Source organism: Vibrio sp. Vb0349 (assembly GCF_033338975.1).
Window position 1 is genome coordinate 1 of record NZ_JAWOTS010000018.1, and the last position, 57,671, is coordinate 57,671.

Here is a 57,671-nt window from a genome sequence, read left to right on the forward strand (position 1 = left end):
TTGGCGCTGGACTAAACAAAGGCCCCCTTTTAGGGGGCTCACACAAAGCCACCTTCTTTAGAAGGTGGTAATTTACTGTCGCAATCTAATGATCTCACAGGCTTATCTTGGCAAGGTTAGGCGTAACAATAAAACTTATCAATGAGTGTGATTTTCTTTATGCTCCAGCCTCTCACTATCAGACTAATCCGATTGTTTGATGAACTCTTATCAAGTATAAATATTTCAATAAGGTATATGATGAATAAAAAAGGAATTTGGTATTCATGAGGTATACCCCAACTCTTAAGTTAAGCACACGGCTGGTGGCCTTTGTCACCATGATCGTTATCTGCGCCATGTTTATCTTGTTTGTCGGTGGCACCCTCTCTTTTAAACGTCTTGGGCAGGAATATCTCACCCATTATTTAGAAGGGATCGTAGAGGTGGTCGACAAGGAGATGGAAGATCCTGACGCCGCTTATTCTATGCAGCGCTGGATGCCGAAAATGCTGCAGGCTTCCAATATTGTCGAAATGACGTTGTCGACTAACAACGCCGTTGTTTATCGCTTCAAAGATACTTCTCATCAAATGGAAGCGTCAGTCTTGTTTGAGGCAGAGTACCAGCTGACTCACAATCAAGATTACACGATTCACTTTAAAGCAATTCCCCCTTACTTAGGTTACAGCTACTCAATGCAGGCGCTTTGGTCGATCACGCTTGCCGTGATATTGATCATCTTCTGCTTAATGCGCGGCGTGGCATGGCTTAAGGAGCAATTAGAAGGCTCCGAAATGCTCGAAGAGCGAGGCAGAATGATCCTGGCTGGTAGGGTGGAGCAGTATGCCAAAGGTGACAAAAAAGAATGGCCTTACACCGCCAGTGAAGCGCTCGATGTATTAATCGAAGAGTTACAAGATGCGCGTCAAGAGCGAAGCCGATTTGATACCTTTATTCGAACTCAAACCTTCCTTGATAAGCTAACCGGTACCGCTAACCGAGTGTTATTTGATAGCAAGTTGGAATCGGCGTTACTAGAAAGTGGGGCTCGCGGCGCCGTGTTGCTAGTTCGTATTCAAGACTGGAAACTGGTTGAAGAAGAGCAAGATAAGCAAATTACGGATGAGTTTATTGTTGAAGTTGGGAGTTTATTGTCCAATTTAGTTCAACGATACCCAGATGTTGTATTTTCCCGTTATTACGATGCTGATTTTGCGCTTTTTCTACCGCACCAAAGTGCGAAAGATGTGGCTAACCTTGCCTCGCAATGCATTCGCCAGTTAGAAAAGTTAATGCCGCCAGAGCCACTTGATCCAGACAACTGGTGCCATATTGGCATCACCACTTATAAAGAAGGTGAGCGACACAGCCAAATCATTGATGAAGCCGAGACTGCTTTGCGTAGTGCGCAACTACAAAATAACAATAATTGGAGTCGCTTCAAAAAATGGAACCACGATGAAGAAGCTCGCGGAAGTGTGAGGTGGAGAACGTTATTTGACACAGCACTTACACCTGAAAGTGTGATACTCTACGCACAATCTGTGCACCCAATAAGTGACGCGACGCATAAAAAATCATTATATGAAGAGTTAACATGTCGGATTCGCGATCCTGAGAATGGGATTGTTAAAGCGTCTCGGTTCATTTCTGCGATCAGACAGGTTGGTTATGAAGCGCAAATGGATAAGTCGGTTATTAATAAATTCTTAAGAGAGTTTAAGGATAATTTTGATAACTCAAGATCGTATGCGCTCAATTTGAATGTAACGCCATTTTCTAACCGAGAGTACTTTAAATGGTTTCGTGATGAACTCTTACAGTTGTCACGTGAGCAGAGAAAGTGTCTCAGTTTTGAGTTTGTTGAAGCACAATTTGTAAGACACTTAGACTTTATGCGACCAGTCGCTAAAATGCTGGCCGGTTTAGGGTGCCACTTAATGGTTGGGCAGGCTGGGCGTACCATCGTCAGCACTCACTATTTAAAAGAAGTGGACATTCGTTACCTTAAACTTCATCGCAGTTTAGTAGCAAAAATCGACCAACGACATGAAAACCAGCTATTTGTCCGCAGTATGCTAGGTGCGGCGGCAAACAGTAAAACTAAAATTATAGCAGTGGGAATTGAGAATCAGAACGAGCTCAACACATTAATTGAGCTCGGGGTTTATGGTGGGCAAGGGCGTTACTTTTCTGCGGAGCAGCAGTTTCTTCCTCGTCCCCAAGCGTTGCCGAATTCTCAATCAGAATCCCAAGTTAAATTGGGAAGACGAAATCGCTGGCGGAAAAAATAAAGATAATAATCATGGATTTCAAAGCACTATTCGACAAGCTTAAGCGATCATCTAGTGGTGGTCGCTCCTGCTTTTTGGTTATTCAGCCAGACGCCGTTTATTTATCATCTTCAATCAAAAGTAGTCGTCCATACCAATTTGATATTTCTGAGTCCAATTGGGAAAAAGCCGTTGAGCAAGCATTGAGCGTTGCAGCGAGTGCGTATGATTCATTAACGGTTATTCTTTCTCATAACTATTACCAGATGTACCAAATTGACAAACCGGTCATGCCGCGTCAAGAATGGCCAGCTGCATTACCGTTTTTGTTGAAAGAACTGATCTCTGAGCGTGCCATCGACATTATTGCCGATGCGGTCGAGTTACCGAATTCAACCAAAGTGCAAGCATACGTCTTATCGCGAAAAATATTGGATAAGATTGTGTTACTGGCCAGCCGAGCCCAGTTACCACTAGAAGCCATTCTTCCTGAAGACGATATTTGGGGAGAGACTGCGGGTGAACTAGGAAACTTCCTATTATTACAACGCAGTGTGCGTGGTCATTTCCGTATAAGCGCTTTTGTCGAAAATACTATTGCGTTCCACCGCTCTATTCGCAGTGTGACGCCACCATTAACGGGGGTTCCGTCTAGCGATTTACAGATGGACAGTCTGTCGTTAGAACTGCAACGTTCGATTGATTATCTTTCATCTCAGTTACGCCATGTGCAATTACATCAATTGAAAGTGTGCTGCGATGAAGAGGATGAGAGCGAGCTTGTTCAGGCTCTTAATTACCGTTTAAGCACTAAGGTTTCACCGTTATTACCACCAGAACATGAGCTATCAGGACATGTTTTGGCTGACACTGCGGCTACTTCAAATACTCGACGCGTCAACTTATATCCCGATTACTTAAAACCGAAAAAAGAGCTCCTGACGCTAAAAAATATCGCGTTATCTTGGGGCGTTGCGGCGGCTGCAATTCTATTTTCTTACGGTTATGTCACTTGGCAGAGCAGCGGTTTGGAAGATGAGATTGCTATTGTAAAAAGTAAAGGCGATATCATGAAGTCAGAGCTTGAACGTTATCAAGTCAAGCTACGTAAACATCAACCTGACAATAATAAGCTGGCAGCTAAAGCCCGCTTAGAGCGTGAAGTCAAGGCGAAGCGAGACTCGCTTAAAGCTGTCGGGAAATACGATGACTCGCAACGCACGGGTTACTCTGGCGTGATGCAATCATTAGCGAAGCTAGGAAACCAAGAAATTTCTTTGTCCGAAATTCGAATCAATACCCATACCTTAGACCTGAAGGGGCTAGCGAAACAACCGAGCTCAGTGCCAAATTGGGTTAGCCAATTTAAAAACGAAATTAGCTTGGTTGGTCGAACGTTTGACGACGTCAAAATAGGTCGAAATGATAAGGATATTGTGACGTTTGAACTAAAAACGCGCGAGGATAAAGAGAAATGAACGAATTCTGGCTCTCATTAGAAGGGCGCTTTGGCGAAATGAGTACGCGTGAAAAAGTGCTCACCGCATTGTGCGGTTTAGTTGTCGTGATCATGTTGCTCTTTACGCTGGTATTGGAGCCAAAGCTTAACGAGATCATCAGTAATGAGAGGCAACTAAGTAATTTAAAGCAAGCCAATCAAAAGATTGAAATCGATACGCTACGTATTCAGGCGCAACTTAAGAAAGATCCAAATGCTGAGATTGATCGCGCGATATCTAATCTGTTAGCTGAGAGTCAGCATCTTTCGATGCAATTAGCGGAGATCATCGAGCATCTTATTACACCTTCGCAAATGGCTGAGCTGCTTGAAAATGTGTTGGAGCAGCAAAGTGGCATTCACCTTTTGTCTCTGCAAACCTTGCCATCTGAGCCAATAACGGAAGATAAAGAAGCATCGCAATACTCTGGTTACTACGTGCATCCTGTTCGTATGGAACTGACTGGTGACTATTTTTCTATTGCTAATTATCTGAATAAATTGGAGAGCCTTCCTGCGAGTTATTACTGGCGCAGCTTTAGTTATAAAGTCGAAGAGTACCCGAAAGCGAAGCTTGTGTTAGAAGTCTACACACTAGGATCTAGAGAGGAGTTTATTGGTGGTTAACAAACTCATCATCTCATTGCTTGTTATGGCTGCGGCAGGAACCGCTTGGGCAAACCAGGACCCAACGGCCCCACTTGGTTGGGAAAAGCCAGCGGTTGAAACGTCAGCGAAACCAAAAGTTAAACGGTATCGACTGCCTAAGCTCACCAGTATTGTGTGTAAGCCAAGTACTGATTGTATCGCGATTATGGATAACAAACTTGTCGAAAAAGGCGAGCTATTTAAGGGTTATCGCGTCGCGAGCATTAATAGTGAATTTGTAACTTTAAAGCGTGGTAACCGTCAGTGGGACCTAGAGCTTTTTGATTTAAACGTAAAACAATAATAACCAGAGCCCGATCAGATATGCGCAAATTAGTTGTAGGAATAACGATTGCTTCTTTAATGGGATGTTCAATGGGTCATCGGAATCCAGTGGAAGTTAAAGAAGCGCTCAATGAATCGATCAATCAAGCGAACAGCCGCACATTGGAAGAAATCCCTTCTTCTGTTGAGGCAGACTTGATGCCAAATTTAGACTCGAACGTTGCATCAGAGCAAGGCACCTCGAAGCGTTTTCGTATTCAAGCGAATGCGGTCGATGCAAGAAGCTTTTTCGCTTCGTTGGTGAAAGGCACAGAGTACAGTGTGGCGATTCACCCATCGGTACAAGGTAATATCACTGTCAACTTGTCAGATGTGACATTGGATGAAGTTCTGAATGTCGTACAGAATATGTATGGCTATGACGTGGTGAAGTCTGGCAAAGTTATTCAAATCTACCCAGCAGGTATGCGTACGGTGACCATTCCAGTCGATTACCTGCAGTTCAAGCGTTCTGGTCGCTCATTAACCAGCATTGTTACGGGCTCTGTAACCTCGGCTGGTACGTCTAATTCTGGTGGTAGCTCAGACAGTTCTGACTCGTCAGACTCTAACAATGGAAACAACAACGATAGCTCGACCACATCTACGGGTGGTACACGCATTGAAACCATCACTGAAAGTGATTTCTGGCCGATGCTGCAGCAAGCTGTTGCGAATCTAATTGGTTCAGGCAAAGGGCAAAGTGTGGTTGTAACGCCACAAGCGGGAGTTATTACGGTTCGAGCATTTCCAGATGATATTCGCGAAGTACGCGAGTTCTTAGGTGTATCGCAGGAGCGCATGCAGCGCCAGGTCATTCTTGAAGCTAAAATCCTAGAAGTGACGTTGAATGATGGCTACCAACAAGGCATCAACTGGTCAAACTTATCGGCGTCAATTGGTAACTCGGGTAGTATCGTAGTCAACCGCCCTGCGTCGACATTACCACCATTGGATGCGATTGGCACGCTATTGGGCGGTCAAACCAACGTGACTATTTCGGATGGTAACTTCAATGCCGTGTTGAGCTTTATGTCTACGCAAGGTGACTTGAACGTCCTTTCGAGCCCTCGTATTACCGCTGCCAACAACCAAAAATCTGTCATCAAGGTCGGTACCGATGAGTACTTTGTTACCGAGCTATCGAGCAATGCAGGCAACGGTGAAAACTCAAATGCAGTTCCTGAAGTGGAACTGACGCCATTCTTCTCGGGTATTTCCCTCGATGTAACTCCGCAAATTGATAACAAAGGCAATGTGTTCCTGCATGTTCACCCCGCAGTTATTGAAGTCACGGAAGAAGTGAAGCAATTGAACTTGGGCGGAGATTTCCAAAACATCCAACTGCCATTAGCGAAAAGCTCTATTCGTGAATCAGACTCGGTTATTCGTGCTAAAGATGGCGATGTTGTGGTTATCGGCGGGTTGATGAAACAGCAAAATCGTGAGCTTGTTTCTAAAGTCCCATTTTTGGGCGATGTACCAGCACTGGGGCATTTGTTCCGCAACGTGAATAACGTAACTGAGAAAACAGAATTGGTCATCTTGCTAAAACCGACCGTAGTTGGCGTGAACTCTTGGCAGAAAGAGCTAGAGCGCTCTCGTGATCTGCTGCAAGAGTGGTTCCCAGATGCGCAATAAGCGCTGGGAAAGGTTCTGTTTTTCAATAGGTTTGTGATTCGAGTATGTACTTGTCACACTTTGGATTCCGAGTTCAGCCTTTTTCGTTAACCCCAAATACAGAAATGTTCTTGGGGTTAGTCCCTCACTATGAGGCGATCCAAACCATCCTAGCTGCCGTGCAAATGGGAGAAGGGGTGATTAAGGTGACGGGAGAAGTCGGCACTGGAAAAACCATGGTATGCCGTAAGCTGATCGAGCAGATTGAATCTGAAGTTGAGCTTATTTACTTACCCAATCCAGTGTTGAATGGGGAACAGTTGCAGTTTGCTGTCGCCAGAGAGTTGGGTATCGAGAACGATGATCCGCTGCGCATCGTTTCCCTCATTCAAGAGCACTTGATTCAAGTACATTACTTGGGAAAGAAAACCGTCTTGATCGTTGATGAAGCGCAAGCTCTTTCCCCACAAGCTTTAGAAACATTACGTCTATTTGGCAATCTAGAAACGGAACAAGATAAGCTCATTCAATTGGTGTTATTCGGACAACCTGAGTTGGATGAAAGATTGGCTAACCATGAGCTAAGGCAATTTCGTCAACGCATTACGTTTAGTTGCCAGTTACGTCCTCTCTCTATCGATGAAGGCGTGGCTTACATCAATAATCGTTTAGATAAAGCAGGCAATGGGGCGCACATTTTTTCTATTGAACAGAAAAAAGCGATTTGGCGTTCATCCATGGGGATTCCGCGCTTGATAAACCAAATTAGCCACAAGTCGTTGCTTGCTGCATTTAATGAGCGTTGCACACTATTGAAAAATCATCACGTTTACGCCGCTATGCACGATACGTTTGATGCCCGTAAACCTAAGTTTAAAACACCCGTATTTTGGGGATGGAGTCAACCTTGAGTGCCATCAATAAAGCATTATCAGAACTTGCTGAAAAAACATCGCCGTCAGAGCTTACTCGTGCGGAGATTCCAAGTGTCTCACGCAGTAAACCTTGGCTTTGGCTTGTCGCCGGTTTTTCGTTAAGCCTTGCGGTTGGTAGCTGGGCGGTCTCTCGCGGTCCTGTCCCTTCAGGCGAGCTATCACAGTTTCAAACCGACGCTATGCCACTGTCGTCTGTGAATGTCTCACCAATTGTTTCATCGGAGCGCACTCACTCGCCAACGAGTAAAATGACGCCCGATACAACTCAAGTGGTTTACACCAAACTAGCCACACAGCCGGTAGCGCAACAGCCTCACATGCAAGAGACTGATAGGTTCACGCCAAGATCTGAGATAAATATCGCCTCTGATGATGCAGTTTTACTCGCGCAGTTAGCAACGATGCCGAGCGAGGAGCAATACGATCACGTAACCCACACAACATCAGAAAACAGCTCAATGCGTATTGAGCAGGTTGAGCTTACTCACCGCCAATTATCTCTTAAAGCGGTTAGCCGAGCGGAAAAAGCACTGGATGCTAACGATATGCAAACGGCGTTATCGGCTTATGCCGAGGCGTTGCGTTATGAGCCAATGAATGCAGACACGCGTCAAAAGTTATCAGCGTTGTACTTTGGTAAAGGTGACACGCGTAAAGCATATGAGATTATTCAAGAAGGTATCAACCTAGATACGAACAACCAAGTACTCCGCTTGGCCTTGTCTAAGTTGTTAGTGAAAGCTAATCAACCTGAAGCGGCGCTGAGCCCGCTTGTTCATTTGCCTCCAGTACCAAGTCGAGATTACTTGGCGATGCGTGCGGCATTGGCACAAAAACACAAGCAAAATGACATTGCGCTTGAGAGCTATCAACTCCTCACTCAGCGTGAGCCGGAAAACGCGCGCTGGTGGTTAGGTTTGGCTATTCAACAAGAGCGCGCCCTGGCTTTTACTGCCGCGATTAACTCTTACAACCAAGCTCTGGGTAAAGTTGGCATTTCGAATCAATCGCAAGCATTTATCCGTGACCGTTTGAACATCTTGAAAGAGTTGGAGAGCGCACAATGAAAATTCAGTTGAGAAAACGCTTGGGCGATCTTCTGGTTGAGGAAGGTATCGTCTCTGAAGAACAAATCCAGCAAGCACTAAACGCACAACGCAGTACCGGGCAGAAGTTAGGGGATGCGTTAATTGACCTTGGCTTTATTACTGAAAAGCAAATGTTGGACTTCTTGTCTCAGCAGCTTGGTTTGCCACTGATCGATCTTGGTCGTGCACCTGTGGATGCCGAAGCCGTGCAGATTTTACCTGAGGTACACGCTCGTCGCTTACGTGCGATGGTCGTTGCTCGAAATGGGGACACCCTGCGCGTTGCTATGAGCGACCCTGCGGACTTGTTCATCCAAGAATCATTGATGAACTTGTTGGGCCAATACAACCTTGAGTTCATTGTGGCTTCAGAGCGTCAGCTCATTTCAAGCTTTGACCGCTATTACCGCCGTACTAAAGAAATAGCCTCCTTTGCTGAGCAGCTGCATGAAGAGCATAAAGATGTACAAAGCTTTGATTACGGTATTGATGAAGCCGATAGTGAAGAGGTTACCGTTGTAAAGCTGGTTAATTCCATGTTTGAAGATGCGGTACAGGTTGGAGCTTCGGATATTCATATTGAGCCAGACGATCAAGTATTGCGTTTGCGCCAGCGTATTGATGGCGTATTGCATGAAACGCTCTTAAATGAAGTGAATATTGCATCGGCTTTGGTTCTTCGACTGAAGTTGATGGCACACCTAGATATTTCTGAAAAGCGCTTGCCACAAGATGGCCGATTCAATATCAAAGTTCGTGGCCAATCAATTGATATTCGTATGTCGACGTTACCAACGCAGTACGGAGAATCTGTGGTAATGCGTCTGCTTAACCAGTCCGCTGGTTTGCGTCCGTTAGAAGAGTCAGGCTTGCCGCCAGACTTGCTTGCTCGCTTGCGTCGACAGTTGGCGCGTCCGCACGGAATGATTTTGGTTACCGGGCCGACAGGTTCCGGTAAAACCACCACGCTTTACGGCGCATTGAGTGAGCTCAACGAACCTGGGAAAAAGATCATTACAGCAGAGGACCCGGTTGAATATCGTCTGCCTCGCATCACTCAGGTACAGGTTAACAGCAAGATCGATCTAACTTTCTCGCGTGTTCTTAGAACCTTTTTACGTCAAGACCCAGACATCATTCTTGTTGGTGAGATGCGTGACCAAGAGACGGTAGAAATTGGTCTGCGAGCTGCACTAACGGGTCACTTAGTATTGAGTACTCTCCACACCAACGATGCTGTCGACAGTGCGTTACGTATGATCGACATGGGTGCGCCGGGTTACTTGGTTGCTAGTGCAGTCAGAGCTGTGGTGGCGCAGCGTCTTGTGCGCCGAGTTTGCCCCGATTGTAAAACAGAAGACCACTTAGATGAGTCTCGCCAGCAGTGGTTAGCTGGGCGTTTCCCAAATCAAGTTAGCACCATTTTTTATAAAGGCGCAGGTTGCCAAAACTGTAACTTGACTGGTTATCGAGGCCGAATCGGTGTGTTTGAAATGCTCGAACTTGAGCAAGAGATGATGGATAAATTGCGCGCCAATGATGCGGTTGGCTTTGCGCAAGCCGCGCGCCGCTCAGAAAACTATAAGCCACTGCTTGCTTCTGCAATGGAACTGGCGCTACAAGGCACCGTCAGTTTGGATGAAGTGATGACCCTAGGTGAGGGTGATGCTTCTGGTAAGACTGATCCCATTTTCATATAGGTAAGTGAATGCCAACTTTTCGTTATCAAGGCCGCACGCTAGACGGCTCATCCACTAACGGCAAAATCGAAGCAGTGAACTCAGAAGCTGCGGCGGAAGCATTGATGAATAAAGGGGTCATCCCGCTCAATGTACGTTTAGAGAAAGAGTCGGCAAAAAGTCAAGTGAGCTTGTCTAAGCTGTTTGTGCCTGCTATTCCGTTGGAAGTAATTATTCTTTTCTCTCGCCAGTTGTTTAGTTTGACTAAAGCTGGCGTACCTTTGCTGCGCTCTATGCGTGGCTTGTTGCAAAATTGCGAAAACAAACAGCTCAAAGAGGCGCTAGAAGATGTCGTTTCTGAACTGAGTAATGGTCGAGGTTTGTCTTCTGCGATGCAGCAACACAGTAAAGTATTCAGCCCACTGTTCGTTTCTATGATCAACGTCGGTGAGAATACGGGTCGGCTTGACCAAGCGCTATTGCAACTGGCGAATTACTACGAACAGGAACTTGAGACTCGCAAACGCATTAAAGCGGCGATGCGTTATCCAACGTTTGTCATTATCTTTATCACCATCGCCATGTTTGTATTGAATATCTTGGTGATCCCTGAGTTTGCATCGATGTTCACGCGCTTTGGGGTTGAGCTACCATTGCCGACGCGTATTTTGATCGCGACTTCTAATTTCTTTGTTAATTATTGGGTGTTGCTGGTTGTGGCAATGATTGGCGCGTTTACGGTGTTCAGAGCGTGGGTGGCGACGGCTGATGGTCGGGAGAAGTTTGATAAGTTTCGCCTTCGGCTGCCAATTGTAGGCGATATCGTTAATCGTGCGCAGCTTTCTCGTTTTGCCAGAACCTTTTCGTTGATGCTGAAATCAGGTGTGCCACTTAACCAGTCTTTGGCTTTGGCCGGGGAAGCATTAGGGAACCGTTTTTTAGAAAACCGAATTCTTGAGATGAAGTCCGCGATTGAAGCGGGTAGCACCATTTCAGTGACGGCCATCAACAGCAAAATATTCACCCCATTGGTGATTCAGATGATTGCAGTAGGTGAAGAAACTGGTCGTATTGATGAGTTGCTGCTGGAAGTGTCGGACTTTTACGATCGAGAAGTCGATTACGATCTAAAAACACTGACCGCAAGAATAGAACCATTACTTTTGGTGATTGTCGCAGGCATGGTCATGGTGCTGGCATTGGGTATCTTCTTACCAATGTGGGGAATGCTCGATATCATCAAAGGCGGCTAATAGGTGGTTGAAAATCAAAGCCGAGCAACGCTTATTGTGTTTGGGGTTATTGCTACGATTATGGCGGTGGGTTTGGCGGTCAAATTACGTCCTGTGACCGAGCAAGCACAAGTAACTGGAGCGAAGTTAGCGAGAGTTTGGATGCAAGATAGTGTTCAGCGTTATCGTCAAGCTTGGCTAGTACAAGGCGAGCCAGAACATATGCTGATGGATGGCTTAAACCTTACTATGACTGAGGGCGGGTTAGTGTCTCCTTTTACTCAGCAAGGTGTATTAGATTGTGGTTATTGGCTAGCGGTGCATTACCCCCAACGTAAAATAATGACCAACAAGTTAATAGATATCAGTGGAGCCATCAAAACTGATCGTTATGTATGTCACTACACTTATGAAAATGGTCAGTCGATTGTAGTTATCTCAACTGCTAATCAACTGAAAATAGACGTCGAAATGTCGGCGGAGTGAATTTTTTGACACCTAAGCACTATAATTGGTAATGAAAGTCGGTATAATGCAATCATTACCATAAGTAACAGGCTGTAATAGTGGGTAAACAATAATGTGTTTTTCTCATTGCAGCATGAACTGAATAATGGCGAATCGTCATTCTGCTCAAGCGGTAGATACAGTATCCACTTCACGGTCAGTTTTAGTGAACGTTGCTGCCCCAAACCGTTTTGACAATATCCAAAATGGTCGCGTGACCTAAACAAAACTTTGCAGTTGTACTGCATGCTTACATAGAGAGAGTAAACAATGAAAAGACAAGGTGGTTTCACCCTTATCGAATTGGTAGTGGTAATTGTAATCCTAGGTATTCTAGCGGTCACTGCAGCACCACGTTTCCTTAACCTGCAAGATGATGCTCGCAAAGCTTCATTGCAAGGTTTGAAAGGTGCCATTGATGGTGCGTCCGGTATTGCGTATGGTAAGGCTGCAGTAGAAGGTAAAGAGACTATCGACGCTAGTAAAGCTGATGAAGATGATAAGCCTGAAGTAGAAGGAATTAAAATAACTTTTGGTTATCCAACGTTTGAAGGCTTAAAAACTGCTGTAACAGGTTTGTCTGATGATTGGGATGAAATTACTGTAAATAACAATAAAGCATATACATTTAAAGGTAAAAAAGCGGATAGTGATTGGGTATATGACCCAACAGGTACTAAGGAAAATGTAGGTTGTTACGTTGGTTACATTGAAGCAACAGGTACAACAGCAGATAAGGCTGCCAAAACTGTAATTGCTAGCGACAAGTGCTAGATTATTCTGTAAAGGTCAGTCGTTTTGGCTGGCCTTTGTCTCTTTATTTTGATTAATCTCGGAATAATTCATATGCGTAAATCATCGGGTCTTAGTGCAATAGAGTTTGTAGTTGTGCTGATTATCTTAGGTGTGATCGGTTATGTGGTATTACCAAGATTTATCAGCTTCGAGCCAGAAACTTACGAAGCAAAGTGGGAGCAAACCAAGCAAACCGCTGAGCACGTTTCTGAAACGCTGAGCAATAAAGAAACTTACGATCGAATTGAAGAAGAGATTGGTCGTTCAAAAGGGCAAAATAACTAGACATTGGTTATTTGTTCGTCTGTTCACACTTCGAATCGAAAAATTATAAACCTATCATTAATCTCATAATTTCATCGTATACTTATCTCGCTTGTTCTAAGCCTAAGGTTGGGTTATGAAAATTCGCAGCTCTGCATTAGGGTTCACGTTAATGGAGTTAATCCTCGTGATTGTTCTCCTCTCTATCCTTTCACTTTTTGCAGCCAGCCGTTTTATGGGCTCTGGCAGTTTTTCTGCATATGCATTACAAGAACGTGTGATTTCTGTGATTCGCCAAGTGCAGGTGAATCGTATGCAGTCGAATGTTGAGAAACCTGATGATAACTTTCGTTTGCAAGTTTCTAGCTCATGTGTTGGTTCAGTTGCTGCCTGCGCACTAATAGGTAGTGCACAAGATGCCCGTAGTGACGTGGTTATCGATAAGTCCGCAAAGTTTTCCGTTATCAGCGGTGCCGCAAATACAATTAATTTTAACCTTCTCGGCAATCCTGTAAGTGGTGCTGTAAACATCTTAATTGAAGATAAACATGGTCGAAGCCGCTGCCAAGTTGAAATTAATACTCAAGGCTATGTTTCTAAAGGAACATGCTCATGAAGAAATCTAGTGGCATGACTTTAATAGAAATGATCATCGCGATTGTTTTAATGGGCATTGCGATGGTGGCGTTTACTTCTTTTCTTGTCCCTCAAATTCGAGATTCCGCCATCCCTCATTATCAAACCCGCGCGGCCGCATTAGGCCAAGGTTTCATGTCTCAGATATTGGCGCGAGGCTTCGATGAAAACAGCGACTTTGATGGTGGTTTAGTACGCTGTAGTGAGACTGTCCTTGGTGGTAAGGATTGTTCCACAAGTCTTGGGGCAGATAGCGGTGAATCAAACCCAGCTAGTTTTAATGATGTCGATGACTATATCGGTTGCTGGTATACACAAGGTACAAAGGCCAGCTGTAACTCTACGCCGTTATACGAGCTGAGTAACGTTCTTGGCACGTCTATGGCAAATGATTACAAGAACTTTCGAGTTGAAGTGAAAGTGCAATACGTTGAATCAGATGGAACGGGTGTCAATAATCCTTCACAGGAAGATATCACGCCTTATAAACGAGTCACTATGACTATTTACGCCGGACAAACACAGCCTTTAACACTGTCTGCGATAAGGGGAAATTACTAATGAAAAATTGTGGTTTCACTTTAATAGAAATGGTCATCACTATTGTGATTAGTAGTTTTATCATGCTCGGAATTGCTGGTTATTTGCAGTTAGGAGCAAAGGGCTATGCTGATACTATTGATAGGCAGAGACTACAAACTCAGGCGCAATTCGTTATTGAGAAAATATCTCGAGAGATTCGTCATGCGGTGCCGAATAGCTTTTTTATTGATGAGAGTGAAAAAAACTGCCTGATTTTTATGCCTATAGAGCACTCTGGTTTTTATGCGATTTCTGGTAATGATATACAGTTTGTGGTGGGTTTTTTTGGTAATAATGCTCCCGAATTTGATAGTGGCTTGAAAATGGTGATTAACCCAACACGGTTAAGTGATTTAACCTCATCCACTCATAGTGTTGATGTCGGAGCCCTTTCTCCAGATTCGAATAAATCATACAAGATCATTAACGGCGCTAGTTCAGTAACTAGTCGCTCCGTTTCTAATCGACACTATCTCTATGATCCATCTAAGTCAGTGAAATATTGCTTTGTAGGCACACAGATACAGCGTAACGGCGAAATAATTGCCGACAATCTTATTTATGTTGATGATCAATCTCAGAGTTATTTCAAATATGACGATACATCGCTTCATCGAGGCGGGCTCGTGCATCTGAGGTTCGTGTTTGAACAGTCCGGTGAAAGTAGTGTGTACCAACAAGATGTGCAGGTGCTGAATGTTCCATAATAAGCAAAAAGGCAATGTGTTAATTGTGACGCTCTTTGTCATTATCGTAATGGGGTATTTGGCTGCGTCACTAATGAAAGTGACTTGGTCTAATCAAAGTGGTTTAACTCGTGATTTTTTGGGTACAAAAGCATGGTTTACAGCCCAATCGAGTAATGATTGGGTGTTAACAAAGTTTTATCCACTGGGTCTTTCGCCAGCGGTTTCTGTTAACTGTGCCGCTATAAGTAGCGGCAGTGTCACTATTCCTAGCAGTCTGATAGATCCGAAATGTGAGGCGACTCTAAAATGCAAGTCTGTTGGTCAGTTACCGGATACCAATAGTGGTAAAGATATAAGTTTATATGTTGTTAGAAGTCTGGCCGTTTGTGGCTCGGGCTTATCAAAAGTTCAGCGACAGCAAGAGATTTGGGTAAGGGAGTAATAATAAGAATGAAAAAACTGATTTTCTTAGCCTTGATATGGATGACGAGTACGGCTAACGTCCTCGCGAAAGAGTACGATATTACTCCGACATTGATTAGGGAAGGCTGGGGCTGGAAATGGGTCGCTACTAATAGTCCATGCCCAAATAGCGGTTCTTATACTGGCAGGCGGCTGTCTTCTTATAAGTGTTCAAGTAATGTTACGTTGAATGATGGCGATAGCATTATTACCGGAGGCCCCACATCACAGTTATATTTGGAAGGTTACTCTACGTTTAAGGGAAATAATACGATTGGTAGTGCTGGTAGGAACCTTTCTTTAGATCTGGAAAGGAACTCTTTCACTGCCAATGGACTATACGTTTATGGTCACGTGGATAACGGCAGTTATATTGAACTAAATCAATCAACGATATTAGGCTCATTAAGAAGTTCTACCAATGGAATCAAACTTACAAATGCTAACATTGGGCAGAACGTTTTAGCAAAAGCGCAAATAAGTGGCAGCGCAAGCAATATTAGCGGATATGTTGTAAGTGACAATGGCGGCGTAACATTTAGTGCCGTTAATGTTGGTTCATATATCGAGGCTAAGAATCAAATAACAGTTACAGATGGATCCATAGGAGGGTATATATTGTCCTCTAATGGTGGTGTGGAAATTACAACATCAGGTGCTACCAAACTAATAGATGGTTATATAAGCGCTAAAGAGGCGGTTAAGGTGACCAACTATAAAGTTAACCAGTCTATCTCTGCTGGTGACTATATTGAGTTAAATAACTCAAACGTCACTGGAAGCCTGACTTCTCAAAGCAACGGAAGTTCTTCGATTGCTGTGTCCAATAACTCGTCGATTTCTGGTGATATTCTTACTAAAGGCTACGTTAGTGTTTCTCATTCAAGTGTGGATGGGAATGTTGATAATACACAGGGCAGTAACCAGAGCATGGCTATCGTCAGCAGTCGAGTTGGAGGCAACATTACAGCGAAAGGCTATGTCGACATTCAGTACTCTCAAGTTTCAGGTGTTGTGTCGAGCACTAATGAAGGTGGTCAGGTCAAGAACTCAAAAATCAAAGGTAATGTTGATGTTAAGAAATATCTTCATGTGATCGAAAGTTCCTACGTATGTGGTGTCGCTTCCAGCTCGCATGAAGGGGCAAATATTAGTAATTCATATGTAGGTGATGACGTCTCTACCAAGAAATACTTGCACGTGACTAACTCTTCTGTTTTTGGTACTGCGAGTGTGAAAAATGAGGGAATGGCGTTATCGTCGGCTAAAATTCTTGCGGACGCCAAAGCGATTGGTTTCCCTACTCACAAAGACGTAAGTATTGCCAGTAACTCAACGCTTTGCGGAACCGCAAACTCTTCATACTCTTATAACGGTAAATTGGTTGGTTATTGCGGTCTAAATGATACGAGCTGTGATACATCTCAAACTCGAGGTACATGTCCCGTTGAAGTTGGTGAGAGCTCTCAATACAAAGATTTCTACGACTATTGTGGAATGACGCCACCAGGCCCTGACCCAGAGCCTATTCAATGTGAATCGTTGCCACCTGAAGATTTTGACTCAGGCTCTCTTACAAACTGGTCTGTGATGGGCTTTAAGAATAGTGCTAAACCGAGCATTACTGGTGGCAAGTTTAGGTTATCAAGCAACCAATATAATCAAGCAACAGCATCAGCCTACAACTATATCTTCCCATCTGATGATAACGTTATGCAGGTGGAGTTTAATCACTATGCTCATTCAAATACCACACGACCTGGTGCAGATGGGGTTGGTATCGTTTTTTCTGACGCAAATGTCCCACCAGCGACAGGTGCATTTGGTGGACCTTTAGGTTTTGGTGTAAAACCCGGTTTAGAAGGTTTTGCCGGCGGTTGGTTAGCATTTGGTATCGATGAGTATGGTAACTTCTCGAATGAAGGCAGTTATTATGAGAATGACTATGGCCGTCCAGGTCGTAGCCAACAATCTATTGCTATTCGCGGAGCAGGTTATAAGAAGACAATCCAGTACAACGGTCAGTCCAAAGAAGGTTGGTTTGGGGGCTATAAATTTATTAAAAATAATACAGATGTTGGTGCACTTGATGTATTCGGAACTTATTACAATGGCCGAGGTGAAGATGAGGTCCACCGTTACAGAATGACTGTAGACTCTCGCAAAACCGTTAAAAACCGAGCGAGCGGAGTTTGGGTTTCTATTGAGCGTCAAATTGATGGTGGTCGCTGGGAAACGTTAATCAAATCATTCAATGTTATGAATGGTTATGGACAGTCTATTGCTCCAGAAAACTTCCGTATTTCTGTAACTGCATCGACGGGGTCATATACCAATATCCACGAAATTGATGATTTCCAAGTTTGTGCAGATAAATACAAGAAGTTAACGGATGGTATCCATCACTTTGAATTTGACTATTCAGGATCCGGTAGTACGTGCCAGCCTTCGAAAGTCACGCTAAAAGCATGTATGAATGAAAGGTGTACTCAAACCTATCCAGAAGATGCAGCCGCAAGCGAAGGCGAGTTAGAACCATTGACAGTTACTTTACTGCCATCATCCACCAATAGCGTCGCTAACTGGGTAAATGGAGAGCAAGAAAAGCTCACGGACATTACTTTCAACAATTCAGTTGATCTTCTATTACAGGGGTATAAAGCCGGTACGGTTACGATGGGAGTCGCGAATAGTTCGGTACCTCAGTTTGGTTTTGAAGGAGCGCGTTGTCGCATCAATAACGGTGATGAATTGTCCGTCGAGAACTGTAATGTGTTGTTTTCTCAAAACGTACTCGGAGTAAACATAGGGGATGTGGTTTCGGCTAGACAATCTGCCGGTACAGATCATCTTTCATTCTGCTCATCACATGTAAAAGCTGGGGGCGAAAGCCGAGATGTTACTATGAAAGTGACTCACGAGATTGCACCCGTCGATAAAACGAAATCTGTTGAGGTATGGTACAAAAAAGCGGGTGACAGCAATGCTAAATGGAGTGGTCATACCGTATTGCAACCTCAAGTTGCTAAGTCTTTGTCCGATGTCTACTTTGATTCAAATGGTAAAGCTTACCTCAAAGTTAATTATAAAGAGGTTGGTAAAATCCGTATCGATGCGAAAGTTAACGACGTGAAGGATTCGGCGGGCTTTGCATCATTTGTGAGTTTCCCTGAGAAGTTAAGTCTGAACGTAAGTGGTAATGGTGCGTGTTTACCTGATTGCAAAAGCTATATTCCAGCAGGACAAGAGTTCACAATGCAGGTAACAGCATATCAATCAGACGGAGAAGTTGCCCGAAATTACCAAGAGTCGCATATTAGTATTGATCATGTAGTGACTTATCCAGACCCGACAACGAGTGTGAACAAGGGTAATGTTGTGAATGGCTCGTTACTAACAGAAAAGCTACCAGAAGACGCTAAGTGGGTTAGTGGTTCCGTGTCTTTCAAGCAGTCTGTTGATGAAGTAGGCTCATTCGAGTTTACCGCTACTGCCCCTGTTGGTGGTGAAGGGGAAGCATTCTCTACCTATCTGGGAAGCAGCACGTATAAGATTGCCGATGCAACGCTCAATGTTGGACGTTTCTACCCTAGTAAATTCAATGTTTACAGTAGCGATCAAACAACTTCGTACAACAACATATGGGATTACCCAAATGGCCAAGCATTTGCTTATATGGGACAGCCTTTTGGGTTAAAACAGTTCTACGTTGAAGCATTGTCGAAAGGAGACGGTGCCTTACATAATTACGCGTATTTTGATGCACGACACCAAGCTAAATTTAACTTGTACGAAGATAACTATGCCAATGTTAATAGGTTCAGTGCGCCGGGCACGTACACTGGTAACTGGTTGAACGGTAGTAAAGGTCCCTATGTTTCAGGGCAAAGTGTCGGGAAATATAGCGCGAGTGGACTGGTGTGGAATAAAGTAGTCACTAAACCTGACGGCCCATTAAATTACTTAGAGAATTCTTCAGATACGTCTATTTCTATTGATCTTTCCTCATCATCAGTAGATAAGGTTGGTGTGACTATTGGTACCAAGGAGCTATTTGTCCAGCCGGATTTACGCTTTGGCCGAGTTAATTTGGCTGATGTCGGCGGTAAGCAAGGTGATAACAACAAACCCGATTCACTTAAATTGCAGGTACCTCTAACAGTGGAATATTGGAAAGATGGTCGATTCGTGACAAACATTTCTGATAGTCAAACTACTATTTATGGTGTGAGAGAGAAATTCGAGCATAAATGGAAAGGTAATGAGCCTGACTCTAAGTATGTAGATGTGAGCTTGAACGGTGGAGGTGTCGTTACCAAAGGTACTTCAAGAAGCATTGTCGCGGTCGAAAGCGAATCAAACCGTCAGCAAACGGAATTGTGGCTAGATCTTACCGCGGGATCTAATCATCTCCCATGGCTCAAATACGACTGGGTAAAAGAACCTGCCGGAAAAGCTCCTGCCGAAGAAAACCCATCCTCCGTCGTCACCTTTGGTATTCATCGAGGTAACGATCGCGTGATTTACCGTGGTGAGCCAGGGTTAACCGGACAGTAACAACTTAGGTTTTTGCCCTTAAGTTAGGAAACTGCAAGAAATTGAGGCTTTCTGCTCATGTTTGTGTACCAATACCTTGCTGTGACAGCGAGGCATTGGTACATTTAGAGCAATTTTTGTCTTCTATATTTTTGCAGGATGAGCGAAGAGTATGTTTAAGAAACTTCGTGGCATGTTTTCTAACGATCTATCTATCGATTTAGGTACAGCCAACACTCTAATTTACGTAAAAGGGCAAGGAATTGTCCTTGATGAACCTTCTGTAGTTGCTATTCGTCAAGATCGTGTAGGTTCTGCAAAAAGCGTTGCTGCAGTCGGTCACGCAGCAAAACAGATGCTTGGTCGTACACCTGGCAACATTTCCGCTATTCGCCCAATGAAAGACGGCGTAATCGCTGACTTCTACGTAACCGAAAAAATGCTTCAGCACTTTATCAAGCAAGTGCACGATAACAGCATCCTAAAGCCAAGCCCACGTGTTCTTGTTTGTGTTCCTTGTGGTTCTACCCAAGTTGAGCGTCGCGCAATTCGTGAATCAGCACTTGGTGCTGGTGCGCGTGAAGTTTACCTAATCGACGAGCCAATGGCGGCGGCAATTGGTGCTGGTTTACGCGTATCTGAGCCGACAGGTTCAATGGTGGTCGATATCGGTGGTGGTACAACTGAAGTTGCCGTTATCTCTCTAAACGGTGTGGTTTACTCATCGTCTGTACGTATCGGTGGTGACCGCTTTGATGAAGCGGTGATCAACTACGTACGTCGTAACTACGGCAGCTTGATTGGTGAAGCAACGGCTGAAAAGATCAAACACGAAATCGGTTCTGCTTACCCTGGTGATGAAGTTCAAGAGATTGAAGTTCGCGGTCGTAACCTTGCGGAGGGTGTGCCACGCAGCTTTAGCTTGAACTCAAACGAGATCCTAGAAGCGCTTCAAGAGCCGCTATCTGGCATCGTATCAGCAGTCATGGTTGCACTAGAACAGTGTCCACCAGAGCTTGCTTCAGACATTTCTGAAAACGGTATGGTACTAACCGGTGGTGGTGCACTACTTAAAGACCTAGACCGTCTACTAATGGAAGAAACTGGTATTCCTGTGGTTATCGCGGAAGATCCACTAACGTGTGTTGCGCGTGGTGGCGGTAAAGCACTAGAAATGATCGACATGCACGGTGGCGATCTGTTCTCTGAAGAATAAAGGTTTAGGTGAAGCTCATGTCGGGCTTCACCTTCATTTCTGCTCTCTCTGTAATTCAAACATGCTCCATACCTAAAAGTATTTAGTTAAGTATTTTTAGGTTGCCAAGTAAGGCTCAATAATCATGGAAGCAATCAGGTCAAAAACAAGATGAAACCGATTTTCGGCAGAGGTCCGTCTCTGCAATTACGTCTGTTTTTTGCTGTCATCGTGTCGGCGAGCTTAATGCTGGCCGATAGTCGTCTAGATACGTTTTCCAACGTTCGATACCTACTAAACAGTATGGTTGCACCGATTCAGTACGCAGCGAATTTGCCTCGTAGTATGTTCGATGGCGTATTTGAACGTTTTAATTCTCATCAGGCATTGGTTGAAGGCAATCGCAGCTTAAAGCGAGAAGTGCTACGCCTGAAAAGCGAGCTTATCTTGCTCGACCAATATAAAGAAGAAAACCAACGCTTACGTAAGTTGTTAGGATCTTCATTTGTCCGTGATGAAAAGAAAGTCGTGACAGAAGTAATGGCGGTTGATACTTCACCTTATCGTCATCAAGTGGTGATCGATAAAGGCCGTATTGATGGTGTTTACGTTGGTCAGCCTGTTATCAATGAGAAAGGCATCGTTGGTCAGGTCACGTTTGTCGCAGCGCACAACGCACGTGTTCTGCTGCTAACGGACGCGAAAAATGCAATTCCTGTCCAGGTGATCCGCAATGATATCCGAGTGATCGCATCGGGCAATGGTGAAATGGATGAAATCCAACTGGAGCACATTCCAACCAGCACAGATATTCAGGTTGGTGATTTATTGGTGACATCCGGTTTAGGTGGCATTTACCCTGAGGGATATCCAGTCGCGACGGTTACCAATGTGGATCACGATACGCGTCAAGAGTTCGCCTCAATCAAGGCTGAGCCGGTTGTGGAGTTTGATCGCTTACGCTACCTACTGCTGATTTGGCCGAATGAAGACCGTCAACACAAAGTACTGCGGTCCAATGTAGATGAAGGGTTAGAGCAAGAACAAGAGGTAACCGATGGCCAATAATGTATTGAGTAGCCGAATGGTGATTGGCGTCAGTTTCTTCGTTGCGCTGGTACTGCAAACCATTCCATGGCCAGGTGTGTTAGATGTGTTACGCCCTTCATGGTTGTTCCTTGTTACGTGTTATTGGGTGTTGGCACTACCGCACCGAGTGAACGTCGGAACTGCGCTAGTGTTGGGCTTATTATGGGACATTTTGATCGGCTCAACGCTTGGAATTCGTGGCATGATGATGTCGATCGTTATCTACCTCGTGGCGCTGAATTTCCTGTTGATTCGCAACATGGCTTTGTGGCAACAGTCGATTTTAATTGCCTTTTTTACTGCGTTATTGGAAGTTCTGATATTCTGTGGGGAATATTTGAACCAAGACGTAGTATTTAATCCATTATCTCTGTGGACGGCGGCAATAAACTGTATACTTTGGCCATGGATGTTTTTATTAATGCGACGAGTTCGTCGTGCATGGCACGTAAGGTAAAGCGGTGAAGAAAAGCTTATCTCTCGTTCTCGCATCGGGTTCTCCGAGAAGAAAAGAGCTGCTTGCTCAACTGGGTTATGATTTTGAGATCGTATTGCCTGATGTTGAGGAAGCCAAACAGGCTCATGAGCAAGCACGAGATTACGTGTTGCGTCTTTCTTTGGAAAAAGCTCAGGCAGGCTTAGCGTTGGCTAAGCCTGATTCCGTTGTATTGGGCTCTGATACGGTCGTAGTATGCGATGACCGTGTGCTAGAAAAACCAAAAAGTTTTGAAGATTCAAAGCGTATGCTTACTGACTTATCGGGTCGTCGCCATCAAGTGATGACTGCGGTGAGCGTTGTATCATCGGAACAACAACATTCAGTGGTCGTTACCACTGACGTGTGGTTCAAACCACTGACTCACGAAGAAATCGAACAATATTGGCAGTCAGGAGAGCCATGCGATAAAGCTGGAAGTTATGGTATTCAGGGACTCGGAGGGCGATTTGTCACCCGAATCGAAGGCAGTTATCACGCTGTAGTAGGCTTACCTTTGTTCGAAACCGATCAGCTAATTCAAGAATTTTTATAATTGTTTTGAGGTGTGCACATGAGTGCAGAATTGCTGCTTAACGTGACCCCGAGTGAAACTCGTGTGGCCATGATTGAAGGTGGAGTACTACAAGAAATACATATCGAGCGCGAATCGCGTCGCGGTATTGTGGGCAATATATACAAAGGCAAAGTAAGCCGAGTGTTACCAGGCATGCAGGCGGCTTTCGTCGACATTGGTTTAGATAAAGCGGCGTTTTTACATGCGTCAGATATTGTTCCTCATACCGAATGTGTGGCAGAAAACGAAAAACAGCAGTTTCAAGTCCGTGATATCTCTGAGCTGGTACGCCAGGGACAAGACATTGTTGTGCAAGTGGTCAAAGATCCGCTCGGCACAAAAGGTGCGCGTTTAACGACGGATATCACCTTACCTTCGCGTTATCTTGTTTTTATGCCGGGGGCCAGCCATGTCGGTGTTTCGCAGCGTATTGAAAGTGAAAAAGAGCGCGAGCGTTTGAAAAAGGTGGTGAACCATTACTGCGATGAGCACGGTGGTTTTATCATTCGTACCGCGGCAGAAGGCGCTGATGAAAAAGAGCTCTCTCAAGATGCGGCATTTCTAAAGCGTTTGTGGCTAAAAGTCATGGAGCGTCGCTCAAAATACAAAACGCGTTCAACACTTTACGGTGAACTCGGCTTAGCTCAACGCATTCTGCGTGACTTTGTTGGCACAGAGCTCGATAAGATCATGGTCGACTCCCGCCTTGAATATGAAAACCTGAAAGAATTCACTTCTGAGTATGTACCGGAGTTAACAGATAAGCTTGAGCTTTACGAAGGTGACAAGCCAATCTTTGACATGTACGACACCGAAAACGAAATTCAGCGTTCTTTAGAGCGCAAGGTCGAGCTAAAATCGGGCGGCTATTTGATCATCGATCAAACCGAAGCCATGACCACCATCGACATCAACACGGGTGCATTTGTTGGTCGTCGTAATCTCGAAGAGACTATCTTCAATACCAATATAGAGGCAACGCAAGCTATTGCGCGTCAGCTACGTTTACGTAACCTCGGCGGTATCATCATTATTGATTTTATCGATATGGCATCCGAAGAGCATCGTCAGCGAGTACTTACCTCACTGGAAACGGCGCTGGCGAAAGACCGAGTAAAAACCAACATCAACGGCTTTACCCAGCTTGGCTTAGTTGAAATGACACGTAAGCGCACACGAGAAAGTATTGAACATATCTTGTGTTCTGGCTGTCCTACTTGTGAAGGCCGTGGCAGCGTGAAAACGGTCGAAACTGTATGCTTTGAGATATTACGCGAGATTACTCGTGTGAACCGTGCTTACGACGCCGATAATTTTGTCGTGTACGCATCGCCGTTTGTTGCTGAAGCGCTATTGGGCGATGAGTCTCATGCGTTGGCTGAGCTCGAAGTATTTATTGGCAAGCAAGTGCGAGTTCAGGCTGAACCCCTGTACATTCAGGAACAGTTTGACGTCGTAATGATGTAATTTGGAACATTTGTGAATTCTGGTGTTAACCGTTTTGGGCGTTTTTGTGCGTGGAGTTTAGTTACTGTATTGGTGTTATTAGCCATATTAGTAACCACGCTTCGCGTCACACTGCCGCAACTTAACCATTTCCAAGATGAGATCAAAACCTGGGTCAAACAAGGCACAGGTTTTGACGTTTCTATTGCCAATGTCGCAGGGACGTGGCGCAATAATCATCCCTCAATTGCGTTACTGGGTTTAGAGGCAAATCTACCAAACGTGCAAGATGCACGCTTCGCTGTTGAAGAAGTCCAAATTGAGTTCGACCTTATTCAATCTCTTTTTCAACTTAAACCTGTAGTTGCAGACCTTACCATTCATAACCTCGCTTTAGACATTCACACGGTAGACATTCTGCCAACTTCTCATCGTCAAGATCCGAAGCCTGAAGTGGATAAGAGCGAAGTGAAACTCATTGACCAACTCGACTCACTTCTTTTACGTCAGTTCGAAGACTTCACTATTAGCGATTCACGGATTTGGTATAAGTCTGTGTCAGGTGAAACTCGCCGTTTAGATATTGAGCAGCTTCGTTGGAGTAATCAAGGGAAGCGTCACGTAGCCGAAGGCACGGTTAGCATTGCCGATGTTCGCCTGAACTCATTGTTAGTAAGCGCTAACTTTAAAGATCATGGCTCGTTGCGCGATGTATCTGGTGAGTTTTACGTGAGTGCTCAAGATGTCTCGGTCACACCTTGGCTGACCACTTACATGCAAGAAGAGTCAGGAGCAGAGTCGGGTAAAGTCAGCTTAAATACTTGGCTAACGCTCAAGCATAGCCAACCGCATGATGCTTATGTTGAATTACTGCCTTCCGAGTTGGTGTGGAATGAAGATGGACATCATGAGCTGTTTATTGAGTCTGGAATTTTCAATCTTCGACCAGATAAACAAGGCTGGAAAGTAAATGGCCACTCACTTCAGATCAGAACCGACAACACCCCTTGGCCAGAGCTAGACGTCGCGTTTGATTGGCAACCAAACGGCTGGATGCTCAATCTCTCTCAAATCGACATCGAAGCACTCATTCCGCTCATCAAGTTGGCTCCAGAGTCAGAGTCGACCAGTGACCTTATTAACAAACTAGCACCGAAAGGTCGGGTCGAAGATGTCCGATTGTCAATGAACGGTGGTTTAGACACCTTACGCTACTCGGCTGAACTGGATGAACTCGCGATGACACAATGGGAGCTCCTACCCGGGTTTCATCACGTACAGGGCAGCGTATCGGGGGATGTGAATCAAGCTAAAGCAAAAGTCACCGTCATTGATGATGTCTTTCCGTACGGCGATGTATTCCAAGCTCCGCTGAATATCAAACAAGGTGAAGTCGATATTATCTGGCAGCAAGATGATGCGGGTTGGCGTTTGTGGGCGGATAAAGTGACGGCAGCAACGCCTGATCTTCAAGTCTTGGGGGCATTCCGTCTTGATTTTCCAAAAGAACAAAGCCCATTTTTATCGTTCTATGCCGAAGCGGATCTCTACAACGCGGGTGAGACATGGCGCTATCTACCGACTCTGGCACTTGGACAAGACTTGACCGACTATCTTTCGACCGCGATTCAGGGCGGTAAAGTGAACACAGCGAAATTGTTGTGGTATGGCGAGTTAGGTGATTTTCCTTACAAAGAACATAATGGCATGTTCCAAGCTTGGGTTGGATTAAAAGACGCGAAATTTAGCTTTGATACGGCATGGCCAACCATCACGGATTTGCAGCTAGACTTGCTGTTTGAAAATGATGCCATGTATTTGGATTCAAAATCAGCCACACTAAATGGCGTTCATGCCAAGCGTATCACTGGGCGAATCCCTGAGTTGGCAGAAGGTGGACACATCGAGATTGAAGCGAAAGCAAGCGCGCCGGGTAATGAAGTCCGTGACTACATGATGGCGACGCCATTAGTGGATTCAGTCGGTGCCGCATTGACAGCGCTGCAAGTGAGTGGGCCCGTTTACTCTGAGTTTCAACTCAACATACCGTTTGATTTTGAGAAAGACTCTCGCGCTTGGGGTTATGCCGATTTAACAGAAAATCGTGTTGATATTGAAGCGCCGCCAATGACGCTTGAAAACGCCACAGGACGTATCACCTTCGACAATGATGTGGTTACCACATCGGGTTTGTCGGCCGAATTATTACAACAGCCTATCTCTCTTGATTTCCATGGAGAGAGTGCGGAGCAAGGCTACAACGTGACAATTAATACACTAGGAGATTGGGATGTCGAGCCGCTCAAACCCTATGTCGGTGAGCGTTGGTTAAACCTTGTTTCTGGCCATGCGCCGTGGCAAATGGATATTGACTTGCAACTCAATGATGTTGGTTTCACTTATCAGCTTGAAGTGCTGGCGCAGCTAAATCGTCTGGCTAGTCAATATCCTTACCCTTTAGCGAAAAAAATTGGTGAGTCTGGGCAAGCGAAACTGCAAGCATCCGGCAACCAAGAGAGTATTTCAGCACGACTACAGATCCCAAATGTGAAGTATCAAACTGAGATAGATATCGCTGGCGATGTCCCGGTTCTGACTGCGACTCATTTAATGGTTGGCAAAGGTGGCTTCCGGATTAGTCCTATTGTCGGGCACGATGCTTCGGTGCGTGTCGAAGAACTGAATTTAGACCAATGGGCGGAGCTTGCGCAGGTCTCTGAGAGCAAGCCTTCATCGTCTGTTTTGGCAAGCATGAAAACGCCGACCATTCCATTGCCGACACGCATTGAAGTTGAAACGCCAAACTTACAGCTCGGTGGGATTGAGTTTCATGATGTGGATTTTTCAGCAAGCAAGAAAAATTTGAGTTGGCAACTCGATGTGGACAGTCAAGAGGTTAAAGGGAAAGCTAACTATCTGAAACCCTATGATCTATCGGTCTCTCTAGAGCACTTGCATCTGTACATCCCAGGGTTTGAAGAGATGACCAAAGAGCGCAGTTCAATCTTTGCGAGTGAAGATCAAAACGCACCTTTGATTACCAATTTTGACCGCAAGTTTCACGCTGAGATGCCAAACTTAACTTTGAATATTGATGATTTTTGGCTGCAAGGCTACAAAGTGGGCAAAGTGAATGTTGATTTGCAGCGTCGCGAGAACCGCTTGGAGTGGAAAAATATCACCTTTAGTAGCGGCAAAAACCGCATTGATATGAGTGGTTGGTGGGACCTGACGAAAGAGAGTAGTCATTCCAACTTAACCATGAAAATGAAAGGTGATAACAACACCGATCTTATGGAGCGCTTTGGTATTACATCAGGCATTCAACAAGCACCATTTGAGATCAATGCCAATATGGAATGGGACGGCGCACCTTGGTCAATGAAGACACAAACCTTGCAAGGAAACGTCTCAACGGAATTTGGTAAAGGCGTGATCAGTGAAGTTAGTGGTGCGGCACGCTTGTTAGGCTTGTTTAGCTTGGATTCTATCATCCGTAAGATGCAGCTCGACTTTACCGACGTATTCGATAAAGGCATGGCATTCAACTCGATCACGGGAACGGGCAAAATCCAAGACGGTGTGTTTATCACCAATGATATCGTAATGGATGCGTTAGCAGGGGAAATGCAAATCCGCGGCATCGCTAATATGAACAGCAGAATGGTTGATGCGGAAGTGAAATTCACACCAGACATCACATCAGGCCTACCAATGCTGACCGCGTTTGCCGTTGCGCCTCAAACTGCTTTGTATGTCTTGGCCATCTCTACGGTGATATCTCCGGTGGTTGAGGTCTTCACTCAAGTCAATTATGAAGTGAAAGGCCCACTAGATTCACCAACGGTGAAAGAAATTTCGCGAAGTAAAGGTGAATACAAGCTACCAGAAAAACTGCGTGAACAGGCCAAATAATTCACCGAATATAATGGAATAGGGAGGAAACACATGGAACGTGTTGGCATTATTCAAATGACTTCTGGTCCGGATATTAACGCGAATTTGGACTTCATCGAAAAACAGTGTGCTTTAGCGAGCAAGCAAGGTGCCAAACTTGTCCTTACTCCTGAAAATACAGTGCTATTTGCCAGTCGCGAAGCTTATCATCAACATGCAGAGCCACTTGGCAGTGGCATGATTCAACAGCGGCTCTGTGAAATCGCAAGAAAGAACCAGTTAACACTGATTGTCGGAAGCATGCCCATTCAAACCGCAAAAGGTGTCACGACAACAACACTTGTATTGCCGCCGCACGGTAAATGCATTGCTCACTATGACAAACTGCATATGTTTGATGTCGACGTAGCCGATGGTTATGGTAGTTATCGTGAGTCGGATACGTTTATGGCGGGTAATCAAATAGTCGTTGCGGAAACTGATATCGGCAGTGTTGGATTGAGCATTTGTTATGATTTACGTTTCCCAGAACTTTATAAAGTATTACGTCAAGAAGGAGCGGATATCATTGTGGTGCCTGCTGCGTTTACCGCTGTGACGGGGCAAGCTCACTGGGAAGTATTATTGCGAGCTAGAGCGATTGAGACACAATGTTGGATTTTGGCAAGCGGACAAACTGGAACGCATCCATGTGGACGAAAAACATGGGGACACTCAATGGTCGTTGACCCTTGGGGACGTATCCATAAACAGCTTCAGGATGAAGTAGGCTTATTGGTGACAGAGATAGATTTGTCACAAAGCCAACAAGTAAGGCAGAATATGCCGCTGACTCAACACAGTCGCTTTCAAAATGAATTGAGACGGAAATAAAAGAGCTAACTATGAGCACAAACCAAATAGAACAGGCACTCCTTGCCCCAAATGGTCTGACAGAACAAGACATTGCTGACACGCTTGCCAGCATTGCGACGCGCCAGATCGATTATGCGGACATTTACTTTCAGTCCAGCTGGCATGAGTCTCTGGTTCTAGAAGATAGCATCATCAAAGATGGCTCTTTTAACATTGATTGTGGTGTTGGTGTCCGTGCAGTAACTGGCGAGAAAACAGGCTTTGCCTACTCTGATCAAATCCAGCCTGAAGGCCTGAAGCAGAGTGCAATGGCGGCGCGCGGTATTGCTCAGCAAGGGAAAAATGGCAAAGTCCAAGCGTTTAAACGCACCGAAAACCAAGCGTACTACGCGGCTGTGAATCCACTAGCTGAATGGGAAAAGCAGCAAAAAACAGAATTGCTCAAATCTCTAGATGCTTACATCCGCACTAAAGAACCATTGATTAAAGAAGTTTCGATTAGCATCAGCGGTGTGCATGAGCAGATGCTTGTTGCGGCAACAGACGGTACTTATGCAGGCGACATTCGTCCTTTGGTGCGTTTGTCTATTAGTGTGCTTGCACAAAAAGGTGAACGACGTGAACGCGGTAGTGCGGGGGGCGGAGGCCGTTTCGGTTACGATTTCTTTTTAACGGAAAGCAATGGTGTGAAACAAGCTTTCCATTACGCAGACGAAGCGATTCGCATGGCGTTAATCAACCTTGAAGCAGAAGCAGCACCAGCGGGCATGATGCCAGTGGTATTGGGTTCTGGCTGGCCTGGCGTGTTGCTACACGAAGCGGTAGGTCATGGCCTAGAAGGTGATTTTAACCGGAAGGAATCTTCGGTTTTCTCTGGCAAAATGGGTCAACAAGTGACGTCTTCGCTGTGTACCATCGTCGATGATGGCACGTTAAAAGACCTTCGTGGTTCACTGAATGTGGATGATGAAGGGGTAAACGGCCAGTACAACACGCTTATCGAAAATGGTGTGCTGAAAGGTTACATGCAAGACAAGCTAAACGCGCGGTTAATGGGTGTGAACCCAACAGGTAACGGTCGTCGTGAGTCTTATGCACATTTACCAATGCCGCGTATGACCAACACCTACATGCTACCAGGTGAACATACGCCAGAAGAAATAATCTCGACGGTCGAGAAAGGGTTGTATGCGCCAAACTTTGGTGGCGGCCAGGTGGACATTACTTCGGGTAAGTTTGTGTTCTCTGCATCCGAAGCATACTTGATTGAAAACGGTAAAATTACGCGCCCTGTTAAAGGTGCGACGTTGATTGGCTCAGGTATCGAAGCAATGCAGCAAGTCTCTATGGTCGGTAACGACCTAAGTATCGACAAGGGCGTTGGCGTATGTGGTAAAGCAGGTCAAAGTGTGCCAGTTGGTGTTGGTCAGCCGACCTTGAAGCTGGACTCACTGACAGTGGGTGGCACTGAGTAACTCAGTCGAATCGTTATAAAAAGAGCGCTCATTAGAGCGCTCTTTTGCTTTGCGAGTCGGTGTCAATTACAGGTTTTCTTCAGCAAATTCCGCCAAGCGGCTACGAACCACGCCGTTGAGGTGAATATTTGCGCTGCCTTCAAAGTTCTTGAAGCGCTCAACCATGTACGTCAACCCTGATGTCACTGGGGTGAGGTAATGAGAGTCAATCTGCGCCAAGTTACCGGAGCAGACGATTTTGGTTCCTTCGCCACAGCGGGTAATGATGGTTTTGATTTGTGATGCAGTGAGGTTTTGACACTCATCAAGCAGTACAAACGCATTTTGAATCGAACGGCCACGCATAAAGTTGATCGATTTAAATTGAATGTTGGCTTTATCGCAGATGTACTTCAATGAGCCTTCAGTGCAGTGATCGTGTTTATGTAGTGCTTCCAAGGTATCGGTCACCGCCGCTAACCACGGCATCATTTTCTCCTCTTCGGAGCCGGGTAAGAAGCCGATGGATTCACCGATATCTGGCGTGTTACGTGTTACGATAATTTTATCGAACATGCTTTTTTCAATGGTTTGTTCCAATGCTGCAGCCATTGCCAGTAATGTCTTACCACTACCCGCCGCACCCGTTAGAATCACCAAGTCAATTTCTGGATCGAGTAAGGCATCTAACGCCATTCCCTGGTAGATATTTTTAGGTGTGATGTCCCAAGCCTTGCGATGCATTAGACGTTCGCGGCTCAGGTCGAGAAGCGTTAACTTGTCTTCATTGATGGTTTCTACGCGACCAGCAAAGTCACTGTCTTCATCAATGACGTATTGGTTGATAAAGGTTGGGTCGAAGGGCTCGCGACTGAGTTTGTGGTAAGTTTTTCCGCCCAGTGCATAGCTTTCTACTTCCTCAATACCGCTCCAGAAATCACCTTCACGCAATTGAAAGCCTTTGGTTAGGTATTGAATGTCATCAATTAGTTGGTCGGTTCTATAGTCCTCAACAAAACGCACACCAGCCCCTTTGGCTCGCAGACGCATGTTGATGTCTTTCGTGATCAGTACCACTTCACGTGGTGCACGTTTATTTTGCAGATAAAGCACCGCGTTGAGAATACGGTTGTCACCGGCTTTGTCGGCGAAGGCTTTGACGGTTTCCTGCAGTTCAAAATCCGCCAAAATGGAAATGGTACCCTGGTCGGGGTTGTCTTTAGAAACAGGAATGCCTTCAGAGATTTCATCTGGCGTTGCTTCTTTAAACAAATCTTCCAAGGTGCGAATAGCCACGCGCGCATCTCTTGCAACGTCGCGCTTACTGTCTTTGATTCGGTCGAGTTCTTCCAACACGGTCATGGGGATAACGACATCGTGTTCTTGGAAAGAGAAGATGGCAAAGGGTTCATGAAGAAGAATGTTGGTATCGAGTACAAACAGTTTCCGATCGGTATCGCCCATAGCGTCTCCTTGCCGTAGTACGGCTCTGCATGCGAGTTGTTAGGTCGTTTCCAAATAAGTGTGAAGTGACCTAACTCTGATTGCTTGCAATAGAGGTTGTCGGGCTGATGTCGGCTAGTGTGCAACCGAGTAGCAAGACAACTTACTGCAAACCCGTGTTGATCCTAATCGTGTACTAACGCGCTTAAATCATATGCAATGGTTTTAAACGCCCCTCATTAGAAGTATACGTAATATTTACGTTCTACAACTTAATAATTGGCATGAGTATTTTACAATTTGATTGCATTTAGAGTTTGGGAAAAAAAGTTTCTGCTTGGTGCGGTTTCGGCGTGACCTAAATCACAGCTTCAAGTAAGATTAGCGACCTTTTTCTGCGTATAGGCTACGTCCGATTTATCATGTTGAGCTGGCTTAAAAAATACTCAGTTCATACTGAAATGACGAATGCTATCGGCATAGCAGAAGCCAGAATCAGATCTAAACTATTATCCATGCCCACGGGCATGAGTAGACCAACAAGAAATACGAATCAAGAACTAATAACGAGGTAGTCAATTCATGACATTTGCTTTGGGGCAGCGCTGGATTAGCGATACGGAAAGCGATTTAGGTTTAGGTACCGTTGTAGCAATGGATGCTCGTACTGTGACATTGATGTTTGCAGCGTCAGAGGAAAACCGAGTTTACGCACGTAACGATGCACCTGTTACCCGAGTCACCTTTAATGTTGGGGATGTCATCGATTGCCAAGAAGGTTGGTCTCTAAAAGTAGAAGAAGTACTGGAAGATGAAGGTCTTTACACCTATTTCGGTACTCGTGAAGACACGCAAGAAACCGCTGTTGTTCTGCGTGAGATTTTCCTTAGCAACCAAATTCGTTTTAACAAACCTCAAGATAAGTTGTACGCCGGTCAAATCGACCGTATGGACAACTTTGTTCTGCGTTACCGTGCGCTAACCAACCAGTTTGAGCAGCATAAGAGCCCAATGCGTGGCCTATGCGGTATGCGTGCAGGTTTGATCCCTCATCAGCTTTACATCGCGCACGAAGTTGGCCGTCGTCACGCGCCACGCGTCTTGTTGGCGGATGAGGTAGGTTTGGGTAAAACCATTGAAGCGGGTATGATCATCCACCAACAAGTTCTGTCTGGTCGTGCCGAACGCATTTTGATTGTGGTGCCTGAAACACTGCAGCATCAATGGCTGGTTGAGATGATGCGTCGTTTCAATCTGCATTTCTCTATCTTTGACGAAGAGCGCTGTATCGAAGCGTTTGCGGATGCAGAAAACCCATTTGATACTCAGCAATATGTGCTGTGTTCTTTGGATTTCCTACGCAAGAGCCGCAAGCGTTTTGAACAAGCACTGGAAGGTGAATGGGACCTACTGGTTGTTGATGAAGCGCATCACCTTGAATGGAGCCAAGATAAACCGAGCCGTGAATACCAAGTGGTAGAAGGCTTGGCTGAACGTACTCCAGGTGTGTTGCTACTGACTGCAACGCCAGAGCAGCTTGGTCGTGAGAGTCACTTTGCTCGTCTGCGTTTGTTGGATCCAGACCGCTTCTATGATTACGAAGCATTCGTTGAGGAAGAAGAGCAATACGCGCCCGTAGCTGATGCGATTACTTCACTCTTTTCCGGTGAAAAGCTACCTAATGAAGCAAAAAACCAGATCACTGAGTTATTGTCTGAACAAGACGTAGAACCACTTTTCCGCATTATCGAAAGTGAAGCGGACGAAGAAGCTAAAGCGTCGGCACGCCAAGAGCTGATCGATAACTTGATGGATCGCCATGGTACAGGGCGTGTTCTGTTCCGTAACACGCGCGCGGCCATCAAAGGCTTCCCTACGCGTAACGTGCATCTGATGCCAATGGATATTCCACCGCAATACACTACATCAATGCGTGTTGCTGGGATGATTGGCGGTAAGATGAGTTCTGAAGCACGTGCGATGAAGAACCTTTACCCGGAAGAAATTTTCCAAGAATTTGAAGGCGATGACGCGAGCTGGTGGCAGTTTGACTCGCGTGTGAATTGGTTGCTTGAAAAAGTAAAAGAGAAGCGCAGCGAGAAAATCCTCGTGATTGCTTCTCGTGCGAGTACCGCGCTGCAATTGGAGCAAGCACTGCGTGAGCGTGAAGGTATCCGCGCCACTGTTTTCCACGAAGGTATGTCGATTCTTGAACGTGATAAAGCGGCGGCTTACTTTGCGCAAGAAGAAGGTGGAGCACAAGTTCTTATCTGTAGCGAAATCGGCTCTGAAGGTCGTAACTTCCAGTTTGCCAACCAACTTGTCATGTTCGACTTGCCATTTAACCCAGACTTGCTTGAGCAACGTATTGGTCGTTTGGACCGTATCGGTCAAAATCGCGATATCGACATTCATGTTCCTTACCTGAAAGGCACATCGCAAGCGATCCTAGCACGTTGGTTCGATGAAGGCCTGAACGCTTTTTCGGAAACCTGCCCAACAGGCCGTGCTGTTTACGATAAGTACTCCGATGATCTGATTGAAATTCTTGCCTCTGGTGATACCAGCACGCTAGATGAGATCATTGAAGCGTCAGCAAAAATGAATAAAGAGCTGAAATCCCAATTGGAGCAAGGCCGTGATCGCCTATTAGAAATGCATTCGAATGGCGGAGAAAAAGCACAACAAATCGTTGAGAAAATTGAATCAACTGACGGCGATACCAATCTGGTCACCTTCGCACTTTCTCTTTTTGACACGATTGGCTTGAATCAAGACGATAAAGGTGAAAACGCCCTGATTGTGACCCCATCTGAGCACATGATGGTGCCAAGCTACCCAGGTCTGCCATACGAAGGAGCGACGATCACGTTTGATCGTGATACAGCGTTATCTCGTGAAGATATGCACTTTATCAGTTGGGAACACCCAATGATCCAGGGTGGTATCGATCTTCTTATGAGTGAAGGGGTGGGGACGTCTGCGGTATCTCTATTGAAAAACAAAGCGTTACCAGTCGGGACTATTCTTCTTGAGTTGATTTACGCGGTAGATGCGCAAGCGCCAAAACGCAGTGGTATCGCGCGCTTCTTACCGAAAACGCCAATCCGTTTAATGATGGACTCGCGTGGTAATGATTTGTCTGCTCAAGTGGAGTTTGAAAGCTTTAACCGCCAGCTCAGCCCTGTAAACCGTCACTTAGGTAGCAAGTTGGTTACGTCGGTACAGAAAGATGTACACCGCTTAATTGAAGCCGGTGATGTTCTTATTGAAGAGAAGGTTGAAGAAGTACGCAAACAAGCTCATCAAGATATGCAGCACAGTTTGAATGCAGAGCTTGAGCGTTTGCAAGCACTGAAAGCGGTGAACCCAAATATTCGTGACGAAGAAATTGAAGCTATCGACGCACAAATTAAAGAGCTCACTGGTTACATCAACCAAGCTCAGGTTCAGCTCGACTCGCTGCGTTTGATTGTGGTGAGCCACAACTAAGTAAGTATTTATTGCTCATTAAAAAGGTCTTCAGTTGAAGACCTTTTTCTTTATTTACGGTTTAGTTTCTTTATGCGGAATGCATTAATCACTGATAGCTACCTCATTTACATCAACCACTTCCACCAGATAAACACAGCCAAGAAGCCAAACAAGTAAATCAGGCCCGCAATCGATAACCACTTTAGTTTAGGTCCAACAGCCAAAGGCTCCGGTAACTCAGTTTTGCTCACTAAGGTGTAATTTAGCAGAGCAAAGAATGGCGTGGTCATAAAGGCGAGGATCATCGCAAAGTTCAGCATAGGCAATAACGCAGAAGCCCAGAAAACCACAATACCCAATGCAAGTAAGGAGACTACCAGCATGATCGCTGAAGTGGTTTTAGGGTTAGTGTCTGGTTGCGAGCGCAGTAGGCGTTGAGAATCCGAAATAACGCGCGAGTAGCCATCAATAACGGTAATCGTGCTGCCAAAGATACAGAAAAACGCAATTACCGCGATCAAGTAACGAGACCATTCGCCAATCGTTGCCGCATATAAGCCAACCAATTGGTGGGAGAAGCCAACACCAGAGCTTTCAAGCGCAACGCCAGATCCATAAAGCATCAAAGAGCCTAGCGATACAAAGATAATGGCAAGAAACGCCGTGCCAATATAACCGACATTAAAGTCAAATAGAGCAGAGCGGTATGTTACTTCTTGCTGGCTTGATTGGCGTTTTAGCCATGCTGAGGTTAAACAGGAGATCTCTATCGGTGCAGGCATCCACCCCATTGTCACAACGATAAAACCAATAGCCGCAATAGACCAAGGTGACGGCGGCTCGAAGTTGGCTACTTGCTCAACAGGGTTACCAAAGGCGATAGAAACAGCGAGTAAAGTCGCGATGGTTAACACCGACATGATCACCTTAGATAGCGTATCGAGCGCTTTGTAATGGCCAGCAAATAATATGATCAGGCAGGTGACAATCACAATGATGCTGAGTGATGCCATTGATAGTGAAAACGGAATGAAGTAGCCCAGCAAGCTAGCGCTAAACATCAACAAAGCGGCGGTATTGATGACGGCCGATACCACGCTAAGAAATAGAAATAGCCATAGATAAGGCCGACCTAATTTCGCGTAGCCCTCAACCAAGGTGAGCCCTGTCCCCATGGTGTACTGTACGCCCGCTCGGAAAAAAGGGTATTTAAACAGGTTTACGAGCAGAATCAGTGCAGCCAATTGCCAACCATAAATCGCACCAGCCTTGGTTGATGCCACGAGGTGAGAGCCACCGACCGCAGCAGATGCCATTAATATGCCGGGGCCTAGCGAACGAAAAAATAAGGAAAGTTTGGATTGGGGTTTATCTATAACGGCGGAGTCCATTGCTTATTGTCCTTTTTATCTTATGTATCTTTCTAAAGAGATACATACCGCAGTACATGACAAGCTGAGCGCTCGCCCTATACTGCGCAACGGTAATGTCTTTTAAATGCTGTGTTTTGGTGTATTTATTTTAAGTATTCTTTGCGAATACCATGCTGTGTGCATCTAGCACTCTATTCAGTTATGCGTCTTGTTGTCAAACTAAATTTACAACGTGCTATTTTTAGTTTTTATGCTAAAGGATTGACTTTGTTTTATTGGGTTGAACTTTTCTTCAGAATCCTGCATCTGGGTGCTATTTGGGTATATAATCGCGGCGTTTTTATTTTGTAGAGATCTCCCATGGCAATGCTTGAATATACCCCTCCCACCGACCCTTGGGTTGATATCGTTTTTGAGGATGACGACATTCTGGCAGTGAATAAGCCATCAGGGCTGCTGTCTGTCCCTGGTCGCCTTGCAGAGCATTACGACAGCATGTGGAGCCGCCTCAAAGAGTTGCATCCAGAAATTCAAGTTGTGCATCGCTTGGATATGTCGACATCAGGGTTGATGCTGCTGGCGAAAAACAAACCCGCGGAGCGAGCATTAAAAAAGCAGTTCCAATATCGCCTCACTCACAAGGTGTATTACGCACGTGTTTGGGGGCATGTTGAGCCGCAAGAAGGGAATATTGATCTTCCATTAATTTGTGATTGGCCAAATCGTCCACGACAAAAAGTATGCTTCGACGACGGCAAGCTATCTCAAACTTTATTCCAAGTGGTGAAGCGTGAAGTGCACCCTGATGGCGCCCATACGACCTTTGTGCGGTTACTCCCCATTACTGGTCGATCGCATCAGTTACGCGTGCATTTGATGGCGATTGGTCATGCGATTGTGGGTGATGAGTTTTATGCAAGCGAAGAGGCGTATCAGTTTTCAGAACGTTTAGAGTTGCACGCAGCGGAGCTAAGTTTTTATCATCCAGCTACGGATCAGCTGAGCAGTATTTTTGTACCCTGTGACTTTTATTCTGAAGCCGAGGCGATGATCTTTAACTATTTTTCGCCAGAGCGTACATTGCCTGATTATAAAACGTTGCCACACCCTTAATGCCAATTGCACTCAACAGCGGTTCTTTCTAGTTCGCTATTTTTGGCTATTTCGTTACTGTGGTTGATGTATCCTGTCTTTCAGCCGTGAACAAGGAGTTGTTATGTCTTTGCCAAGCATCGTATTTTTAGACCGAGCGACCATCCCAGAACATATTGAGGTCCCACGACCTGGCTTTCCGCACCACTGGCGTGAGTACGACCTAACTGCGCCTGAGCAGGTAATAGAAAGGTTAGCAGATGCCGATATCGTGATTAGCAATAAAGTCCTGCTTGACCAACATGTATTAGAGCAACTACCAAAATTACGGATGATCGCGGTTGCCGCAACTGGTTTTAACAACGTCGATGTGAACTACTGTGCTAATCATGATATTGCGGTTGCTAATGTACGTGGTTACGCGACGCGTTCGGTGCCCGAGCATGTGATGTCAATGTTATTCGCTTTAAGACGGAATTTATTTGGGTACCACCAAGATATTGCCGCAGGTGAGTGGCAGCGTAACCAGCAGTTTTGTTTTTTTACGCACCCAATCGGGGATATTGGTGGTAGCACGTTAGGTGTTGTTGGTAGCGGGGCACTAGGGCAAGCGACGGCGAATCTGGCTCAAGCGTTAGGAATGACCGTGTTGTTTTCTGAGCGTAAAGGGGCGGCAGAATGTCGGCCTGGTTATGTGCCGTTTGAGGAAGTATTAAAACGCTCCGATGCGCTGACCTTGCATTGCCCGCTCAACGATCATACTCAGAATTTAATTGGTCAAGCAGAGTTGCAACAAATGAAGTCCAACTCCATTTTGATTAATACAGGGCGTGGAGGTTTGGTGGATGAGAGCGCACTGGTGGATGCCTTAAAACAGCAAGAAATTGCAGCGGCTGGTTTTGATGTTTTTACACAAGAACCGGCTGATGAGAGCAATCCGCTGATTGCCAATATGAGTTTACCTAATTTGTTACTGACACCGCATGTTGCATGGGGCAGCGACTCATCTATTCAACGTTTAGCGGAAATCTTGATTGAGAACATTAACGCTTTCGAGCGCGGAGACCGCGTGAATCGCTTAGTGTAACGCTGACTGTAAAACCAAAGATAAAAAAAGCAGACATTGACGTCTGCTTTTTGCGTTTAAATCGAATGCTCATTGCGTGAGCCCTCGAATTAAAACTCTTCTTCGTTTAGACCTTTAAGGATCTGAAAGATTTCGCGGTACGCTTTTGCTGGTTTCCCAGCTTTTTTCTCTTTCGCTGCTTGGCGAGCAAGTTGGCGTAGACGCTGACGATCCGCTTCTGGGTACATTTCCATTACGTCATCAATGGCTTTGTCACCTTCTTCCACTACGCGATCACGCAACGCTTCAAGTTTGTGGAATACAGCCGTTAATTGAGAGTGCTTATTACGAATTTTATCCAGTGCGGCTTGGATTGGCTCTGGATCTTCGTAACGCATCAATTTACCAATACGTTGTAATTGGCGACGACGCGCTTCATTTTTAAAGCGTTGCGCGTCAGCAATTGCTTCTCGCAAATCTTCACTCAATGGAAACTTTTCTAGAACTGAAGGTTTGAGGCCGACAAGCTCCTCACCTAGCTTTTGCAGTTCTTCCATGTCTCGCTTCATCTCGGATTTACTTACCCAGATGATCTCTTCTTCTGGTTCCCATGGCGCTTTTTGATTCTTACGTGCCATTTCAGTTGCCTGTGTTTTGATTAATATTATGACTATTTTAACAAGAATCATGGGGAGAAAGCGAAATTCTTGTTATCCTATTGTTCATCAAAGACAAGATGTGAAAGACAATGGATATTAAACAGCAGGTTGCTGAGCAACGTACCGAGCTAGAGCAAGCCGTCGCAAGAGCCTTAAAGCTTGCATCGGCAAAATCTGACGCCGCCGAAGTCGCAATTACTAAAAGCACTGGTTTAAGTGTTTCAACTCGTATGGGTGAAGTAGAAAATGTCGAGTTCAACAGCGATGGTGCGCTGGGCATTACCGTTTACCGAGGTCAACGCAAAGGCAGTGCTTCCACGTCTGATTTAAGTGAAGCTGCAATCGAGCAAACCGTTATAGCGGCGCTAGATATTGCACATTACACATCTGAAGACCCATTTGCAGGCCCTGCAGCAAAAGAATACATGGTGCAAGAGATCCCTGAGCTTGATCTTTTCCACCCAGACGCACCCGATCCAGACTATGCTGCCAATGTGGCGATTGCAGCAGAAAAAGAGGCGCTAAATTATAATAGTGCAATCAAGCAAAGTGATGGCGCGAGTTATGATAGTCATTATGGCGTGAAAGTGTATGGCAATAGCCATGGCTTATTAGCTAGTTATGCATCTAGCCGCCATAGTACTAGCTGTTGTGTAATTGGCGTTGGTCAAAACGGCGAGATGGAACGTGATTACAGCTACACTGTGGCACGTCATCGTGATGACTTATGGACCCCAGAAACGGTGGGTCGTAAGGCGGCAGAGAATACGGTTAACCGCTTAGATGCGCAGCGTCTAAAAACTGGTCAATACCCAATCATGTTTGCGGCTGATGTTGCGACAGGCTTGATTGGCCATCTCGTTATGGCGATTAGCGGTGGTAACCTGTACCGAAAATCTTCTTTCTTACTTGACCATCTAGGCAAACAAGTGCTTCCTGAATGGTTCAATATCTCAGAACGTCCGCATGTATTGCGTGGTTTGGCATCAAGTCCATTCGATAGTGAAGGTGTGTACACTCAAGACCGTGAAATCATTACCGACGGTGTACTAGCAACTTATCTGTTAACCAGTTATGCCGCACGTAAAATGAAGATGACGCCGACAGGTCACGCTGGTGGGATTCATAACTGGTACGTGAAGTCGACAGGCCAAAACTTCGAACAAATGCTTAAAGAGCTCGGTACTGGTCTTCTAGTGACAGAAGTCATGGGACAAGGTGTGAACGTGGTAACGGGGGATTACTCTCGCGGTGCCGCAGGCTTCTGGGTTGAGAATGGCGAAATCCAATACCCAGTATCAGAAATTACCATCGCAGGTAATCTAAAAGACATGTTCACCAAGATTGTGGCGGTTGGTAGTGATATTGAAACGCGCTCACAAATCCAAACGGGCTCTATCCTACTGGATACCATGAAAGTGGCGGGTGAATAAGCTTTTCTAGCAATTCAGAATCAAAAAAGCCTGATGTGTTCATCAGGCTTTTTCTGTTAGGTAATCAGTATTGTGGCAAGCCCTAAGAAGACAGATAAACCAATCACATCCGTCACCGTTGTTAATGCCATACCACCAGCTAAAGCAGGATCGATGTTCATTTTTTTCAATAGGATTGGAATCGTTACTCCTGCAATACCTGCGACCAATAAGTTGGTCAGCATGGCGGCGGAAATGATTCCTCCGAGCATCCAGTTACCTTTCCAAGCAACAACAATACCACCAATAATCAGCGCCCACATGATACCGTTGAGTAAGCCGATCGAAGCTTCTTTCATTAACAGTTCGCGTTTGTTTGAGTCACCGATATGACCAAGAGCAAGACCACGAATCACTAGTGCGACGGTTTGGTTACCAGCGACACCACCCATGGACGGAACAATCGTCATCAATACTGCAATGGCCGCCATTTGATCTAATGTGGCCTCAAACATATTAGAAACGGAAGCAGCAGCAAGGGCGGCTAATACGTTAGCGCCAAGCCAGATACTGCGTTTGCGAGCTGATTTTACAACAGGCGCGAAAGTATCTTCGTCATCGTCCATACCCGCCATACTCATCATCGAGTGTTCCGCGTCTTCACGAATAACGTCAACCACGTCATCGATGGTGATACGACCGACCAAATGCAAGTTTTCATCAACAACAGGTGCAGATACCCAATTACGGCGTTCGAACAGACTCGCAACATCTGAGTCGCTAGTATCGACGGTGATGGCCTCGTCCGCGTCTTCCATTACATCAATGATTTTTACGTCTGGCTGAGTGGTAATAAGCGTCGTGATCGGCAGTTCACCGATGAGCTTACTCTCTTCATCGATCACATACAGGGCATCCGTAGCTTCTGGAAGCTCGCCTTTCATACGTAGATAACGCAAAACTACGTCCACATCGACGTCACCACGAATTGTGATGACGTCGGTGTTCATCAGTCCACCCGCAGTGTCTTCTGGGTAGGATAGGGCGGTTTCGACCCGTAGACGGTCAGAGGAGTCCATTTGCGACAGGACTTCGCGTGACAGGTTGTCAGGCAAGCTACGCAGTACGTAAGCCACGTCATCGGTATCCATGCCTTCTGTCGCTTCTGCAAGCGCTTCTGGTGCCATTTTGGATACGAGGCTGTCTTTGACATCTTCGTTCAGCTCGTCAAGGATTTCACCATAATCTTCAGGGTCGGTGAGTTGCCAAAGAACTTCACGGCTCTTCCGTGGGGAGGCTTCTAAAAGGTGAGCGATATCCTCAGGTTCCATGTCCTGTAATTGACGACGAACATGGACGAAGCGACCATTTTCTAGCGCTTCTGTGACTTCTTGGAGGGCTTGGTGAGCTTGGTCGAATTCAATTTGCTCTGCCATTCATTCCTCCCAATTCCTGATATTTACAATGCGTTGAATAATAACTTAATTCTAGGCGCCTTTTAATAACAACTTATGATACTAAGCAAATTTATTTATTAGGTCAGGGAAGAGAAAGATAATGGGAGGTAAGAAAAAAGCGAGTAAACTACTCGCCTTCATCAAATTTATCTTCGATCAAGTGGCAAACGGCATCCAGTGCTTCTTCCGCTTGCCCACCCGTTGCGTGGATCGTGACGTATTGTCCTTGAGCGGACTCTAGCATTAACAGGCCCATTACGCTGTCTGCTGTGGCGGTTTTGTCTTCTTCATTGTCGATGGTGATGACCGCTTCAAAGCTCTGTGCCAGTTCGACCAGTTTGACTGCTGCACGAGCATGTAAGCCAAGGCGGTTTTGAATCAATACTTTACGACTTAACTCCACGGCTACTCCTTAGCGTTTTTCTCTAGTGAGGTATGGCGAATTTGTACTTGGTGTCCTTTGTTGGCGAAGTATTCACCGATTTGCTGAGTTAAGTACACCGAGCGGTGCTTACCACCAGTACAACCGATTGCAACGGTCAGGTAGCTGCGGTTGTTTTTCTCAAGCAGAGGTAACCAATTCTCTATAAAGCTTTCAATTTGATATTTCAAACTTAACACCGATTGGTGTTGCTCTAAAAATGCGGCGATAGGAGCATCCAGACCTGTAAGCGGGCGTAGCGCTGGTTCCCAATGTGGGTTAGGTAAGAAGCGAACGTCGAATACGTAATCGGCATCGGAAGGCAGGCCGTATTTAAAACCAAAAGACTCAAATACCATAACGAGCCCTTTGCGATCTCTGCCTTCAACGCGCATACGCACGGTTTCACTCAATTCATGCAAAGACTGCCCACTACTATTTAGGACCAGATCTGCATGCGCTTTGAGTGGCGTCAAAATTTGTTTCTCACGCTCGATGGCTTGATCGAGCGAGAGGGAGGTGCCACCTAAAGATAACGGGTGAATTCGGCGTGTTTCGCTGTAGCGTTTGAGTAGCGTTTCTTTATTGGCGTCCAAGAAAAGCACGGTCACATCAAGCTCAGTTTTTAACTGTTCTAGTGTACTCGTCAGTTCTTTTAGCTTTTTAGGAATATTGCGAATATCAATGCTGACTGCAACATTCTGTTTGCTGTCAGCAACAGAATGAACAAATGCGTCCAGCAAGTTAACTGGTAGGTTATCAACACAGTAGTAACCTAAGTCTTCCAGTACACGAAGCGCAATACTTTTACCGGCACCTGAGTGCCCGCTAACAACGATTAGTCGCATGGAGTTAGTCCTGCTTATTGGTGAATCATGATGTCGTAAAGTTCTTCATCACTCTGAGCATTACGCAGTAGTTTTAATACTTGCTTATCGCTCAGACGTTCTGCCATAGAGGATAGAGTCTTGAGGTGCTCTTTGCACTGTTCTTCTGGTACAAGGAGCGCAAAAAGAAGATCGACAGGTCGATTGTCAATCGCATCAAATTCGATTGCTTCATCACATTGCAGTAAGACAGCAATGGCCTTGTCGCTTGATTGCATTCTCGCGTGAGGGATCGCAATACCGTTTCCGATACCGGTACTGCCCATTTTTTCTCTATTGAGCATGCATTCGAACAGCTCGGTAGAATCTTGGCCCGTTTGATCAGCCACGATACGGCTGATCATTTCAAGGGCGCGTTTTTTACTCGTGCAGTGGACCGCACTTTTGGTGCAGTCCAATGACAGTATTTCGCTCAGTTGCATGATTAATGACTGTTTAGTTTTTCTTTGTGCTTATTAAGTTGGCGAACCAATTTATCTACCAGCGAATCGATCGCGGCATACATATTTTCGTCATCGGCTGATGCGTGGATTTCGCCTTGATTTATGTGAAGCGTAGCTTCCGCGATTTGAGTAATTTTTTCAACTTTTAGTACAACATGCACTTGATTGATGTGGTCGAAGAACCTTTCGAGCTTCTGAAACTTAGAATTTACATAGTCTTGCATTGAATCGGTAAGATCAACGTGATGGCCTTGAATATTGATTTGCATAGACTTTCCTTTTCAGTTAGTGCCTTATAATAGGCGTTTACGCTGACTTGAAGGGGCAATTCCCAAGGATTCGCGATATTTGGCTATCGTACGTCTTGCGACCTGAATCCCTTGGTCAGCCAGAAGAGCAGCAATCTTGCTATCACTCAGTGGTTTGGCAGTATTCTCTGCTGCGACCAGTTTTTTAATGAGTGCACGAATTGCTGTTGACGAACATTCTCCGCCGTTGTCAGTACTAACATGGCTAGAGAAGAAGTACTTCAATTCAAAAATACCACGTGGTGTATGCATAAATTTTTGCGTTGTTACACGAGAAATCGTGGATTCATGCATGTCCACAGCCAAAGCGACATCATTGAGCACCATTGGCTTCATGGCTTCCTCACCATACTCGAAGAAATCTTGTTGATGTTCAACAATACATCTTGCAACTTTGAGTAGCGTCTCGTTTCTACTCTCTAAGCTCTTAATTAACCATTTTGCCTCTTGCAAATTGCTGCGGATGTACTGGCTATCCGCGCTATTACCTTTGCCTAATTGAGCATATTGTTGATTTACTTTTAATTTTGGCACGCTATCCGGGTTTATAGAAACGGTCCATTTGCCATTGTCTTTAAAAACGGATACGTCTGGGATTACGTACTCGGTATCATCAGGAGTGATGCGACTACCTGGACGAGGATCTAACTGTTGGATAAGCTTTAAGACTTCACGAAGATCGGCTTCTTTCAGCTTAGTCTCTTTGATGACGAGCTTGTAGTCTCGGTTGCCTAGGTGATCAATGTGATCCGCAAGTATCATTTTGGCTTCAGCAAGCCACGGCGTGTCTTCTGGGAAGGTCGTCAGTTGCAGTAACAAACATTCTTGTAAGTTACGCGATGCAACGCCAAGAGGATCGAATTGTTGAATGCGTTTACGAACGGCTTCTACTTCGTCTAACTCTATCTCTTCATTATCGAAGCTCTCATGAATCTCTTCAGGCGACAAAGTTAAATAGCCGTAGTCGTCAACAGCGTCAATAATCGCTAATGCAATCGTGCGGTCGGTTTCACTGAATGGTGTTAGGTCAAGCTGCCACATGAGGTAATCATGTAATGATTCAGTGGTTTCGCCTTGGTAGACGGGCATATCATCATCAAGAGCTAAGCCAGTGCTACCAGTATTCGCGCTGTAGACGTCATCCCAAGTCGTGTCGATTTCAAGTTCAGAGCTAATTTCTGATTTCTCTATCACATCGGAGCTATCTGGAACGTCAATTTCTGTTGGTTCGCTAGCACTGTTGCTATCAGCAGCCTCGACCGCTGACTTATCTTCACCGTTTGCTAGAGGCTCGTCTTGGCCTTCTTCAACTTCCAATAATGGGTTTGAGTCCAACGCTTCTTGGATTTCTTGTTGAAGATCGAGTGTCGACAATTGCAATAAGCGAATCGCTTGCTGCAACTGTGGCGTCATGGCTAACTGCTGACCTAGCTTGAGTTGTAATGAAGGTTTCATTCAGTGTTACTTACCTTGTAATGCTCAGAATCTTACCGTTCCTAATATAATCATAGACGGAATTGTTCTCCGAGATAAACTTGTTTCACCTGTTCATTATTGAGAACTTCTGCCGGAGTTCCCGATGCAATTAGGTGCCCTTGGCTCACGATATAGGCTTTTTCACATACGTCCAGTGTTTCACGTACATTATGGTCAGTGATTAACACTCCGAGACCACGATCGCGCAGATGCTCAATGATTTTCTTGATGTCATTAACCGAAATTGGGTCAACACCAGCGAAAGGTTCATCCAATAAAATGAACTGAGGGTTGGCCGCTAAAGCTCGAGCGATTTCCACCCTGCGTCGCTCACCCCCTGATAGTGCCATACCAGCACTGGTTCTGATGTGCTGGATGTGGAATTCTTCCAACAAATCTTCCAGTTTATCTTGGCGCTCTTCCCTCGTCATTTCTTGACGAGTTTCAAGTACGGCCATGATGTTATCTTCTACTGAAAGCTTACGGAAAATCGACGCTTCTTGCGGAAGATAGCCAATGCCAAGGCGTGAACGGCTATGCATCGGTAAAATACTGATGTCATTGTCGTCAATGGTAATGGTGCCCTCATCACGAGGTACTAAGCCGACAATCATGTAAAACGAGGTGGTTTTACCCGCACCGTTTGGACCGAGTAGCCCAACAATCTGACCAGATTCAACTTCTAAGCTAACATCAGTGACGACTTTGCGTTTTTTGTAGCTTTTCGCCAAGTTTTTCGCACTCAGTACTGCCATATTAGTTCTCTATCTGATTGGGTTGCAAAATGGTCGTAACGCGCTCTTCCTTAGAGCTATCTGCGACTAGCTTTTGTTTACCAATTTGGTAACGAATCGAAGAACCTTTGATGGTGTTGTTGTCTTGTGCCAGCTGCGCTTGACCTTTCATGGTCAGTTCGTCTGTAGAAATACGGTAATCCAACTCCGTAGCTTGACCACTAAGTGTTTTACCATCGTCCATCAGCTGAGAAAACTTCGCAGGTTTACCAAATGCTTGAATCTGTTTAATTGCTTCGGTTTTAGGATCGCGAGTTACCACGATTCTATCAGCATCGATATTGATGCTCCCTTGCTTAAGAGATACATCGCCTTCAAAAACAACCTGGTTACTCTTCATATCAACCTGTTGGGTGTCAGAGTTTATGTAAACCGGCTGTTGAGTATCCGACTTGAGTGCCAGCGCTTGAGGCGCCGCCAATACCAGTGCCAGTAGGCTAAGGTGTAACGGTTTCATATCGACCTTGAACTTCATCTGTCAGAGTCGCAGTATGCTGTTTTAAGTTGCCTTGCATTGCGCCTCCAGTAGTTTCAAATTGTGGTCCAACCAACATCACTTGTTGGTCAGCTTTAAAATCACGATTGGTTAGATTAATGACCAGTTTGTCTGTTGCCATGGTATCAAAACTCGCACCAGGCAGAAGATTTTGCATTAAGACTTTGTCATATAAAGTCAAAACTTGGTCTTCATCTAACACTGCTCTTGTGGCAGTCACCTTCCATTCAATGACGCTACCTTCACGGTAAACCATCAAAGTCGGGTTATTAAAAATAGTATCTCCACTCTTAGCATAATGGTCTAAGTTAGTGGAGCGAATGATGTAACTGCGGACACCATCTTCACCGTAGGTGATGTTTTCTAATCCAGAACCACTGAACATGGGCAGTTCAGAATCTGGTGCTACTTGAATTGCGTCGTTGCCTTTAGGGGTTAGTAGGTAATAACCGCACCACGCTACAACGAAGATCAAGAGCAAATAAATAAGGCGAGTAAAACTCATATAATGAAGGCCTATCGTTTAGCTCAGTACTTCCCTGACCATTGCCTTTATTCGTCTAATAAATGATTTAAATGTTTGTGCTGATATTACATCACGCCAGCTTTTAGTAAATCGTGCATGTTCAGTGCACCCACAATTTTTTCGTCTTTACATAAAATCAGAGCGTTAATGTTTTTATTCTGCATCAAGTTCAAACCTTCAACCGCCAGCATATCAGGGTGTGCTGTGGTTGGGTTTGTCGTCATGACCTCGCCAATTGCCGTCGTATGAATATCGATACGCTTGTCTAAGGTACGACGTAAATCACCATCGGTGAATATACCAAGCATAGCATCGTGCTCATCGACGATGGCTGTCATGCCTAACCCCTTTTCTGAAATTTCAAGCAGGGCATCGCGAATTAATGCGTCAGGAGAAACTTTAGGTAACGCTTCTCCAAAGTGCATAATATCAGACAACTTAAGTAGCAGTTTTCTCCCCAGTGCACCACCTGGGTGAGACAGGGCAAAATCTTCGGCAGAAAAACCACGAGCTTGAAGCAGAGCTACGGCTAATGCATCTCCCATTACCAATGTGGCAGTCGTACTGCTAGTCGGCGCCAGGCCTAACGGACAAGCTTCTTGAGGTACCGTAATTTGCAGGTGTAAGTCAGACAGCTTGGCCATATTTGATTCTGGCTTACCTGTCATGCTGATTATCTTAATATTCAGGCGCTTTAATACTGGAAATAGAGATAGAATTTCGTTTGATTCACCAGAGTTAGAAATTGCCAGCACAATGTCACCAGGGCTAATCATACCCAAGTCACCATGTGCGGCTTCGCCTGGATGAACGAAAAACGCCGAAGTCCCAGTGCTTGCCAGAGTGGCGGCAATCTTGTTACCAATATGGCCTGATTTGCCAATACCCATAACGACAACTTTGCCGTTGTTGGAAAGGATAAGTTCACACGCTTTTTCAAATTGATCATCAAAGTAGGTATCTAGCTCTTGCAGAGCAGCAACTTCGATATCAAGAACTTGTTTAGCAGCAGCGCGAAAATCAAATTGATTGGACATATCAGATCTCTACTTATTGATCGTGGTAATTAAGCGGTCATGTTTGCGAATAAGTACACTTGGTAACCTAAGAAGCACACAAACAAGATGGCACCTTCAATACGGTTAATACTGCGTGATTTACCCAAACACATCGCGACAAGTAACAATGAAACGCCTAACATGACCCAGAAGTCACGTCCCATCGCGTACTCACTGAGCACCGATGGATTAATGATGCCAGGAATCCCCATTACCGCCAGAATGTTAAACACATTCGAACCGATAATGTTACCGACAGCCATGTCGTCTTCACCCTTTAAAACTCCCGCAAGTGATGCGGCCAGTTCAGGCAGGCTAGTGCCAATGGCGATAATAGTTAGACCGATAACAAGGTCGCTCATACCAAAGTGTTTAGCAATAATTACCGCGTTATCAACCAGCATGCTGGCTGCCAAAGGAAGCAGTATCAAGCCAATAACCACCCACATGATTGCTTTAGGGTTACTGACGCCTTCAGGGATCTCTGACTCTTGGTCATCAAGAAAAACATCACCTGATTTTTGCTCTTTGCGGCTGATTTGCAACATAGCAAATAAAAATGCCCCAAAGAGTACAAACAATAAGACACCCTCATAAAAACCGAGATGGCTATTCCAAAGCAGAATACCAGCGAGTACGGTTACGGCTATCATGAGTGGAAGTTCTCGGCGGATGACGGCGGAGCTAATCGACAAAGGCTTGATCAGCGCTGTAATACCTAGGATTAACGCAATGTTCGCTATGTTTGAGCCTAATACGTTACCCACCGCTGTATCTGTTTTGCCATCCCAAGCGGCGGTTGCAGATACCATCATCTCAGGGGCGGATGAGCCCATCGCAAGGATTGTCATGCCGATGACAAGCGGGGAAATACCGACGTTGCGGGCTATCGCTGCAGAGCCAAAAACAAGTTTATCTGCACTCCAAACAAGCAAAACAAGACCGACTATAAGCAACGCAACGGCTTCGAGCATGAGAATTCCTAAGTATTAAATAAGTAAAATGAATAACCGCTAATTTTGACCTTTTGCGGCCTAAAATGGAAGATAAACGAAGAATAAATTAAAGGTTAGTAACGAAAATGTATGTAAATCTCACTCATTTAAATGAGCAATTCTGGTCTAGGATTTAAACACTTCGTGCTAATTAGGTCATAAACCATGAGAAATTGCAGGGATATACTCGACTTTATTTAATTGAACAGTGCTTTAAATTCAACGCCAATGTGCTTATGATTGCAGCCTAATAAATGTACCGACGTTACTTTATTAAACGTAGAATTCAACTCCGATGAGTATCTGCTTGATGATTCCGTGAGTTGCAACGCTCCTACAGTAGAAGAGATGATATGTCGAACAACGATTTAGTCACCGTGAACAACCTCACTTTTTCACGGGGAGAACGCATGATCTTTGATGATATTGATCTGCATGTTCCTGAAGGCAAAGTGACGGCCATTATGGGACCATCGGGAATTGGTAAAACAACACTGCTGCGTTTGATTGGTGGTCAGTTGTATCCCGAGCAAGGAGAGATCTGGTTTGATGGCGACAATATTCCCTCTCTCTCGCGTAAAAAACTCTACCATGCTCGAAAGAAAATGAGCATGTTGTTCCAGTCAGGGGCTTTATTCACTGATTTGAATGTTTTTGATAATGTCGCCTTTCCATTGAGAGAGCATACCGATTTATCGGAAGATTTGATTCGCACCATGGTGTTACTCAAGCTCGAAGCTGTCGGTCTACGCGGCGCGGCGCAATTAATGCCGAGTGAGCTTTCAGGTGGTATGGCAAGACGCGCTGCTTTGGCTCGTGCAATCGCACTTGATCCTGACCTGATCATGTACGATGAGCCGTTTGTGGGGCAAGACCCAATCACTATGGGCGTTTTGGTTGAGCTAATTAGCAATCTAAACCAAGCGTTAGGTTTGACCTCTATTGTGGTTTCTCACGACGTACCTGAAGTCATGAGTATTGCTGACTGGGTATACCTGATGGCCGATGGAAAAATCATCGCCTATGGTACGCCAGAAGAGCTGACTCAAAACTCTGATCCTCGTGTCCAGCAGTTCTTACAAGGTGATGCCGACGGTCCTGTACCGTTTCGTTTCCCTTCTCAAAGTATCGAAAAGGACTTATTTGATGGTCGATAACTTCATTCACTTTGTCGCCTCGCTGGGTCGACGCACGCTTTCTATTTGCGGAGCATTTGGTCGTGCGACTTTCATGTTGATTGGGGCGCTATTTTCTAAGCCACAACCGATCAGAAGCTTTCCTCTGCTTGTTAAGCAACTTTATTCTGTTGGTGTTCAGTCGCTGGCGATCATCGTCGTATCTGGTCTGTTCATTGGAATGGTTTTGAGTCTACAAGGCTATGTTGTGTTGGTGGATTACGGCGCAGAAGGCAGTTTGGGGCAAATGGTAGCGCTTTCGTTACTCCGTGAATTAGGACCCGTTGTTACTGCACTTTTGTTTGCTGGTCGTGCCGGTTCTGCGTTAACCGCAGAGATAGGTCTAATGAAAGCAACGGAACAACTGTCTAGCCTTGAAATGATGGCGGTAGACCCATTGAAACGAGTGATTGCACCACGGTTTTGGGCTGGGGTTATCTCAATGCCTTTACTGGCTATGATTTTCATGGCTGTGGGAATTTGGGGCGCTCAGCTTGTTGGTGTTGACTGGAAAGGCGTTGATCACGGCAGTTTTTGGTCAGCGATGCAGTCCTCTGTTGAGCTAGGGCAAGACATTGGTAACAGTATGATCAAATGTTTTGCGTTTGCAATTACGGTTACTTGGGTCGCTCTATTTAACGGTTATGATGCTATTCCAACATCGGAAGGGATCAGCCGAGCAACTACGCGCACTGTTGTGCATTCTTCTTTAGCAGTACTAGGATTAGACTTTGTACTGACCGCATTGATGTTTGGGAATTAATCATGCAACAAACACGTAAAACTGAATTATGGGTTGGCAGCTTTGTATTAGCGGGAATTTGCGCGATTCTTGTGATGATTTTTCAAGTTGCTGACGTAAAAAGCATTGGCTCTGGTGATACTTATACCCTCAAAGCCGAGTTCGATAATATTGGCAGTTTAAAAGTTCGTTCTCCCGTAAAAGTGGGGGGCGTTGTGATTGGTCGAGTAAGTAGTATTTCGCTTAACCCAGACAACTTATTGCCAGTTGTAACACTATCTATCAATAGCAAATACAATCAGTTCCCAGAAACGTCGAGCGTACAAATTTTGACATCTGGCCTGATTGGTGAGCAATACATTGGTTTAGTACCTGGCTTCGTTTTTGATGATGAAGTCATGCTGGTGGATGGTGATACCATCGAAGACACCAAATCGGCGCTTGTGCTTGAAGACTTAATTGGTCAAGTACTATACAGCGTAGGTGGTTCAGACGACTCAAGTAAGGAATAACTATGTTAGCGAGATTACTACTTTCAGTTTGTGCTGTGTTTAGCGTCTTTGGAGCAATAGCAGCAGAGGTGGATAAAACTGAACCTTATAAGATGATGAAGCAGGTAGCTGAAGTCACGTTCGAAAGATTGAAAGCCGAACAGCCGAAAATCAAACAAGATCCAAATTTACTTAAAGTGATCGTTGAAGAAGAGCTAATGCCTTACGTCAACTACCGCTATGCAGGGTTAAAACTTCTTGGTCCAAACTTAAAAGGTGCTAAGCGTGAAGATGTACTTGAGTTTATCGATGCATTTCGTGCGTACCTGATTGCGTCTTATGCACAAGTGTTGACGCAATACTCTGACCAAAAAATTGAGTTTGGTCCTGAGCCTAGCATTGATGACTCTAAGCGTATTACAAGCATTAAAGTTGATATCATCGATACTCCGCGTCCAAACATCAAACTTGAGTTTAAACTGCGTAAAGACAACCAGTCTGGTGAGTGGGAAGCATTCGATATGATTGCAGAGGGCATTAGTTTGCTTTCTAGTAAACAATCCGAATGGAACAGTAAAATTCGTCAAGAAGGCATTCTATCTGTTGCTAAAGACCTAGAAAAATTGGCCGCAGAACCGATCCGCTTCGAGGCGAAGAAATAATGGCCCAGACTCCCGCTCAGTGGCAATTGGATCAAAACATTCTTAAGCTAACAGGGGCACTTGATAGAGATACAGTGCCTTCATTGTGGGCGTATGCACAGCAATGGCAACCTGCTCAATCGGAGCTGGAATGCTCGCTAAAAGAGATAGAGCGCGTCGACTCTGCAGGAATGGTGATGTTAATCCACTTATTAGAGCATGCAAAAAAGCAAAACTGTCATATAATGCTCAGTTTCGTGCCGGCGCAACTGCGCACTTTGTTTCAACTGAGCAATGTTGAATCTTTAGTGGCCAAACACATACAGAATTATCAGGGGTAAATTGTGGATAGCGCAAAAGTACAACAGTTATTAGAAGAAGCACTAAACCTTCAAGAAGTGCATGTGAAAGGTGAAGGTAGCCACTATGAAGTGGTTGCTGTTGATGCTTGTTTCGATGGAATGAGCCGCGTTAAGAAGCAGCAGCTAATTTATGCTCCTCTGATGGAATACATCCAGCGTAACGACATTCACGCATTATCAATCAAAGCGTTCACACCAGAAGAGTGGGCTCGTGATAAGAAATTGATGTCGCTTTAAGGTTTATTGATGGAAAAGTTTCGAGTTATTGGGTCAGATAAACCACTAGTTGGTGAAGTGACCATTTCAGGTGCAAAAAACGCAGCACTGCCGATTTTATTTGCGTCTATCTTGGCGGAAGAGCCAGTAGAAGTGGCAAACGTACCACACCTTCGTGATATCGATACAACCATGGAATTGCTTAAGCGTTTAGGCGCGAAAGTAAGCCGCAATGGCTCTGTTCATGTTGATCCAAGCAGTATTACAGAATACTGCGCGCCTTATGATTTGGTGAAAACCATGCGTGCTTCTATTTGGGCTTTGGGTCCTTTGGTGGCGCGCTTTGGTCAAGGTCAGGTTTCTTTACCAGGCGGTTGTGCTATTGGCGCTCGTCCTGTGGATCTGCATATTTCTGGTTTAGAGCAGCTTGGCGCAACCATTACATTAGAAGATGGTTATGTGAAAGCAGAAGTGGATGGTCGTCTAAAAGGCGCGCACATCGTGATGGATAAAGTCAGCGTAGGCGCGACGATCACCATCATGTGTGCCGCAGCGCTGGCGGAAGGCACAACAACACTAGATAACGCTGCGCGTGAGCCTGAAATCGTCGATACCGCTGATTTCCTAAATAAGCTTGGCGCAAAAATCTCTGGCGCTGGCACAGATACCATTACGATTGAAGGTGTTGAGCGCCTAGGCGGTTGTAAACACAACGTGGTTGCTGACCGTATTGAGACGGGAACATTCCTTGTCGCAGCAGCAGTATCTGGCGGTAAAGTGGTATGTCGCAACACTAATGCTCATTTGCTTGAAGCGGTTCTCGCCAAGCTGGAAGAAGCTGGCGCGCTTGTCGAAACGGGTGAAGATTGGATCTCCGTTGATATGACCGACCGCGAGCTAAAAGCGGTAAGTGTACGTACTGCGCCACATCCTGGTTTCCCGACGGATATGCAAGCTCAATTTACGCTACTGAACATGATGGCGAAAGGTGGCGGCGTAATCACTGAGACTATCTTTGAAAACCGCTTTATGCACGTACCAGAACTCATGCGTATGGGCGCTAAAGCTGAGATCGAAGGCAATACGGTTATCTGTGGTGATGTTGAGTCACTCAGCGGTGCGCAAGTGATGGCAACCGATCTACGAGCTTCGGCTAGTTTGGTTATTGCAGGTTGCATTGCTAAAGGCGAAACCGTCGTTGATCGTATTTACCATATCGACCGTGGTTACGACAAAATCGAAAATAAACTGGCTGCACTTGGCGCAAATATTGAGCGAGTGAGCTAGGCAAGTTAAACTGCACCGCAGGTAACTTGGATATCAAGAGAGCCGAAACCTGAGTTTCGGCTTTTTTATATCACTCTCATGACCATATTTTCCCTTTATGGAAAGAGAGATATTAATAGCTGTATCTGGCAAAAGCCGGTTCCTGGAGAACAAGAATGATTGCACTGTTACGTGTATTTGCTGTCGCTATCTTTGCGATTGTTATGTTTATTGGTGGTTGTGGTTACTGCCTATTAAGCCCTAGAAACCCTAAGCACGTTTTCACTTTTGGCCGTTTGTTTGCCAAGATGTCTCGTGTGTTTGGGATTAAGTTAGAGTTGCGTATCCCTGAAGATGCGTATTCACGCGGCCAACATGTTTACATTGCTAACCACCAGAACAACTGGGACATGTTTACTGTTTCTGCGGCTGTGACTCCGAAAGTTGTGACAGTAGGTAAAAAGAGCTTGGCTTGGATGCCACTGTTTGGTCAGCTTTACTGGCTTACGGGTAACATTCTGATTGACCGAGCGAATCGCTCTAAAGCAAAAGGTACTATCGATCAGGTCGTGAGCAGCATGAAAGAAAGTGATGTTTCGGTGTGGATGTTCCCAGAAGGCACGCGTTCTCGTGGGCGTGGTTTGCTGCCATTCAAAACAGGTGCTTTTCATGCGGCAATTGGAGCAGGTGTGCCAATCATTCCTATCGTATGTAGCTCGACGAATAAAATTAAGCTGAACCGTTGGAACAATGGTCATGTGATTGTTGAAATGCTACCTCCAATCAGCACTGAAGGCTATGGTAAAGAGGGCATTCGCGAGTTAGCGAATATCTGTCGTGAACAGATGAAAGAGAAGCTTGAATCGTTAGATGAAGAAGTCAAACAGCGTAATGCTGCTTAAGTTTTACTGCGATATCATCACGAAAAGACAATAAAAAACGGGTAGCCTGAGCTACCCGTTTTTTTATGTTTGTCAGCAAGTGCAATTATTTGCGAACAGCGATTGCTTCAATCTCGATGCCAACATCTTTTGGTAGGCGAGCCACTTCTACACAAGAGCGTGCAGGGTAGTTTGCTACGCCGTGCTCATCAAAGAACTTGCCGTAAACTTCGTTCACTGTGCCAAAGTCATTTAGGTCTTTAACAAAAACCGTTAGCTTTACAATATCAGATACTTTAAGACCTGAAGATTCAACTACAGCCTTTACGTTTTCTAGAGACTGACGAGCTTGTTCTGCGATATCAGCAGACACTTCACCTGTCGCTGGGTTTACTGGGATTTGGCCTGAAGTAAGAACCATGTTACCTAGATCTACGCCTTGAACGTAAGGACCGATTGCTGCTGGTGCAGACTCAGTGTGAAGTACTTTCGTCATTTGATTTTTTCCATCAGTTGTAGGGAATAAAGATTCTCAGTTTGCCTCTAAACCCTCGGTAGGTAAAGAGCAAAATACCCTGACATTGCAGGGTATTTTAAACGTATCACAGCCTAGTCGTGCGGCGTGTTTATCGCTCGGTTACGATCTCGCGTGAGAACACTTTCTCGCAGTATTTACACTTTAGGCGGATTTCTTGTTTCTTCTCGAACACGCTAAAGCTGCTTTCTACTGGTTCATTATGAGAAATACAGTTTGAATTCGGGCATTCAAATACATCATTGATGCGCTCAGGAAGCTCTAACGCGAGCTTTTTCACCACTTCATAATTCTCGATTTGATTCACGGTCGCGTGAGGAGCATACAACGCTAGCTTGCTCGCTTGCTCTTCATTGATAAACACATTTTCGATTTTGAGTAGATCTTTATGACCGAGTGCTGATGATGGCAAGTTCAGTCCAATCGTTACGCGTTGTGATGAATTGTGCATATCGAACAGTCTTAATACTTTGATGCCGATTTGCGCAGGGATGTGGTCGATGACCGTACCATTTTTGATTGCTTCTACCTGCAATTGAGTTTCTTTAGCCATGATTTTTCCCCTCGATTACAGTGTTTCGTTTAGAACAAGCGCCAGCAGTGCTTGGCGAGCATACACGCCATTTTGAGCTTGCTGGAAGAAGTAAGCATGAGGCGTTTTATCAACATCAGTTGTAATTTCATCCACACGTGGTAGTGGGTGCAGCACTTTCAAGTTCTCACGCGCGCCTTCTAGTAGTGCCGCCGTTAGGATGTAAGCCGACTTAATATGTGCGTATTCCGATTCGTCAAAACGTTCTTTCTGTACGCGTGTCATGTACAGAATATCCAGTTCAGGAATCACACTTTCCATGTCTGTGTGTAGGCTATATTGAATTCCAGCTTCATCTAGTTCTTCGCAGATGTAATCTGGCATTGCCAGCGCATCTGGTGCAACAAAGAAGAAGCGGATGTTGTTAAACTTTGCTAAGGCTTGAGTCAGTGAGTGCACTGTGCGGCCATATTTTAGGTCACCTACGAATGCGACGTTCAGGTTGTCTAGACGCCCTTGTGTTTCCGCGATGGTGTATAGGTCGAGTAGCGTTTGAGTTGGGTGTTGGTTTGCACCGTCGCCCGCGTTGATCACTGGCACGCCATTTGAAAATTCAGAGGCCAAGCGAGCGGCGCCTTCTTGTGGATGACGCATCACAAAGGCATCGACGTAAGAAGAGATGACTTGTACTGAATCTGCGAGTGTTTCGCCT

Annotated in this window: 54 protein-coding genes (1 of these 54 running past the window's edge); 37 read left to right on the top strand and 17 right to left on the bottom strand. The window is 45.2% G+C overall.

What is annotated here, in order from left to right; genetic code table 11:
- The first annotated feature begins 266 nt into the window (after positions 1-266).
- The 25 genes from csrD to tldD all read left to right on the top strand — a co-directional run bounded on the left by csrD (position 267) and on the right by tldD (position 30,759).
- A complete protein-coding gene (gene csrD / locus R7Q47_RS17165; protein ID WP_005381201.1) occupies positions 267-2,276 on the top strand; it encodes an RNase E specificity factor CsrD in 2,010 nt (669 codons plus the stop codon).
- A gap of 11 nt (positions 2,277-2,287) precedes the next feature.
- A complete protein-coding gene (locus tag R7Q47_RS17170) occupies positions 2,288-3,733 on the top strand; it encodes an MSHA biogenesis protein MshI (RefSeq protein ID WP_154204998.1) in 1,446 nt (481 codons plus the stop codon).
- The gene (gene gspM, locus R7Q47_RS17175; protein ID WP_005381197.1) at positions 3,730-4,380 is read left to right on the top strand and encodes a type II secretion system protein GspM; all 651 of its coding nucleotides are present in this window, start codon (positions 3,730-3,732) and stop codon (positions 4,378-4,380) included. Before R7Q47_RS17170 ends, gspM begins: the two co-directional genes overlap by 4 nt.
- Positions 4,373-4,705, top strand: coding sequence for an MSHA biogenesis protein MshK (locus R7Q47_RS17180; protein ID WP_154204999.1), 333 nt, complete (start codon positions 4,373-4,375; stop codon positions 4,703-4,705). The genes gspM and R7Q47_RS17180 overlap by 8 nt, the downstream gene beginning before the upstream one ends.
- Before the next feature lie 20 nt (positions 4,706-4,725).
- Positions 4,726-6,366 carry a pilus (MSHA type) biogenesis protein MshL gene (gene mshL / locus R7Q47_RS17185; RefSeq protein ID WP_005388471.1) on the top strand — a complete coding sequence of 547 codons (1,641 nt, stop codon included), beginning with the start codon at positions 4,726-4,728 and terminating at the stop codon, positions 6,364-6,366.
- A gap of 44 nt (positions 6,367-6,410) precedes the next feature.
- Positions 6,411-7,256, top strand: coding sequence for an ExeA family protein (locus R7Q47_RS17190; RefSeq protein ID WP_053303467.1), 846 nt, complete (start codon positions 6,411-6,413; stop codon positions 7,254-7,256).
- Positions 7,253-8,347: a tetratricopeptide repeat protein gene (locus tag R7Q47_RS17195; RefSeq protein WP_195723068.1), complete on the top strand. Its 1,095-nt coding sequence runs from the start codon at positions 7,253-7,255 to the stop codon at positions 8,345-8,347. Before R7Q47_RS17190 ends, R7Q47_RS17195 begins: the two co-directional genes overlap by 4 nt.
- Complete coding sequence (locus R7Q47_RS17200; RefSeq protein ID WP_005381188.1) at positions 8,344-10,068, top strand: GspE/PulE family protein; 1,725 nt, start codon at positions 8,344-8,346, stop codon at positions 10,066-10,068. Before R7Q47_RS17195 ends, R7Q47_RS17200 begins: the two co-directional genes overlap by 4 nt.
- 8 nt (positions 10,069-10,076) lie before the next feature.
- Positions 10,077-11,300, top strand: a complete 1,224-nt coding sequence (locus R7Q47_RS17205; protein ID WP_005381186.1) for a type II secretion system F family protein — start codon at positions 10,077-10,079, stop codon at positions 11,298-11,300.
- A 3-nt stretch (positions 11,301-11,303) separates the two neighbouring features.
- Positions 11,304-11,765: an MSHA biogenesis protein MshF gene (locus R7Q47_RS17210; RefSeq protein WP_154205001.1), complete on the top strand. Its 462-nt coding sequence runs from the start codon at positions 11,304-11,306 to the stop codon at positions 11,763-11,765.
- Positions 11,766-12,056: 291 nt separating this feature from the next.
- Entirely contained in the window at positions 12,057-12,560 is a 504-nt protein-coding gene (locus R7Q47_RS17215; protein WP_017821317.1) for a type II secretion system protein, read from the top strand.
- A gap of 72 nt (positions 12,561-12,632) precedes the next feature.
- Positions 12,633-12,866 carry a type II secretion system protein gene (locus tag R7Q47_RS17220; RefSeq protein WP_005388453.1) on the top strand — a complete coding sequence of 78 codons (234 nt, stop codon included), beginning with the start codon at positions 12,633-12,635 and terminating at the stop codon, positions 12,864-12,866.
- Between the two features lie 115 nt (positions 12,867-12,981).
- Positions 12,982-13,461 carry a type II secretion system protein gene (locus R7Q47_RS17225; RefSeq protein WP_048626843.1) on the top strand — a complete coding sequence of 160 codons (480 nt, stop codon included), beginning with the start codon at positions 12,982-12,984 and terminating at the stop codon, positions 13,459-13,461.
- Positions 13,458-14,042, top strand: a complete 585-nt coding sequence (locus R7Q47_RS17230; protein WP_017636196.1) for a prepilin-type N-terminal cleavage/methylation domain-containing protein — start codon at positions 13,458-13,460, stop codon at positions 14,040-14,042. The genes R7Q47_RS17225 and R7Q47_RS17230 overlap by 4 nt, the downstream gene beginning before the upstream one ends.
- The gene (locus R7Q47_RS17235; protein ID WP_042523494.1) at positions 14,042-14,770 is read left to right on the top strand and encodes a PilW family protein; all 729 of its coding nucleotides are present in this window, start codon (positions 14,042-14,044) and stop codon (positions 14,768-14,770) included. The genes R7Q47_RS17230 and R7Q47_RS17235 overlap by 1 nt, the downstream gene beginning before the upstream one ends.
- Positions 14,760-15,194 carry an MSHA biogenesis protein MshP gene (locus R7Q47_RS17240; protein ID WP_225497107.1) on the top strand — a complete coding sequence of 145 codons (435 nt, stop codon included), beginning with the start codon at positions 14,760-14,762 and terminating at the stop codon, positions 15,192-15,194. Before R7Q47_RS17235 ends, R7Q47_RS17240 begins: the two co-directional genes overlap by 11 nt.
- A gap of 8 nt (positions 15,195-15,202) precedes the next feature.
- Entirely contained in the window at positions 15,203-19,771 is a 4,569-nt protein-coding gene (locus R7Q47_RS17245; protein ID WP_318089269.1) for a DUF6701 domain-containing protein, read from the top strand.
- 151 nt (positions 19,772-19,922) lie between these two features.
- Positions 19,923-20,966, top strand: coding sequence for a rod shape-determining protein (locus R7Q47_RS17250; protein ID WP_005381144.1), 1,044 nt, complete (start codon positions 19,923-19,925; stop codon positions 20,964-20,966).
- A 150-nt stretch (positions 20,967-21,116) separates the two neighbouring features.
- Positions 21,117-22,013: a rod shape-determining protein MreC gene (gene mreC / locus R7Q47_RS17255; RefSeq protein ID WP_005381142.1), complete on the top strand. Its 897-nt coding sequence runs from the start codon at positions 21,117-21,119 to the stop codon at positions 22,011-22,013.
- On the top strand, positions 22,003-22,491 hold the full coding sequence (gene mreD, locus R7Q47_RS17260; protein WP_005381141.1) for a rod shape-determining protein MreD: 489 nt from the start codon (positions 22,003-22,005) through the stop codon (positions 22,489-22,491). Before mreC ends, mreD begins: the two co-directional genes overlap by 11 nt.
- A gap of 4 nt (positions 22,492-22,495) precedes the next feature.
- Entirely contained in the window at positions 22,496-23,065 is a 570-nt protein-coding gene (locus R7Q47_RS17265; protein ID WP_017821310.1) for a Maf family protein, read from the top strand.
- A gap of 18 nt (positions 23,066-23,083) precedes the next feature.
- Positions 23,084-24,553, top strand: a complete 1,470-nt coding sequence (gene rng, locus R7Q47_RS17270) for a ribonuclease G (protein WP_005381138.1) — start codon at positions 23,084-23,086, stop codon at positions 24,551-24,553.
- A 12-nt stretch (positions 24,554-24,565) separates the two neighbouring features.
- The gene (locus R7Q47_RS17275; protein ID WP_318089270.1) at positions 24,566-28,447 is read left to right on the top strand and encodes a YhdP family protein; all 3,882 of its coding nucleotides are present in this window, start codon (positions 24,566-24,568) and stop codon (positions 28,445-28,447) included.
- Between the two features lie 33 nt (positions 28,448-28,480).
- Positions 28,481-29,302: a carbon-nitrogen hydrolase family protein gene (locus R7Q47_RS17280; RefSeq protein WP_104979749.1), complete on the top strand. Its 822-nt coding sequence runs from the start codon at positions 28,481-28,483 to the stop codon at positions 29,300-29,302.
- Between the two features lie 11 nt (positions 29,303-29,313).
- Positions 29,314-30,759: a metalloprotease TldD gene (gene tldD / locus R7Q47_RS17285; RefSeq protein WP_206949688.1), complete on the top strand. Its 1,446-nt coding sequence runs from the start codon at positions 29,314-29,316 to the stop codon at positions 30,757-30,759.
- Positions 30,760-30,825: 66 nt separating this feature from the next.
- On the opposite strand, the gene R7Q47_RS17290 is transcribed toward tldD, so the two are convergent.
- The gene (locus R7Q47_RS17290; protein WP_005381133.1) at positions 30,826-32,202 is read right to left on the bottom strand and encodes a PhoH family protein; all 1,377 of its coding nucleotides are present in this window, start codon (positions 32,200-32,202) and stop codon (positions 30,826-30,828) included.
- A 561-nt stretch (positions 32,203-32,763) separates the two neighbouring features.
- Here R7Q47_RS17290 and rapA point away from each other — a divergent pair.
- On the top strand, positions 32,764-35,673 hold the full coding sequence (gene rapA / locus R7Q47_RS17295) for an RNA polymerase-associated protein RapA (RefSeq protein WP_025767610.1): 2,910 nt from the start codon (positions 32,764-32,766) through the stop codon (positions 35,671-35,673).
- Between the two features lie 107 nt (positions 35,674-35,780).
- Here the strand turns inward: rapA and R7Q47_RS17300 are convergent, their stop codons facing one another.
- Positions 35,781-37,046 (bottom strand): NRAMP family divalent metal transporter, encoded by a 1,266-nt coding sequence (locus tag R7Q47_RS17300; RefSeq protein WP_005381130.1) that lies wholly within the window; start codon positions 37,044-37,046, stop codon positions 35,781-35,783.
- A gap of 342 nt (positions 37,047-37,388) precedes the next feature.
- Between R7Q47_RS17300 and R7Q47_RS17305 the strand changes: the two genes are divergently transcribed.
- Positions 37,389-38,141, top strand: a complete 753-nt coding sequence (locus R7Q47_RS17305) for a pseudouridine synthase (protein WP_017636189.1) — start codon at positions 37,389-37,391, stop codon at positions 38,139-38,141.
- A gap of 103 nt (positions 38,142-38,244) precedes the next feature.
- Positions 38,245-39,207: a D-2-hydroxyacid dehydrogenase gene (locus R7Q47_RS17310; RefSeq protein WP_017636188.1), complete on the top strand. Its 963-nt coding sequence runs from the start codon at positions 38,245-38,247 to the stop codon at positions 39,205-39,207.
- Positions 39,208-39,296: 89 nt separating this feature from the next.
- Here R7Q47_RS17310 and yjgA read toward each other — a convergent pair whose 3' ends face one another.
- A complete protein-coding gene (yjgA, locus tag R7Q47_RS17315; RefSeq protein WP_005381124.1) occupies positions 39,297-39,824 on the bottom strand; it encodes a ribosome biogenesis factor YjgA in 528 nt (175 codons plus the stop codon).
- A gap of 110 nt (positions 39,825-39,934) precedes the next feature.
- Between yjgA and pmbA the strand changes: the two genes are divergently transcribed.
- Positions 39,935-41,278: a metalloprotease PmbA gene (gene pmbA / locus R7Q47_RS17320; RefSeq protein ID WP_017821304.1), complete on the top strand. Its 1,344-nt coding sequence runs from the start codon at positions 39,935-39,937 to the stop codon at positions 41,276-41,278.
- A gap of 56 nt (positions 41,279-41,334) precedes the next feature.
- Here pmbA and mgtE read toward each other — a convergent pair whose 3' ends face one another.
- The 11 genes from mgtE to R7Q47_RS17375 all read right to left on the bottom strand — a co-directional run bounded on the left by mgtE (position 41,335) and on the right by R7Q47_RS17375 (position 50,097).
- A complete protein-coding gene (gene mgtE, locus R7Q47_RS17325) occupies positions 41,335-42,693 on the bottom strand; it encodes a magnesium transporter (protein ID WP_005381121.1) in 1,359 nt (452 codons plus the stop codon).
- A 148-nt stretch (positions 42,694-42,841) separates the two neighbouring features.
- Positions 42,842-43,117 (bottom strand): HPr family phosphocarrier protein, encoded by a 276-nt coding sequence (locus tag R7Q47_RS17330; RefSeq protein WP_005381120.1) that lies wholly within the window; start codon positions 43,115-43,117, stop codon positions 42,842-42,844.
- A 2-nt stretch (positions 43,118-43,119) separates the two neighbouring features.
- Positions 43,120-43,983: an RNase adapter RapZ gene (gene rapZ, locus R7Q47_RS17335; RefSeq protein WP_005381118.1), complete on the bottom strand. Its 864-nt coding sequence runs from the start codon at positions 43,981-43,983 to the stop codon at positions 43,120-43,122.
- A 14-nt stretch (positions 43,984-43,997) separates the two neighbouring features.
- The gene (ptsN, locus tag R7Q47_RS17340) at positions 43,998-44,444 is read right to left on the bottom strand and encodes a PTS IIA-like nitrogen regulatory protein PtsN (RefSeq protein ID WP_005381116.1); all 447 of its coding nucleotides are present in this window, start codon (positions 44,442-44,444) and stop codon (positions 43,998-44,000) included.
- Between the two features lie 2 nt (positions 44,445-44,446).
- A complete protein-coding gene (hpf, locus tag R7Q47_RS17345; RefSeq protein ID WP_005381114.1) occupies positions 44,447-44,734 on the bottom strand; it encodes a ribosome hibernation promoting factor in 288 nt (95 codons plus the stop codon).
- A 24-nt stretch (positions 44,735-44,758) separates the two neighbouring features.
- Positions 44,759-46,228, bottom strand: coding sequence for an RNA polymerase factor sigma-54 (locus R7Q47_RS17350; protein ID WP_005381112.1), 1,470 nt, complete (start codon positions 46,226-46,228; stop codon positions 44,759-44,761).
- A 50-nt stretch (positions 46,229-46,278) separates the two neighbouring features.
- A complete protein-coding gene (gene lptB, locus R7Q47_RS17355; RefSeq protein WP_005381111.1) occupies positions 46,279-47,004 on the bottom strand; it encodes an LPS export ABC transporter ATP-binding protein in 726 nt (241 codons plus the stop codon).
- Between the two features lies 1 nt (position 47,005).
- Positions 47,006-47,500 carry a lipopolysaccharide transport periplasmic protein LptA gene (gene lptA, locus R7Q47_RS17360; protein ID WP_005381109.1) on the bottom strand — a complete coding sequence of 165 codons (495 nt, stop codon included), beginning with the start codon at positions 47,498-47,500 and terminating at the stop codon, positions 47,006-47,008.
- A complete protein-coding gene (gene lptC, locus R7Q47_RS17365) occupies positions 47,481-48,044 on the bottom strand; it encodes an LPS export ABC transporter periplasmic protein LptC (RefSeq protein WP_005381106.1) in 564 nt (187 codons plus the stop codon). Before lptC ends, lptA begins: the two co-directional genes overlap by 20 nt.
- An 86-nt stretch (positions 48,045-48,130) precedes the next feature.
- Entirely contained in the window at positions 48,131-49,102 is a 972-nt protein-coding gene (gene kdsD, locus R7Q47_RS17370; RefSeq protein WP_005381104.1) for an arabinose-5-phosphate isomerase KdsD, read from the bottom strand.
- 29 nt (positions 49,103-49,131) lie between these two features.
- The gene (locus tag R7Q47_RS17375) at positions 49,132-50,097 is read right to left on the bottom strand and encodes a calcium/sodium antiporter (protein WP_005381102.1); all 966 of its coding nucleotides are present in this window, start codon (positions 50,095-50,097) and stop codon (positions 49,132-49,134) included.
- Positions 50,098-50,471: 374 nt separating this feature from the next.
- On the opposite strand from R7Q47_RS17375, the gene mlaF reads away from it, so the two are divergent.
- The 8 genes from mlaF to R7Q47_RS17415 all read left to right on the top strand — a co-directional run bounded on the left by mlaF (position 50,472) and on the right by R7Q47_RS17415 (position 55,913).
- Entirely contained in the window at positions 50,472-51,275 is an 804-nt protein-coding gene (gene mlaF / locus R7Q47_RS17380) for a phospholipid ABC transporter ATP-binding protein MlaF (protein WP_005388422.1), read from the top strand.
- Positions 51,265-52,056 (top strand): lipid asymmetry maintenance ABC transporter permease subunit MlaE, encoded by a 792-nt coding sequence (gene mlaE, locus R7Q47_RS17385; RefSeq protein WP_005381100.1) that lies wholly within the window; start codon positions 51,265-51,267, stop codon positions 52,054-52,056. The genes mlaF and mlaE overlap by 11 nt, the downstream gene beginning before the upstream one ends.
- A gap of 2 nt (positions 52,057-52,058) precedes the next feature.
- Positions 52,059-52,547, top strand: a complete 489-nt coding sequence (gene mlaD, locus R7Q47_RS17390; protein WP_005381099.1) for an outer membrane lipid asymmetry maintenance protein MlaD — start codon at positions 52,059-52,061, stop codon at positions 52,545-52,547.
- A gap of 2 nt (positions 52,548-52,549) precedes the next feature.
- Complete coding sequence (gene mlaC / locus R7Q47_RS17395) at positions 52,550-53,188, top strand: phospholipid-binding protein MlaC (protein WP_248487086.1); 639 nt, start codon at positions 52,550-52,552, stop codon at positions 53,186-53,188.
- On the top strand, positions 53,188-53,508 hold the full coding sequence (locus R7Q47_RS17400; protein ID WP_005381093.1) for a lipid asymmetry maintenance protein MlaB: 321 nt from the start codon (positions 53,188-53,190) through the stop codon (positions 53,506-53,508). Before mlaC ends, R7Q47_RS17400 begins: the two co-directional genes overlap by 1 nt.
- Before the next feature lie 3 nt (positions 53,509-53,511).
- Positions 53,512-53,766 carry a BolA family iron metabolism protein IbaG gene (gene ibaG / locus R7Q47_RS17405; protein WP_005381092.1) on the top strand — a complete coding sequence of 85 codons (255 nt, stop codon included), beginning with the start codon at positions 53,512-53,514 and terminating at the stop codon, positions 53,764-53,766.
- 9 nt (positions 53,767-53,775) lie between these two features.
- Complete coding sequence (murA, locus tag R7Q47_RS17410; RefSeq protein ID WP_005388419.1) at positions 53,776-55,032, top strand: UDP-N-acetylglucosamine 1-carboxyvinyltransferase; 1,257 nt, start codon at positions 53,776-53,778, stop codon at positions 55,030-55,032.
- Between the two features lie 155 nt (positions 55,033-55,187).
- Positions 55,188-55,913: a 1-acylglycerol-3-phosphate O-acyltransferase gene (locus tag R7Q47_RS17415; protein ID WP_005381088.1), complete on the top strand. Its 726-nt coding sequence runs from the start codon at positions 55,188-55,190 to the stop codon at positions 55,911-55,913.
- Between the two features lie 85 nt (positions 55,914-55,998).
- Here R7Q47_RS17415 and R7Q47_RS17420 read toward each other — a convergent pair whose 3' ends face one another.
- From R7Q47_RS17420 to pyrB, 3 genes are all read right to left on the bottom strand, one after another.
- A complete protein-coding gene (locus R7Q47_RS17420) occupies positions 55,999-56,388 on the bottom strand; it encodes a RidA family protein (protein WP_005381087.1) in 390 nt (129 codons plus the stop codon).
- Between the two features lie 130 nt (positions 56,389-56,518).
- Positions 56,519-56,980, bottom strand: a complete 462-nt coding sequence (pyrI, locus tag R7Q47_RS17425; protein WP_005381086.1) for an aspartate carbamoyltransferase regulatory subunit — start codon at positions 56,978-56,980, stop codon at positions 56,519-56,521.
- 15 nt (positions 56,981-56,995) lie between these two features.
- Positions 56,996-57,671, bottom strand: the 3' portion of a protein-coding gene (gene pyrB / locus R7Q47_RS17430) for an aspartate carbamoyltransferase (RefSeq protein ID WP_005381085.1). It continues 254 nt past the right edge of the window; the window shows 676 of its 930 coding nt (coding positions 255-930); its start codon lies beyond the right edge, outside the window; it ends in the stop codon at positions 56,996-56,998.

Bases quoted from the DNA above. Each gene is read 5' to 3' on its own strand.
- csrD (WP_005381201.1), top strand. From the start codon at position 267: ATGAGGTATACCCCAACTCTTAAGTTAAGCACACGGCTGGTGGCCTTT.
- R7Q47_RS17170 (WP_154204998.1), top strand. From the start codon at position 2,288: ATGGATTTCAAAGCACTATTCGACAAGCTTAAGCGATCATCTAGTGGT.
- gspM (WP_005381197.1), top strand. From the start codon at position 3,730: ATGAACGAATTCTGGCTCTCATTAGAAGGGCGCTTTGGCGAAATGAGT.
- mshL (WP_005388471.1), top strand. From the start codon at position 4,726: ATGCGCAAATTAGTTGTAGGAATAACGATTGCTTCTTTAATGGGATGT.
- R7Q47_RS17190 (WP_053303467.1), top strand. From the start codon at position 6,411: ATGTACTTGTCACACTTTGGATTCCGAGTTCAGCCTTTTTCGTTAACC.
- R7Q47_RS17200 (WP_005381188.1), top strand. From the start codon at position 8,344: ATGAAAATTCAGTTGAGAAAACGCTTGGGCGATCTTCTGGTTGAGGAA.
- R7Q47_RS17205 (WP_005381186.1), top strand. From the start codon at position 10,077: ATGCCAACTTTTCGTTATCAAGGCCGCACGCTAGACGGCTCATCCACT.
- R7Q47_RS17215 (WP_017821317.1), top strand. From the start codon at position 12,057: ATGAAAAGACAAGGTGGTTTCACCCTTATCGAATTGGTAGTGGTAATT.
- R7Q47_RS17220 (WP_005388453.1), top strand. From the start codon at position 12,633: ATGCGTAAATCATCGGGTCTTAGTGCAATAGAGTTTGTAGTTGTGCTG.
- R7Q47_RS17225 (WP_048626843.1), top strand. From the start codon at position 12,982: ATGAAAATTCGCAGCTCTGCATTAGGGTTCACGTTAATGGAGTTAATC.
- R7Q47_RS17230 (WP_017636196.1), top strand. From the start codon at position 13,458: ATGAAGAAATCTAGTGGCATGACTTTAATAGAAATGATCATCGCGATT.
- R7Q47_RS17235 (WP_042523494.1), top strand. From the start codon at position 14,042: ATGAAAAATTGTGGTTTCACTTTAATAGAAATGGTCATCACTATTGTG.
- R7Q47_RS17240 (WP_225497107.1), top strand. From the start codon at position 14,760: ATGTTCCATAATAAGCAAAAAGGCAATGTGTTAATTGTGACGCTCTTT.
- R7Q47_RS17245 (WP_318089269.1), top strand. From the start codon at position 15,203: ATGAAAAAACTGATTTTCTTAGCCTTGATATGGATGACGAGTACGGCT.
- R7Q47_RS17250 (WP_005381144.1), top strand. From the start codon at position 19,923: ATGTTTAAGAAACTTCGTGGCATGTTTTCTAACGATCTATCTATCGAT.
- mreC (WP_005381142.1), top strand. From the start codon at position 21,117: ATGAAACCGATTTTCGGCAGAGGTCCGTCTCTGCAATTACGTCTGTTT.
- mreD (WP_005381141.1), top strand. From the start codon at position 22,003: ATGGCCAATAATGTATTGAGTAGCCGAATGGTGATTGGCGTCAGTTTC.
- rng (WP_005381138.1), top strand. From the start codon at position 23,084: ATGAGTGCAGAATTGCTGCTTAACGTGACCCCGAGTGAAACTCGTGTG.
- R7Q47_RS17280 (WP_104979749.1), top strand. From the start codon at position 28,481: ATGGAACGTGTTGGCATTATTCAAATGACTTCTGGTCCGGATATTAAC.
- tldD (WP_206949688.1), top strand. From the start codon at position 29,314: ATGAGCACAAACCAAATAGAACAGGCACTCCTTGCCCCAAATGGTCTG.
- R7Q47_RS17290 (WP_005381133.1), bottom strand. From the start codon at position 32,202: ATGGGCGATACCGATCGGAAACTGTTTGTACTCGATACCAACATTCTT.
- rapA (WP_025767610.1), top strand. From the start codon at position 32,764: ATGACATTTGCTTTGGGGCAGCGCTGGATTAGCGATACGGAAAGCGAT.
- R7Q47_RS17300 (WP_005381130.1), bottom strand. From the start codon at position 37,046: ATGGACTCCGCCGTTATAGATAAACCCCAATCCAAACTTTCCTTATTT.
- R7Q47_RS17305 (WP_017636189.1), top strand. From the start codon at position 37,389: ATGGCAATGCTTGAATATACCCCTCCCACCGACCCTTGGGTTGATATC.
- R7Q47_RS17310 (WP_017636188.1), top strand. From the start codon at position 38,245: ATGTCTTTGCCAAGCATCGTATTTTTAGACCGAGCGACCATCCCAGAA.
- yjgA (WP_005381124.1), bottom strand. From the start codon at position 39,824: ATGGCACGTAAGAATCAAAAAGCGCCATGGGAACCAGAAGAAGAGATC.
- pmbA (WP_017821304.1), top strand. From the start codon at position 39,935: ATGGATATTAAACAGCAGGTTGCTGAGCAACGTACCGAGCTAGAGCAA.
- mgtE (WP_005381121.1), bottom strand. From the start codon at position 42,693: ATGGCAGAGCAAATTGAATTCGACCAAGCTCACCAAGCCCTCCAAGAA.
- rapZ (WP_005381118.1), bottom strand. From the start codon at position 43,983: ATGCGACTAATCGTTGTTAGCGGGCACTCAGGTGCCGGTAAAAGTATT.
- ptsN (WP_005381116.1), bottom strand. From the start codon at position 44,444: ATGCAACTGAGCGAAATACTGTCATTGGACTGCACCAAAAGTGCGGTC.
- hpf (WP_005381114.1), bottom strand. From the start codon at position 44,734: ATGCAAATCAATATTCAAGGCCATCACGTTGATCTTACCGATTCAATG.
- R7Q47_RS17350 (WP_005381112.1), bottom strand. From the start codon at position 46,228: ATGAAACCTTCATTACAACTCAAGCTAGGTCAGCAGTTAGCCATGACG.
- lptB (WP_005381111.1), bottom strand. From the start codon at position 47,004: ATGGCAGTACTGAGTGCGAAAAACTTGGCGAAAAGCTACAAAAAACGC.
- lptA (WP_005381109.1), bottom strand. From the start codon at position 47,500: ATGAAACCGTTACACCTTAGCCTACTGGCACTGGTATTGGCGGCGCCT.
- lptC (WP_005381106.1), bottom strand. From the start codon at position 48,044: ATGAGTTTTACTCGCCTTATTTATTTGCTCTTGATCTTCGTTGTAGCG.
- kdsD (WP_005381104.1), bottom strand. From the start codon at position 49,102: ATGTCCAATCAATTTGATTTTCGCGCTGCTGCTAAACAAGTTCTTGAT.
- R7Q47_RS17375 (WP_005381102.1), bottom strand. From the start codon at position 50,097: ATGCTCGAAGCCGTTGCGTTGCTTATAGTCGGTCTTGTTTTGCTTGTT.
- mlaF (WP_005388422.1), top strand. From the start codon at position 50,472: ATGTCGAACAACGATTTAGTCACCGTGAACAACCTCACTTTTTCACGG.
- mlaE (WP_005381100.1), top strand. From the start codon at position 51,265: ATGGTCGATAACTTCATTCACTTTGTCGCCTCGCTGGGTCGACGCACG.
- mlaD (WP_005381099.1), top strand. From the start codon at position 52,059: ATGCAACAAACACGTAAAACTGAATTATGGGTTGGCAGCTTTGTATTA.
- mlaC (WP_248487086.1), top strand. From the start codon at position 52,550: ATGTTAGCGAGATTACTACTTTCAGTTTGTGCTGTGTTTAGCGTCTTT.
- R7Q47_RS17400 (WP_005381093.1), top strand. From the start codon at position 53,188: ATGGCCCAGACTCCCGCTCAGTGGCAATTGGATCAAAACATTCTTAAG.
- murA (WP_005388419.1), top strand. From the start codon at position 53,776: ATGGAAAAGTTTCGAGTTATTGGGTCAGATAAACCACTAGTTGGTGAA.
- R7Q47_RS17415 (WP_005381088.1), top strand. From the start codon at position 55,188: ATGATTGCACTGTTACGTGTATTTGCTGTCGCTATCTTTGCGATTGTT.
- R7Q47_RS17420 (WP_005381087.1), bottom strand. From the start codon at position 56,388: ATGACGAAAGTACTTCACACTGAGTCTGCACCAGCAGCAATCGGTCCT.
- pyrI (WP_005381086.1), bottom strand. From the start codon at position 56,980: ATGGCTAAAGAAACTCAATTGCAGGTAGAAGCAATCAAAAATGGTACG.